The following is a 57,671-nucleotide window of genomic DNA, read 5'->3' on the forward strand; positions in this document are numbered from 1 at the left end:
GTGAAGATGCAGGTTACCCGCGACAGGACGGAAAGACCCCATGGAGCTTTACTGCAGTTTGATATTGAGTGTTTGTACAGCTTGTACAGGATAGGTAGGAGCCAATGAAGCCAGGACGCCAGTCTTGGTGGAGGCGTTGGTGGGATACTACCCTTGCTGTATGACCACTCTAACCCACAGCCCTTATCGGGCTGGGAGACAGTGTCTGACGGGCAGTTTGACTGGGGCGGTCGCCTCCTAAAGTGTAACGGAGGCGCCCAAAGGTTCCCTCAGAATGGTTGGAAATCATTCGCAGAGTGTAAAGGCATAAGGGAGCTTGACTGCGAGACCTACAAGTCGAGCAGGGACGAAAGTCGGGCTTAGTGATCCGGTGGTTCCGTATGGAAGGGCCATCGCTCAACGGATAAAAGCTACCCTGGGGATAACAGGCTTATCTCCCCCAAGAGTCCACATCGACGGGGAGGTTTGGCACCTCGATGTCGGCTCATCGCATCCTGGGGCTGTAGTCGGTCCCAAGGGTTGGGCTGTTCGCCCATTAAAGCGGTACGCGAGCTGGGTTCAGAACGTCGTGAGACAGTTCGGTCCCTATCCGTCGCGGGCGTAGGAAATTTGAGAGGAGCTGTCCTTAGTACGAGAGGACCGGGATGGACACACCTCTGGTGTACCAGTTGTTCTGCCAAGGGCATTGCTGGGTAGCTATGTGTGGACGGGATAAACGCTGAAAGCATCTAAGCGTGAAGCCCCCCTCAAGATGAGATTTCCCATCACGTAAGTGAGTAAGACCCCTGAGAGATGATCAGGTTGATAGGTTGGAAGTGGAAGTATAGCGATATATGGAGCGGACCAATACTAATCGGTCGAGGACTTAACCAAAGATTTAAACGGTGATAGACGGTCAATGAACGGAAACGATTTTTAACTTATCCAGTTTTGAGAGAATAATGTTCTCTTGATTGAAATTGTGTGGTGATGATGGCAAGAAGGTCACACCTGTTCCCATGCCGAACACAGAAGTTAAGCTTCTTAGCGCCGATGGTAGTGAAGGGTTTCCCTTTGTGAGAGTAGGACGTTGCCACGCAAATTCAATTGTTTTTTTTTATGGAGGTTTAGCTCAGCTGGGAGAGCATCTGCCTTACAAGCAGAGGGTCGGCGGTTCGATCCCGTCAACCTCCACCATGAGTCATTAGCTCAGTTGGTAGAGCATCTGACTTTTAATCAGAGGGTCGCAGGTTCGAATCCTGCATGACTCATAGCTAATCATGCAAATATGTTTAGTTATGCCATATTTTTGCGGGTGTGGCGGAATTGGCAGACGCACTAGATTTAGGATCTAGCGTCGTAAGACGTGGGGGTTCAAGTCCCTTCACCCGCACTTTTTTTATTGAATGACTGAAGTATCACTTTAGCCGGCTTAGCTCAGTTGGTAGAGCATCTGATTTGTAATCAGAGGGTCGAGGGTTCAACTCCTTTAGCCGGCATTCTTTTGCGAAAGTAGTTCAGTGGTAGAACATCACCTTGCCAAGGTGGGGGTCGCGGGTTCGAATCCCGTCTTTCGCTTACTAGGTTGACTAGTAAGCTCATTCGTAAAAAGAATAAGCTGTTCTAATGCCGGGGTGGCGGAACAGGTAGACGCACAGGACTTAAAATCCTGCGGTGAGTGATCACCGTGCCGGTTCGATTCCGGCCCTCGGCACCATACGCACCCATAGCTCAATTGGATAGAGTACTTGACTACGAATCAAGGGGTTAGAGGTTCAAGTCCTCTTGGGTGCATTTCATTTAAAAAAGAATGAGGAATCATGAACGGGAAGTAGCTCAGCTTGGTAGAGCACTTGGTTTGGGACCAAGGGGTCGCAGGTTCGAATCCTGTCTTCCCGATAAATAATTATAAAAAGGTGGTTTCTCTTAATTGAATTACTACCTTTAAACTAGACACTTAAAAAAACGATATTATGCAGTCCATAGAAGATGATCCCGATAAGCAACGGGGGTCATCTTCTTTAATTTTTTTTGATAACGACTATGATTGTAAAACGAAATATATTCTTCTACAGAATTCCACAAACCCTGAAGGTTTTCATGTCTTTCTGAGAGGACTACGTCCTTCATATGACCAAAAAAGGACTCCATTGGGGCATTATCCCAGCAGTTACCTCTTCTAGACATGGATTGTATAAATCCCATTTTTTCAACATTACTTTGATATGTAGGATTAGTGTAGTGGAAGCCTTGATCAGAATGCAAGTATCTTTCTGTATCAGGCATATCACTTGTGATACATTCTAATTTTTCTAAAGTTTGATAAACCAAATTCATCTTTAAAGAAGTAGCGAAGTGGTGGGCAACGATCTCTCCTGTTGCACCATCCTTAACGGCAGAGAGGTAGGCCATTTGGCTATTACCGTAAGGTAAATATGTAATATCAGTAAGCAATACTTTATAAGGCGTTCCTCTATCAAAATCACGATTAACAAGATTCTTCTTGGTTTTGTGTTCTTGTGTTGCCTTCATCATTTTCTTGTAAGGTTTAGCTTTTCTAATGGGCGACATGATACCGTAGATTCGAAGGATTCTTCGAATTTTTTTATGGTTCATTACGATATCATATTCAGCTTCTAATGCCATCTTTATTTCTTCTACACCACATTTGTTTTTCTCAATGTATACTTGATAAAGCAATTCGAAATCATTGCTGTCCTGTTCGTACCTCTTATAACGTGTGGCCTCATTGTTCTTCCAATAATAATAACCACTACGACTAACTTCGGCAATTTCACACAAAGACTTAACCATGCCTTTAAGACTATATTCTCTTATGATTGAATTGATTAATTCATACCGCTCACGGGTTTTCAGAACGTTTCCTTTTTCGTTTTTCACGCTCCTTCCTTGAAATTCTAATTTTTTTACTAACTCCAAATTGCCTTCCAGATAAGCTATACGTGCTTTTGCTTCTTCCAACTGCTCCTCGATAGATCCCATTTTTTCGCCTTCTGATCGTGTACCTTTCCCGCGAGTCTCAGTATGGAAACCTTCTTGTCCTCTTATTGCCATACTATTTTTCCAACGACCCACACATTTATGAGCTTTTCCTTTGCCTAGAAGATTTTCAGGCAGACCAGCGTTTTCAAATATGACCGTTGAGGTCATTCCGCTCTTACTTTCCTTTACTGCTTTAATTTTAAAAACAGGTGAGTAGGTAATGCTTTTTGAAGATGCTGATTTTACATTAGGATTCTTTTGCAATATCTCTATTTCATATTCTGTATATAATTTTTTGCTCATCAAAGAAACCTCCACTTAGAAACAATTCTATTAAAGTATAACGAAAATAAAATAAAAAAATAACCCAAAAACTAAAAACACTCTTTTTTTTGAGTGTCTAGTTTTCGGGTAGGGTATCAAATTTAGAGAAATCACCTTTTTTTGTTCGTTTTATACTATCAAGTAATATCGGCTGTATAATTTTTAGTGTTGATAAATTAATCATCCCAAATTTCTAGAGGAATAAGGTCGCTTGTATCAATGTAAAGGATGCTCTGGCAGAATACATGAAGACAGTCTAAGAGGTACTACAAAATGGTGTCGACACATCTATATGCTAAAATATACGATTACTATTTACCTTTTTAAATTAGCATACAAAGCAATTTTAAATTGAGAAACAATTTTTTTAAGTCAGTTAATGATTTGAAAATACGGTTTCTTTTTTTATGAAAATATTTTTTTGAAGTATTTATCCTTTGTTTATTGAGGAATAGAGCCAATTTAGGAGTTGTTTAAATGTAAATGAGTAGAGTTACTTTTCAAATCCTCTTATTTCTCGTATAATGAAAGTCAGGATTAGTCAAGAATACTTTCTGGTTCTCGCTAGAAGTATCCTCCGCTATTGATTTAGTTTATGTTATTGATAAACTAAATGATTAAGTCTAGTGTTGGGACGATAAGAAAAGGAGTGTTACTAAAAAAACACCGTTGCAATGTAGTAAAGATAAAGCTATTATCTTTACTATACACTGAAATGTTTTAGTAACAGATAACTCATGCACAATCAAAACATGTCAGATATCATTGAAGCTTATTTAAAGAAAGTGTTAGGTCAAGATGAACGAGTCGAAATTAGGCGTAGTGAAATGGCAAATCGATTTAATTGTGTTCCTTCCCAAATAAATTATGTTATAAACACCCGTTTTACTGTGCAACAAGGTTATTTAGTTGAAAGTAAACGTGGTGGTGGCGGGTATATACGTATTATCAAAGTGAAATTGATAGATGAAGCTGAGATGTTGGATATGATGATCGATATTGTTGGAAATAAAATTACCCAAAAAAATGCTTGTTCTATCATAGAAAGATTATTCGAAACTGAAATGTTGACTAAGCGAGAAGCTAACATCATGTTATCTGTGATGGAAAAATCACTCTTGAATGCTGATGGAATAATTGAAAATGAATTAAGAGCTAGATTATTAGTGGCTTTTTTAAATAATTTAAAATATGAGTAAAGAATAAAACCGGAGGCGAAATATAGATGGATGAATTATTTTCTGAAAAAGCAAGAATGGTTTTAATCATGGCGCAAGAAGAAGCAAAGGGATTTCGTCATCATTCTGTAGGAACTGAGCACTTACTTTTAGGCTTGATTATGGAACAGGATGGGATTGCCGGAAAAACGTTAAGACAATTTTCTGTTACAGAAATTGATATCCGAGAAGAAATCGAACACTTTACGGGTTACGGAACAATGAAATACCTTTCTAAAAATGCTATTCTTCCTTATTCTCCAAGAGCTAAACAGGCTATAACATTTGCTACAGATGAAGCAAGACGTATGGGTTCAGCACTTGTGGGTACAGAGCATTTATTATTAGGACTGTTGCGTGAAGAGGATATTTTATCATCTAAAATTTTAAGTAATCTCGATATTAATTTAAATAAAGCCCGTCAAATCGTGTTGAAAAAAATCGGTTTGAGCGATGTAACGAATAGTAAGGGTAGAAAAGTAAAACCAGCTGCTAAACAAGTCGCAGGTACACCTACTTTAGATTCATTAGCTCGCGATTTAACCTCCGTGGCAAGAGAAGGAAAATTAGATCCAGTAGTTGGGCGTCATAAAGAAATCCAACGTATTATCCAAGTTTTGAGCCGCAGAACGAAAAATAATCCTGTTTTGGTAGGAGAACCCGGTGTAGGTAAAACAGCCATTGCAGAAGGATTAGCACAAAAAATCAATGACGGTGAAGTTCCAGATGCATTAGCAAATAAACGATTAATGATGCTTGATATGGGTTCATTGGTAGCAGGTACGAAATATCGTGGTGAATTCGAAGAACGAATGAAAAAAATTATAGACGAGATTTACCAAGATGGTGAAGTTATCTTATTCATAGATGAGTTGCATACTCTAATTGGTGCTGGTGGAGCAGAGGGTGCGATCGATGCGTCTAATATCTTGAAACCTGCATTAGCGCGTGGTGAACTACAGACCATTGGAGCAACAACACTAGATGAATACCAAAAATATATTGAAAAAGATGCTGCTTTAGAAAGACGATTTTCACCGATCCATGTCGATCCTCCTTCAGAAGAGGAAACAGAAGAAATATTATTAGGTTTACGTTCTCGTTATGAGGATCATCACGGTGTCAAAATTACGGATGAAGCTGTACATGCTGCAGTTAAACTTTCATCTCGTTATATTACATCAAGACAGTTGCCGGATAAAGCTATTGATTTGATAGATGAATCTGCTTCTAAAGTACGTCTAGATGTTTCAGGTAAACCTTCTCCAGTTGCGGCTGCAGTTGCAGAATTGGAGGCTTTGATACAAGCCAAAGAAGAAGCTATACAGTTACAAGACTTTGAGAAAGCTGCTAGAATTCGTATGAAAGAAATGAAACAACGCAAAAAAATTGAAAATTTGCTGCAAAAACAAGAAGGAAAAGCTTCGTTAAAATCATTGCAGGTAACGGAAAGAGATATTGCAGAAGTAGTCTCTCTTTGGACGAGTATTCCCGTTCAACAGATGGAGCAAAAAGAATCTGACCGATTAATGAATTTAGAAAAAATATTGCATAAACGAGTGATTGGACAAGAACAAGCAGTTGAATCCGTTTCTAGAGCAATTAGACGATCTAGGAGTGGGTTGAAAGATCCAAATCGCCCAATTGGTTCATTTATGTTCTTAGGGCCTACAGGTGTCGGAAAAACAGAGCTAGCTAAGGCACTTGCTGAAGCCATGTTTGGTAATGAAGAAGCATTAGTGCGGGTGGATATGTCTGAATTTATGGAAAAATACAGCACGAGTCGTTTGATTGGTTCACCTCCGGGATATGTAGGATATGATGAAGGTGGTCAATTGACTGAAAAAATTCGTCAAAAACCATATTCTGTTATTCTATTCGATGAAGTTGAAAAAGCCCATCCAGACGTTTTTAATATTTTATTGCAAGTTCTTGATGATGGTCATTTAACAGATGCTAAAGGCCGGAAAGTCGATTTTAAAAATACGGTCATGATTATGACATCTAACTTGGGAGCAACAGCTCTAAGAGATGAAAAATCGGTAGGATTTAGTACAAAAAACAATAAAAAGGATCATTCAGCAATGGAAAAACGGATACTGGAAGAAATGAAAAAGACGTTTAAACCAGAATTTATTAACCGTATTGATGATTCTATCGTATTCCATTCTCTAGAAAAAGCAGAATTAACACAAATTGTAAAATTAATGGCACAAACCATTATTAAACGATTAAAAGATATGGATATTGATGTTAAAATTACGCAAGCAGCTATCGATGTCATTGCTAAAGCTGGTTATGACCCTGAGTATGGTGCACGTCCGATTCGTCGTGCACTTCAAAAAGAGGTTGAAGATCGATTAAGCGAAGAATTATTAAGTGGACGGGTCAAAATTGGTGATCATGTTACAATTGGTGCCTCAAAGGGGACTATCCGTATTACTGTGACAGATTTAAAGAAAATAGCTGAAAAAACAGTGACTGTAAGTGAGAATAACTGATCTAATTGATCAGAGATAATAAAACGTTTACTATCTTTATAAGATAGTAAACGTTTTTATTCGTATTTTAAATTTCTTTCTGCTATGATAAAACAAAAGAAATAATGGAAGGAAAGTGACTATTCATGAAAAATTCAACGAAATCTTTACTAGTAGGAGTTGGAACGGTCTTTGCAGTGGGGGCAATTATAGTTTCATCTTCAAGCATGGCAATGGAAAAATTAGAGTCTAAAATGAATCGTAAAAGAGCAAGATATTTTGTAAAAGAAAAATTAAAAGGCAACGAAAAGGCAATGAGTGTTGTAGATGATTTATCTGATACTGAAGTGGCTAATTTATTGAGTGTCGTTGATAAAGTTTCTGACTTGAAAGGCAACGTAAGTTCATATGGGAATCATCTGAAAGAGACTACAAATGATTTTAGAGATGCTTTTATGGATAAAAAGCATGATTTACACCATGAACTGAAACATCATAAAAAAGATTTGAAACATAAATTAAAAAAATAAATTTGTTTAAAACTAATAGTGAGCAAAAAAATCGACCGTTAAATTTCTATTTAACAGTCGATTTTTTTAAATTGCGTCGATTGTAAGATTAAGCTATACAAATAAAAAAGCCATTCGTGATACACTCTAATTGTATTTCCAACCACAGAAAACAAGGAGTGATCACGAATGACCTATACCCATATTACCATGGATGAACTAGTGATGATAGAAGCTTATTACCACCAAGGTGTTCCAGTTGCTAAAATAGCTACTTACTTGAATCGTACTCGTACACCGATTAATAATGTTATCAGGTTCTTCAAAGCAGGACACACAGCTTTCGACCATTACCTACGGTATAAAAAAAACAAGAAACAGTGTGGACGCAAAAAAATTGATTTACCAAAAGAACAACAGCTTTATATCAAGGGAAAAGTAGCTGAGGGCTGGACGCCGGATGTCATTATTGGCCGTAAAGAAATGACAATAGACTGTTCCGTACGAACACTTTATAGGCAGTTTAAAGAAAGAATATTCGATGAAGTTACACTCCCGATGAAAGGGAAAAGAAAACCTAACGGACATCAAGAACGTAGAGGTAGACAAGCTTATAAACGAAATATCTCTGAAAGAATAATAGACTATCCCACATTTAAAGAAGAGTTTGGTCATATCGAAGGAGATACCATTGTAGGTGTTCACCACAAAAGTGCGGTTATTACTCTAGTAGAGATTTTATCAAAAGCTATCATTACCTTAAAGCCCAAAGGGCGTAAAGCCTGCGACATTGAGAATGCCATGAATCAATGGTTCCAAGCCATACCAAAAAATTTATTCAAATCCATTACGTTTGATTGCGGAAAGGAGTTTTCCAACTGGAAATCTTTGTGCAACCAACATGATGTCGCTATTTACTTCGCTGATCCTGGAACGCCTTCACAACGAGCTTTAAATGAGAATTCTAATGGACTTCTTCGAAAAGATGGATTGCCAAAAAAAATGGATTTCAACGAAGTTGACCAGACTTTCGTATCATCTGTTGCACACAAACGAAATAACATTCCAAGGAAGTCACTAAATTACCAAACACCGTTGGAAGTTTTTATGAGTTATATGGATGAAGATAGTTTGTATAGCTTAATTTGACAAATCAGATTGTTAATAAATAACAAAGAAGTAGATCGTTTCTATCTTTTAATGAAAAACCAAATTCTTCAAAAAATCGATCTAACCGGTACTGTAATGTATTTCGGTGAATATAAAGATATTTAGCTGCTAGGCTTATGTTTCCTTGGTTCAGCCATATTGCTGTGATCAGTTCCTTTATTTCAGGGTGAGAAGCTAGATCTTTTTTTAATTGTTGGATAATAGGACTTTTTGATAGAGCTTCTGAAGCATAATAACTCAGTGCAACATCAGACAAGGAAAAAACTTGTTTACTTTTTTGTAACTGATTTAAAAAAATAGTTTGTTCCTCTTTAAAAAATTGCTTGAAGTCTAAAGAAAGAGGCCAATATTGACCAATATAGCCACTCGTTTTTGTTGAAAAATCGTCATCTAAAGTCTGTAAGATCCCAATCGTCTCCTCTTGAGCTGCTGAAAAACCTGAATAACGGTGGATCAAAAGTCCGTAATGATCATCAATAAAGAATGCTTCTTGTACATCTTTAAAAAAGCTTTTAAATGAACTAAGCCATAATTTTTTATCAAAACGAGTATCTTTTTTTGTGATATCAAATTGTACAACTCGGTAGATACCTTTTTCAATTGGAAGGGAAGGGTTATCCTCTATTAAAAATTGATACCATTTTGATTGCGGAGTTTCTAAATTTTGCATGGTAATATCTTGATTAAAAATTAGATAAAGTAATTTTTTTTCTGAGACTGTCAGCTGATTTTCATCAAAATTGATCCATTTATTTTGGTAAGGAAACGTTAAAAAAGCTTGATCGTTTTTTGAAACATCTGTTAAAAAAGCAGATGGATAAATAGATTTAAATTGATTGAAATTCATAAGAGCACTCCTTTAAATGAAAACCGATACAATTAGTTTGTATTCTTATTCTATCATTTTTAACATAAGTTTGTAGGTAAATTATGCTATGATAAAGAAAAGAGTATGCGAAGGAATGGGCAGATGTTAACTATTGAAGAAAAAACGTATTTTATGCAAGAAGCGATCAAAGAAGCTCACAAAGCAAAATCAAAATTAGAGGTCCCTATAGGTGCAGTAGTTGTGCTAAATGGGGAAATTATTGGTCGTGGGCATAACATAAGAGAAGAATCAAATGATGCAACAACTCATGCGGAGATGTTGGCTATTCAAGAAGCTAATCGAAATTTGAAAAATTGGCGTTTAGAGGACGCTCAATTATTTGTAACATTAGAACCTTGTCCTATGTGCAGTGGTGCGATGATTTTATCTCGTATCAAAGAACTCTATTATGGAGCAAGTGATCCTAAAGGTGGCACAGCAGGTACATTGATGAATTTGCTTAATGATAAGCGTTTTAATCACCAAGTACAAATTGAAAAAGGTCTTTTGGAGGAAGAATGTAGTCAATTATTAAGTGATTTTTTCCGAGAATTGAGAAAACGTAAAAAAGAAGAAAAAATGCAAAGAAAAGCAAAACTAACTAAAGAAGACGACAGCCAAGTATAATACGAGGTTGCCGTCTTTTTTTATTTTCCGATCCACGCATGCATTTACTGTTGCATCATAGCTTGATCTTTATCGATAACTGCTTGTACAGCCTTTGTAATAGAAGAGACAAAGCCAGTATCTTCTAATGTTAAAACACCTTCAACAGTTGTTCCTCCTGGAGAAGAAACCTGATCGATTAAATTCCATGGTGTTTCACTGCTATCCAATACTAATTTTCCACTTCCAAGTACAGCTTGGGCAGCAATTTTTGTTGCTGTTTCTTTAGACATACCATTTTTAACAGCAGCTCTTGCCAAGGAATCAATAAATAAAAAGACAAATGCTGGTGAACTTCCAGCAAGTGCTGTAAATGTGCTAAAGTCTTTTTCAGGCAATTCGATAGCTTCTCCAACAGCTTTGAACATATTCAAAACGAATGCTTTTTGTTCAGGAGTTGCATAGTTATTTCCGCAAATAGCAGTCATCCCTTCTCCAATCTGTGAATTCAGATTAGGCATCACTCGAATTATTGGTGTGTCATTGTTATCATTCAATAGCTCCGACAGTTTTTGAATTGTCGTTCCGGCTGCAATCGAAACAACTACTGGTCGATGAATAGCGAGTTCAGCTTTAATTTCTGTTAAAATAGCTGGAAAAACATTTGGTTTAGCTGCAAGAATTAAAATATCGACCTTTTCTACCAGTTCTTTATTAGATGAACAAGCATGCGTTCCAGTTTCTGCGGTGAAAATTGCTAATTTTTCTGGAGTTGTATTGTGTACATAAATATCTTGGTTGGATGTATGCCCATTTTGTATAATACCTTTAATAATGGCACTAGCCATGTTCCCAATACCGATGAATCCTACTTTCATAGTTAACACTCCTAAATTTTTTATTTTAGAGGTTCATCTTACCATAACTCCAAAAAAGTAGGTTTAATAATTTACTTTAGTTGATTTTAGAAGGCAATCAATTTCTAAAAGCATATAAAATTAAATTTGATAATGATAAGGATATTAAAAAGAGTTGCACGTATTTAAAAAAATAGGTATACTTCAAAACGTAACAGTTACGTTTTACGAACGTATGAAAGTTTAGGAAAAAGTTCACATTTTTATTAACTGGAGGATGAAAGATTATGAAATCAACTAAATCAATAGCCATGGGTTTAACCCTAATTAGTGCAGCAGCAATATTAGCTAGTTGTGGAACGGATGAACAAGCTAGTAAATCATCAGAAAATACTAATAAAGAAGATAAATTAAAAGTAGTGACTACTTTTTATCCAATGTATGATTTCACAAGAAATGTGACCCAGGATTCTGCTGAAGTGTCTTTGTTGTTGCCAGCTGGAACAGATGTGCATAGTTTTGAACCTAGTGCAAAAGAGGTCGCTGAAATCCAAGAAGCGGATGTTTTTATTTACAATAGCGAAGAAATGGAAACGTGGGTCCCAGCGGTACTTGACACGATTGATCTAGAACAGGTGCAAGTTATTGATGCTGGTGAAGGCATCTCGCTTATTGAAAATGAATCAACCGAAGAGCATGAAGAGCATGAAGATGAGGCTGATGTGGAAGAAGAACACCTGCATGCATTCGATCCTCATATTTGGTTAGATCCTGTATTTGCTCAAGAAGAAGTGACAACTATAAAAGAGGGACTGATTATTGCTGATCCAGAAAATCAAGAAAGCTACGAAGCAAATGCTGTTTCCTATAACCAAGAGTTGGAAGCATTAAATCAGGAATATCAAACTACTTTTAAAGATGCAAAAAATCGAACATTCGTTGCACAACACACAGCTTTTGGGTATTTAGCAAAACGGTATGATTTGATTCAAGTTTCAATAGCTGGGTTAACAACAGAAGAAGAGCCGAGTCCAGCTAAATTAGCTGAGCTATCAGAAATTATCAAAGAAGAAAAAATTGAATATATTTATTTTGAAGATAATGCTTCTTCCAAAATCGCTGAAACATTGGCAAATGAGGTCGGAGTTGAATTAGCTTTGTTGAGTCCACTAGCGGGAGTCAGTCAAGAAGATCAGGAAGATGGGATAGACTATATTGAAGTCATGAAAAAAAACTTGGACTCTTTAAAGAAAAGTATTCGTTAGGTTGTGATAAGTACTATCGGTTAGATCCGGCAGTTTATTAGCTATCTTTTATCAAATAAAGTAAGATAAAGATAAAACATAAGTCATTGGGAATGGAAGAGAAGTGACGATATGGAGGTAGCTAAATGTTTGAAAAAATAAAAAATCCAATTCTTTTTCAAGGAAATTTAAATAAAAAAAATTACTTTGAAGGTTGGTATTTTAAGCAAGTATCATTCGATGAAAAGACCAGTATCAGTTTTATTCCAGGGGTAAATTTATTCAGCGGAGATGAGCATAGTTTTGTCCAATATATCTACATGAATTTAAATGAACGAAATGAAAAAACGACAAAGACGGGTTACATTCGTTACCGGTTAGACGAATTTAGTTATCAAAATGAACCATTTCTAGTTCAAATTGGGCAAAATATTTTTACGGAATCATTTATCTCCGTGCGACTTAAAGATGAGCAGTTTATGATCCAAGGGAAATTAGGCTTGGGAACTTTCCAAAGCATAAAAAAAACCCTTTTAGCTCCTTCGATCATGGGAGGATTTGCATATGTTCCAAAGATGGAGTGTTACCATGGTGTGATCAGCATGAACCATCGTTTACAAGGGAGCTTAACAATCAACAATAAAGACATTGAATTTACAAATGGTAAAGGGTATATCGAAAAAGATTGGGGCACTTCTTTTCCGAAAGAGTATATTTGGATCCATTCAAATCATTTCAAGGATCCCAGTACTAGTCTGTTTTTATCAGTTGCACATATCCCATTTCACGTAAAAACCTTTAAAGGGTTTATTTGTAATCTAATAGTGAATGACAAAGAGTATCGCTTTGCAACCTATAACAATAGTAAAGTAAGCATATTGGATCAAACAAAAGATTCAGTAACAATTGTTTTTACAAATAAAGAAGCAGAACTAACGGTTAAAGGACTGATTACATGTTCTGGTGAACTTATCGCTCCTGAAAATGGAAGTATGAATAAGGCTATCAAAGAAGGTTTATCAGGAGAAGTCACTATTTTATTGAAAGATAAGAAGCAGAATAAGGTGTACCAAGATACAGGTAATTTAATAGGTATCGAAATAGTTTAAGCCTAGTTTAAAGAGGTGAAAAAATGGAGAATAATGAACAGGAAATAATTTATGGCTCTTTTAAATATGACTTAGGCAGACTTTATATCGCAGCAACCGATAAAGGACTTTGTTTTGTGAGTTCGCTAAATGAGCCGCTGAGTGAACTTGAAGTGTGGATGACAAAGGCATACCCAAAAGCAGTTTTGGTGGAGGATATGGCTAAATTACAGCATTACCATCAACAAATTCTAGAGTATTTTAATGGGACTAGAATTACGTTTACTTTTCCATTAGATATTAATGGGACTTTATTTCAACAAAAGGTTTGGCATGTTTTGAATGATATTCCGTATGGGGAAACAAGATATTATGGTGAAATTGCAGCAGAAATTGGACAGCCCAACTCTTTTCGGGCTGTTGGTACAGCAATCGGAAGAAATCCCGTATTGATCGTAGTTCCTTGCCATCGTGTTATCCATAAGAATGGTAAGTTAGCGGGTTATCGAGGAAAGTTAGAGATGAAAGAAAAACTGTTAAATTTAGAAAAATATACAAGAGCAACAGGTCTTGCGAATAATTAAGTAAGCTTCTAAATGTAGATAGGCCATACATGCTGGTGTATGGTCTATTTATATGTCTAATAAGGACTTGAAAAAGACTTGCTAAAATGAAGGTCATGCCTTATTATACTATATATAGATTCCAAACAGTTTTGTTAACTACATATGGTGTTTGAAAGAAATGAATAGGATGGTGATCAAGAATGTTAAAAACCAATAATGATTTTTGTGAAAAACTGAACAATGATAAGTTGAAAGTGTTAAAAAGGGATGGCAGAGAAGTTGACTTTAAAGAAGAAAAAATCTTCGAGGCTTTATTGAAAGCTCAGCGTTCATTGACAAACCAAACAGACGAAAAAAACATTCAGGAGTTAAAAGACATCGTTGAAGAAGTCAAAGAAGAAATAGCGAGCCGATTTGTCGACAATATTAAAATTTATGAGATTCAAAGTATCGTCGAACACACTGTGATAGACGCACATAAACATGAATTGGCTGAAGCTTACTTGGTTTATAGGACCCGTCGTGATCTGGAAAGAAGTCAGTCAACAGATATCAATCATGGTATCCATCATCTGCTGCTCAAAGAACAGACAGTTGTAAACGAAAATGCGAATAAAGACAGTAATATTTTTAATACACAAAGAGATCTGACTGCGGGGATAGTTGCTAAATCGATTGGTCTTAAACTGTTGCCGAAACATGTAGCTAATGCTCATCAAAAAGGAGATATTCATTACCATGATTTAGATTATCAACCGTATTCACCAATGACAAATTGTTGCCTGATCGATTTCAAAAGTATGTTTAGTGAGGGATTTAAGATAGGAAATGCTGAAGTAGAAAGCCCACGTTCGATCCAAACGGCAGCTGCTCAAATGGCTCAAATTATTGCCAATGTTGCTTCCAGCCAGTATGGCGGATGTAGCGCCGATCGAATCGATGAAGTATTGGCTCCTTATAGTCGATTAAATTATCAGAAACATTTAAAAACAGCGAAAGAATGGATCTCAGGAGAAGAAAAGCAGCAGCAGTATGCAAAAGAAAAAACTAAAAAAGATATTTATGATGCGATGCAAAGTTTAGAATATGAAATCAATACGCTTTATTCATCACAAGGGCAAACACCGTTCACAACATTAGGATTTGGATTAGGAACAGATTGGTTTGAACGAGAGATTCAACAGTCTATTTTGCAAGTACGGATCAATGGATTGGGAAAAGAGAAGAGAACGGCTATTTTTCCAAAACTCGTCTTTTCATTGAAGCGAGGGGTCAATTTAAATCCAGAAGATAAAAATTACGATTTGAAAAAATTAGCACTCACTTGTTCGACGAAAAGAATGTATCCTGATGTCTTGATGTACGATAAGCTCGTCGCATTAACCGGCAGCTTTAAAGCTCCAATGGGGTGTCGCTCTTTCTTGCAAGGTTGGAAAGATGAAGCTGGAAATGAAGTGAACGCTGGAAGAATGAATTTAGGTGTCGTTACTATGAATTTGCCGCGCATAGCTTTAGAGTCTAAAGGAGACCAAACGGTATTTTGGAAAATACTGGAGGAACGGTTAGCGGTTTGCCGAGATGCGTTAGTTTACCGGGTTCAAAGAACAAAAGAAGCTACACCCGAAAATGCTCCTATATTGTATCAGTATGGAGCTTTTGGAAAGCGTATTAAAAAGGAAGCTCTTGTGGATGACCTATTTAAAGGCAAACGTGCCACAGTATCTTTAGGGTATATCGGATTATACGAAACAGCAACGGTGTTTTTTGGACCTGAATGGGAGAAAAATGGAGAAGCTAAACAATTTACAATAGATATCCTTAAAGAAATGAAGCAGCACACAGATCAGTGGGGAGAAGAACAAGGCTACCATTTTAGTGTGTATTCAACCCCAAGTGAAAGTCTAACCGATCGGTTTTGTCGCTTAGATACGAAAAAATTTGGCGTAATAGATAATATTACAGATAAAGAGTATTACATGAACAGTTTCCACTATGATGTTCGTAAAAAACCGACACCATTTGAAAAAATAGAATTTGAAAAAGATTATCCGGAATACACTTCTGGTGGATTCATTCATTATTGTGAGTATCCAAATATGCAACAGAATCCAAAAGCATTGGAAGCTGTGTGGGATTTTGCCTATGACCGTATCGGATACCTTGGGACCAATACACCAATCGATCATTGCTATGACTGCGGATTCGATGGAGATTTTGATCCGACCGAACGAGGATTTAAGTGCCCTGAATGCGGCAATACTGATCCAGAAACGTGTGATGTTGTAAAAAGAACCTGCGGCTATTTAGGTAACCCTCAAGCTAGACCAATGGTTCATGGGAGACACAAAGAAATTTTAGCCCGTGTCAAACATATGCCAAAGGATGAGGAAGATAAAAAATGAGAAACCCTAAACCAAAAGAGTGGCTGGCTAAGGACTATAGCCAAAGCCGAATCGCAGATTATAAACCGTTTAATTTTGTTGATGGAGAAGGAGTAAGATGCAGCCTTTATATGAGCGGGTGTTTATTTGCATGCAAAGGCTGTTACAATAAAATCGCTCAAAATTTTGCTTACGGATTTGAGTATACGACTAAACTAGAAGACTCAATCATAGAAGATTTACGGCATCCTTATGTTCAAGGTTTGACCCTCTTAGGCGGCGAGCCGTTTTTAAATACGCAAGTAGCTATCCCATTAGCCAAAAGAATCCGTTCTGAATATGGGTATACAAAAGATATTTGGTCATGGACCGGATATACTTGGCAAGAATTGATGCAAGAATCTGAGGATAAATTGGAATTGCTTTCCTTGTTGGATGTTGTCGTAGATGGGCGGTTTGAACTAGCTAAAAAGGATTTAACGTTACAGTTTCGCGGCAGTTCAAATCAACGAATCATTGATGTGCAAGCTTCATTGAAACAAAAGGAAGTTATTTTATGGGAAAATCAGTTTAGCTAAATCAGAAGAGCAGCCGATCGTTTTCTTTTGGAGACAAGTAGCATGAAATAACTAAAATATGCTACACTACAGTTAGTTAAAGGAGCGGATAGCAATGGATGGAAAATCAAGAGTAAACATTAAGATCGATTCATTAGTCGATATTGTTTTGAAAAAAGACCAACGAACCAGTAAGTTAACTAGAGGCCATGTGAAACGGATTTTAACCAATAGCGCACAGCATCCGCATGGTATTAAAGTGATGTTGAAAGAAGGAGACCAAGTTGGTCGTGTACAAAAAATCTTAACAGATGATAAATAAGAAAATATGAAATTCAAACTAAAAAGAGAGATCAAATGATGTGAAAACATCTTTGATCTCTCTTTTTAGTTATTAGAAACTACAATCAGTATTAGCTTAATTAGGTAATCGGCGCACAAAAGGCTGTAAGCGAGAAGCAATCAGAAAAGCAAAACCGGCCTTGATGATATCTCCTGGAATAAATAATAAGAAACCGGTTTTTAGAATAAGGCTGTTGCTCATTGTCAGATCCATGTAGCCACGTACTATAAAAATCATATAAGGCAATCCGAATAGATAAAAGATACTTGAGCCAATGAGCATCGCTCCTATAGCAGTTTTCAGGGTGAATGATCGACTTTCTAAGAACCAAGCCATAAGATAAGCGCCAACAATGAAGCCAATCACAAATCCAAAACTAGGGCTTAAAAAAGATTGAAACCCTTTGAAAATCAAAATTAAGAATAAATGCAAACTTTGTGCAAGAAAAGCAGCTCTCTTTCGCAAAATAAGACCAGTCAATAAGACAAACAGTGTTTGCAATGTAAAGGGAACAAGGCCTAACGGTAAGCTGATAAAACTGCCGATATAAGTTAAAGCAGCCATGAGACTGCAAAGCGTCAGTTCTCGTGTAGTTAATTTTGACATAACGGTCTCCTTTTAAATTGAATAAGTAATCATTCAAATGGTTTTTTCATAATGATCTCGCCATAAGACAACGTACGTTGGTGACCGTCAGATAGTCGGACTACCAGTCCTCCTTTGGGATCGATATCGATCGGAACAGCTTCAAATTGTTGATTACGTTCTTTGAACGTAATTTTTTTTCCCAACACAAAACAGCGTTTTTTATATTCTGCTAAAAAAGAACGTTCTTCGATCGCTTGGTAGATGGTATAGAACTGGTTCGCAATTTCGGCTATTAGGAGGTTACGATCAAAACTAGCCTTTTCTGCAGAAGATGTAAGAAAGCCGGCAATAGCTTCTAGTTCAGTGGGGAAACCGGCTGAAGGTTCTTTGACATTCAAACCTATCCCAACAATTAAGGTCTCTACTTTACCACTTTCAAAATCAGATACCGCCTCTGTTAAAATGCCGCATATTTTTGTGTCGCCAAGATAAATATCATTTACCCATTTAATTTGCGGTTTCTTAGTGGTCAATTTTTCAATAGCTAAACAAACAGCTACAGCAGTGGCTGTGGTAACTAAAGCAGCATCAGCCATATTTAAATTAGGTTTGAGATAAAAACTCATATAAATACCCGTTTGACTAGGAGAATAAAAAGATTTACCTAATCGTCCGCGCCCTTTAGTCTGTTCTTCAGACAGAACGATTCCCTGCCTTATAGGATCTTTTGATGAAAGTCTTCGAGCTTCATCATTTGTAGAGTCGATCGTTTTAAAAGTATGCATAGAAAGGTCTTGCAGAGCAGCCAATAGGGATGGTCTAATGGTTTCGGCAGAAATGACATCTGATTTCGCAGAAAGTCGGTACCCTTTATTGGTTACAGCTTCAATAATATACCCTTCTTTTTGTAGTGTTTTGATGCCTTTCCAGATAGATGTTCTTGAAAGGCCTAGAATATCTGCTAATGTTTGACCGGAAATACTCTGTCCTTTTTGTTGTTCTAATACAGAAAGAATGCGTAATTTTGTAGACATAAGTTCACCTCGGTTTTAGTATAATAGGTTCTTTTTTTATTGTCAACTACATTTTTTTTAAAAGGTAACAATCGAAGTAAGAAGCTGGAAATTAGGGGGAAACGTTAGGAATAACACTTGTTTAATCAATATAAAAGTAGTAATATTAGAACATTCTACAAAAAAAGTCATAGAAGAATCAAAGGAGAATAAAGATGCCCGTAATGGAATTAAAGCAAGTAAATAAATCATATAAGGTCAATGGTGGAGAAACGTTTCAAGCTTTGAAAGATGTTAATTTGTCTTTTAAAAAGGGAGAATTGATTTCTATTATTGGGGAATCGGGCAGTGGAAAATCGACACTGATGAACTTGATTGGTGGATTAGACTCAGATTTTCAAGGTGAAATTCTTGTCAATGGTGAAAATATTAGAGATTATTCTGAAAAGAGTTTAGTGCAATACCATAAGGAAAAAGTAGGATTTGTATTTCAAAGTTTCAATCTTATTTCTCATTTGTCTGTTTTAGATAATGTAACATTAGCAATGACGTTATCGAATGTTTCAAAAGCAGACCGTGAAAAAAGAGCAAAAGAAATTTTGGATGTAGTAGGCTTGAAAGACCATGTGTATAAGAAACCTGACGCTATTTCAGGTGGTCAGAAGCAACGTGTTGCTATTGCACGTGCACTAGTAAATGATCCTGACATCATTATCGCAGATGAACCCACAGGAGCTTTGGATTCAGAAACATCGAACCAAGTTTTAGAAATGATCAAAGAAATTGCTGAAAATGGCAAACTAGTCATTATGGTCACTCATTCTGAAAAAGTAGCTGCCTATTCTAGTCGAGTTGTGACGATCGATGACGGCCGAGTAATCGATGATCAAGCTGGAAATGCATTGATCGTTAAAGAAAATAAATACAAAACTGAGAAACCCAACCGCAATAAAAATTTAAGTTTGCTAGGTTCTATGAAGTTAGCACTTTTAAATATGAAAGAAAAGTTATCACGAAATATTTTGATAGCCTTAGGTGGAAGCGTTGGGATCATGAGTGTTATTTTGATGTTGTCTCTAGGTAGTGGGGTAAATGCTTACTTAACGGATACTATGAATAGCCAAGTGAATCCATTAGTCAGCGAAGTTCACATGCCAGATGAAGCAACAGGCAACGAAACAGAGATAAACAAATTGCAAAAACAAAACCCGTTGTTAGGCTTATCTAGCGCAGCTTCGTTTGAAACTGAGAACACTGAAGAATTAGCTGGGATCGAGCATGTAGAGTCTGTTGAAGAAGGCTTTACTAATTTCTCAGTTGGATCAAGCAAAGCTTCTTTTGAAGAAAATACGGCTCAATTCATGAGTATAACAACTGTTTCTTCAATGATCACTAGTGCGGATATTTTAGAAGGTGAATTGCCTAACGAAGGTGAAGTCGTGATCACGGAGAACTTGGCCGATACTTTAGGCGATGTTCTAGTAGGAAAAGACATTCAAATAGAAACCTTGATCAATGAAGAACTGCTTGATTTAACGATGACGGTCAGCGGTATTTATGGTTCTGAAGGTGGAATGGACACCGTATACTTGAGTTATGAGAATTTGGAAAATGCTTTAGAAGAAGCAGGTGGAGAACTAGCACCTAATATCGTTTACTTGGTTTCTGATGATGCAGATGCGACTGAGTCTATAAAAGCTGAAGTTGAAAGATTAGAGTACAAAGGTTCATCAACAGAAGCATTGGCAGATACGTTTAGCCAAATGTTAGATATCTTTACTTATGTACTAGCTGGAGTTGCTGGGATCTCGCTAATTGTTTCGGCCATTATGATCTTGACTGTCTTATACATCAGTGTCGTGGAACGGACAAAAGAAATTGGAGTGATCAAAGCAATAGGTGGACGTAAAAAAGATATCCGCCGTATCTTTGTATCCGAATCATTCTTGATCGGTTTATTCAGTGGTCTGTTTGGAGTAGGAATTGCTTGGGGGCTATCATTAGCCGCTAATGCAGCAAGTACGCATTATTTTGATGTTGATATTATCATTTTAACACCAACGTATGCCATTGCTGGGATCGTTTTGAGTATCATCATTAGCATGGTGGCTGGTCTAATGCCAGCATCTAAAGCTGCAAAACTAGATCCAGTAGAATCATTAAGAAGAGATTAATAAAGTGAACTATATTTTTGCTAAAGAATAAAACCTAACGTGTAACTGTTTATAAGCAGTTATACGTTAGGTTTATTTTTTTATCTTATTTGTTAGTGGTATAGACTCTGGGAACTCTAGCTCCAATCAAGCAAGCCACTTCATAATTGATCGTACCCATTTGTTTCGCCACTTCGCCAATGGAGATACAGTTAGTTGATGGATCTCCGAAAAGAACGATTTCTTCACTAAGATTAAAAGCAACAGAATCAATTTCAGTAAGATCCACCATTGTCTGGTCCATACATACGCGTCCGACAATAGGCGCTTTATGGCCGTTTAATGTTACGTGCCCCTTATTCGATAGTGCCCGTGAAAAGCCGTCTGCGTAGCCTACTGGAATGGTTGCAATAATTGAATCTTTTGTAGTTGTATAAGTTCGTCCATAGCTGATGCTTTGTCCAGCCGGAACTTCTTTGATTAAAAAAGGTTTTGTTTTAAAGGTCATAACTGGTTTCAACTCTATTTTATCGCGTAAGTGTTCTTCAGGGTATAAGCCATAAATACCGATACCAACTCGAACCATATCTAAATGCATCTCAGGAAAAGCAATCGTTGCAGCAGTGTTGCAGCAGTGCTTGAGAGGGATCACATAGCCTTCTTTTTGAATAGAAGAAACAATTTCCATAAAGTGGTTAAATTGATCGTAAACAAATGTAGAATGAATAGCATCTGCATCTGCAAAATGAGTGAAAATGCCTTCCAATATCAAGTAGTCTGATGTAATGGATGCAATGATTTGCAAGGCTTCATCTGCTGTTCGTACTCCAATGCGATTCATCCCGCTATCTACTTTTAGATGAATCCGGCAGACTTTCATTTTTTCTTCTGCTCGTTTTTGAATGCTTGCTACAGCTTCTTCAGAGTAAATCGTCAATGTGATATCGTTGTCGATAGCTGCTTCAATCGTTTCCTTGTCGAGACTATTATAGCCAAACACTAGAATTGGAATGGAGAATCCAGCTTTTCGTAAAACAAGCGCTTCATCTAAAAAAGCAACGGCCAGATAGGTTGCACCAGCATCAATGGCTGTTTGGGCAACCTCTTTTGAACCATGGCCATACGCATCAGCTTTTACAACTGCCATTAAAGCCGTCTCTGGTGGGATCATTTTTTTAAAGCTTTTTATATTATGTTCTAAGTTATCTAAAGCTATCTCTACCCATGTTTCTCTAAAACTTTCTCTTTTCATTTCAGTCACTTCCTATAGTTAGCTAGCATATTTTAAACAATGATACCACTTAATAGCAAAAAAATGAATGATTAGCAAATTATTCATAGAAAGAAGGTCATGATTTTAAACTTCATATAGGCTTGTATAAGGCGTAGAATGATTTGATCAAAGATAGATAAATCGAATTTTTAAAATCTATAGCGATAGAATAGAAAAAAATACAACGCAGTCATTAGTCGTTGGTTGTGTTATTTAGAAAGCAGCTACTGCAAGGGTAAAAGTGTTACTATAGAAGTTAGCTGTTTTAAATGCAAATAAATGGTATTATTAACCTGAATGATTCATACTTTTTTCAAAAAATAAAAATTAGTGTGTTTTTCACTTCATTCAGGACAGTAGCTTGTTTGGTTTACTGATTTTACTTCAAATTTACAAAGCACTCATTTTTTTGTCAGGCAATTAAGATTTTTGGGCATACTGACCCCTTGGAATGAGCCATTTTTTTTAACTATTGTATTGAGTATGAGTGCTACTCCCATTTAAAATGCTGGATATTCCACAAGATTTTACGAAAGAGTTTCTGATAAACGTGGGAGGAACTGAGTTTCAAAGAGGTTTTCCTTCCCGAATGAACAAGCTTACCTGCCACTTTAAATAAGAACAAGCGAATGGTTGATACTTGAAAACCTTTGGTTTCTTTCGTAAAACAAAGAGTACGCATAAAATTGACCATGTTATAAGCTAGTACGCTCACCATCATGCGTGCATGATTTTCTAAGAAACGAGGGCTGTCGGTTTTATCGAAATAAAACCCATTTTTGGCCTCTTTAATATAATTTTCCATGGTTCCTCTTTTAGAATAAGTTTGAAAGACCGCTTCTGCAGAAATATCTTCTGATAAATTAGTTACGATAAATTCATGTCGAGCAATCAATTCTGTTGCTTCACGCGTAGATTTAATACAAACTCTTCGTGAATGTGACCAGCTCTTCGCTTGATAGAGTACAGAAGCGTAGTGAACTTCTTTTCTATACCAATCGTGTTGATCATCTATAGAGATAAATTGCTCAGCGATTTTGCCTAATTTGCGATTCGATTTCAATCGAATAACATAAAAATTTCGACGTTCTTCACATAGCTCATATAATTCAGGAGTTGCAAAACCACTATCGGCACGCACTAGAATAGAACTTACAGGTACGGTTTCTTGATAATGGTCAAAAAGTGGTTGGACAAAATCTGCCACACCATTGGATGTGTACACGTTACCAGAACGAAGTTCTGCTTTCAATAAATCACCGGTCAAGCCTTCAAAGGCAACTAGCGGATGATAGCCATTCGTTTGGTAATGAGCGTTATAATTCGAATTTTCTTGATTCCCGAAGGTATCCGAATGAGTTGAGTCTAAATCAAAAATCATCTCAGTTGTATTACGTGCAGTCCGTACTTTATCAAGCAGGATTTGATTGACTTCTTGCAATTGGAAAATATTTTCTTGATTTAACCGATCCCAAAAGCGAGAAATAGACGGTTGTGAAGCAAGTTGTTCTTTAGCTAATAGGCTCTGGAAAATGGGATCTTTTGATAAAATGTCAGCCGAAGAATCTGTTTGATAGCCACCAATCAATTGAAAAATAATTTGTTCAATTATCGCCTGATTAGTATGTTTATGATAAAGTCGATTATCATTAATGATGAGGTTTTGTTTTAAAATATTAGAAAAATTAATGGTGTGCATAAACTCCTTAACTAATATTAACCCGGAATCTGAGGATAAATTACCACCAGAATGTGATACCGAAATGTTTGAATTGAAAAGTAACCGATTTTCATGTAAAATTGCCATAGGGAGAACCCCTTTCTTTGGTTACGTTTAGGTGATTTAACCATAACAGATTGGGGTTTTTTTTGCACACCCAAAGGGTGTTGAGAAATCCAGCTTAAACTAGCGCTAGAACAGTTTTTCCAGAGCATTTCAAAAAAAGTATGAATTATTCAGGATTAATTAAGTAAAGATAAATTTTAGTGTTTTTTTTGTAATAAAAGTGAAAAACTTCACAAAAGGAGATAACTATGACTTTTAATGTTTTGATGTACCATGAATTTCGAGAACGAGGCGATGTGGATGTTATGAATCCATCGACTATTTCGGTTGCACAAAATTATCAAGATGCTTTACCAACAGTACTTTTCAGTTACATAGATGATTTTAAAGAACAAATGAATTTTTTGAAAAGTGAAGGCTACCATACATTGACGCTTCAAGAAATGAAAAATTTTTACGAGAAAGGAATACCGTGTCCAGAAAAATCGGTTTTAATAACATTTGATGATGCATTTCAATCAGTGCACAAGTATGCCTATCCGATTTTGAAGGAATTACAGTTTCAGGCAGTAAGTTTTGTGGTATTAGGTTGGCTATCACAAAAGAAAAAAATATTTGATCCAACTGTATCAGCAGTTATGAGTAAACAAGAACTTGAAGAGATGAAAGATGTATTTGAATTCGCTAATCACACAACTAATCTTCACAAACGATACTCTAATGGAACAACTGAAATGCAAACGACTTCTCTTCAAGAGTTGAAAGAAGATTTAGAAAGATGTGGAGAATATGTGACCTACCCAGATGTATTTGCTTATCCGTTTGGAATTTTTGCGTCTGAGGATACAAAACGCTTAGCTGAAGTCGGTATACATTATGCGTTTACTACTATTCCAGGGATAAATACAAAAAGTACACCGTTGCTAGAACTACACCGTGATACAGTGATGCTTGATTGTACATTAGAAAAATTTAAAACAATTGTGGAAAGAGGACCGAAAAAATGAAAAAATTAGGTAGACTGTTAATAGCAATCATATTGGTAGGAGTAGCACCAATAGCATTGGCAGCTTGTTCAACGGATGCCAAAACAGTTCAAAGTAATGAAGCTAGTTCTTCAGACACTGTAAATGAGCCACTTAGATTTGGCACATTACCTGCAGAATCGGCTATTCCTATTATATTAGCTGAAGAGAATGGTTATTTTGAAGATGAAAATGTAGCTGTGGACATCACTCCTTTTAGTTCGCCAAACGATCGCAATGCAGCTGCTCAATCCGGTGAACTGGATGGGATGATTGCAGATGTAATGACAGCTCTTTCATTCCGGGAAGGTGGAATCGATTTGACGATTACATCTGATATCAATGAAGAATTTAAATTGTTGTCTTCACCTGATTCAGGAATCATAGATATCAAACAATTAGATGGTAAAAATGTTTCATTAATACCTAAGCTGCTGCTTGAATATATTATGGATGAAATAGCTGCCAAAAATGAAATTGGTTATGAAGTGGTTTCGATCCCTTCTATCCCGGCAAGATATGAAGCATTATTGGAGAATCAAATTGATTCGGTTATCTTCACTGAACCTCAAGCCACAGCACTTAAAATAAATGGAGCACATGTGTTGGCAAGTTCATCAGAGTATGGAATCAAAGGCGGAACGATTCTATTTAGTGATGAGAGTGTAGCAGAAAGGTCTACTGACATTGCGGCTTTTTATCGCGCGTATGACAAAGCAGTTGATTATATAAATACAACTGATCCAGTTGAATACAGCACTAGTTTAAATGAGTATAATTTCCCCAAAGAAATGGGAGACTACTTATCCAATAAAGAAGAAGGTTATACTAAAGCAAAAGCTGTTACTAAGGAACAATATGCAAGTATAGAAGAGTGGACCAAGGAGAAAGAAATGATCAGCAAAGATTATACGTATGAAGAATTGACCGATTTTTCTATGCTGAAAGAGTAGCAAAAATACCACGATTTGACTGTCTCAATTAAGAGAATCAGTCAAATCGTGGTATTTTTTAGTCTGAAATCAAATTGATTTATTCCATGGAGTCAAAAACCATTCAAGGAGATCTATCAGTTTAAATAATAAAAATCCGACTAAACAAAGCGCCAGTATGCCGCAAAACATTTGGGAATAATCAATGACAGACCAAGCATTCATAATGTAATAACCAAGACCAAATTGAGTAGCATAATTTTCCGCAAAAAATAGCGAGGCTACTGCAATCCCAATACAAACACGTAATCCACTAATGATTTGTGGGAGAATAGCTGGATAGAGTAGATAGATAAAGGTCTGCCATTTACTCGCATGCATCATCTGCATCACCTGATAATAGGACTGGTCAATTTGATTTATGCCATCGCGTACGGACAGAATTAGTTGAAAGACGATGATCCAGACGACTAAGCTGATTTTTGATGCATCACCTAAACCAAAAACCAGCATGAAAACCGGTAGAAATGCGACTTTTGGTATAGGGTAAATGAAATATAGCAAAGGAGACAATAAACGATCTGCCCATTTGCTGGATCCGATCCAAATACCTAAAGGCACACTGATTACAAAAGAAATAAGAATAGCCGATAAGATCCGAAATAAACTACTGAAGATATGGGGGAGCAGTATTGGAAACACTTCTATGAATAAACGAATCGTTTTGATTGGTTCTGGAATAACAGGATGTGACACGACAAAGTAGAGAGACTCCCAAACTAAAAATAAGCCTATCAAACCAATAAAAGTATCTAAAGGGAATTTTTTGTTTCTATTCATGCTGTGTCCCGCTTTCTAGACTTTCTCGAACCCTTAAGCACATGTCGTAAAAGGCCAGCTTTTTACGACTATTTTCAATTCCAACTAAAGGATTATGTATGATCTCATGTATTCCGCTTTGATTCATAACAATGATCTGCTCTCCCAAAAATACTGCTTCCTCGATAGAATGAGTAACTTGTAAAAGAGTTGTCTTTTTTGTTTGATGAATGGATAAAATCAGATCCTGCAATTGCTCTTTGGTCATGGCATCCAATGCTGAAGTAGCTTCATCTAAAAAAAGGATCTCAGGATCTAAATTCAAACTTCGTGCAATTGCTACACGTTGTTTTTGCCCGCCGCTAATCTGAGAGGGATAGAATTGGGCAAGATTTAAAATGCCTAATTCTTTTAAAAGGTGGTTTGTCTTCTTTTTGATACTGTCAGGACTATGATGGGTTATTTTAAGCCCCATCGCTACGTTATCGAAAACGGTAAACCATGGAAGCAAAGCGTATTCTTGAAGAATGATTCCAGTATGAGCTGGGAAATCGGTTACTGGAATATCATTTATTTTCATTTCTCCGCTGACAGGTTTAATAAATCCGGCTAAAGCATGAAGAATAGTCGTTTTTCCGCAGCCGGAGGGTCCAATTATGACACATGTAGAGTTAGATGGAACAGCAAAAGAGATCCCATTCAATACAATTTTATCTTTAAACGAACAAGTTAACTTGTTCACAAATATAGCGTTTTTAATCATTCAGCTGTCTCCTTTGGGTAGTCGATTCTATTATAAAATTTATAGTCATGACATACAAACAACTTTTAAAAATATAAAAGGTTAAAATGATGTAAAAACTTTTATTCTAACTTTAAAAATTCAGAAAAATGGCTTCTGAAAGTAATTATTATTTGATTTCAAAAAACACTGGCTTTTTATTCGTAAATCCTTTATAATAAAAAGTGCCGAAAGGCCGTACGGCAATGATAGACTTTCGAATCGTGTCAGATCCGGAAGGAAGCAGCACTAAGGATGTTCCGTCATGTGCCGTTCGTACATAGAATAAAAAAAAAGAAACTGCTGATTGGAAAATCAGCGGTTTCTTTTTTTATTTTATTCTGGCTCTACGTCAAATGGTGTGGATGAGCTAAATTTAGTTGGAAATAACGTCTTGTTTAAGCAGCGTGAGAGAATCTTCTCGCGCTGCTTTTTTTTGCTTTAAAACTAATCAAAATACGACATCTAAAGTTCTGAAAATTCCGATAACCATAAGCAACCCGTTTGATGACTTTTATTTTATTGATTGACCCTTCTAAAGCACCGTTAGAATAGGGATACATAAAAGTATGTTTTATCCTAGGCAAGTGTTTACGCAGGGTTTTAAGGGCAGTCTGCATAAAAGGAGATAACTCTTTAGGAGAAGCCTTAAGTACAAGGTTTTTAAACCCTTTATAGTCATTTTTTTTAGAATAATAAAGAAGATTTTGATACAAATCATACGTCGCTTTAAGAGTCTCGTCGAGCGTAAGTAGGTAGTCGATGATTTCTGTATTCGGTAAAGGTTTTTTAAAGAGTCGTTGATAGCGGTAATCCTTAAAATTTAAGTCGTCTGAATCCTTTAACAGGAGTTGCCAGTACCTTTTAAATTTTCTGTAATTCTTTAAATCTTCTGAATTAGAGGTATGGAATTGTTTCATTGTTTGAACTCTGGTTTGATTCAACGAGCGTGATATCAACTGAACGATATGGAAACGGTCAATGATCACTTTAGCATTAGGAAAGAGATCTTTAACTAATGTAAAGTAGGCCGCGTTCATGTCTACGACAATCGTTTTTACGTTCATCCTCGTCTTATAGGGATAGCGAAGAAAGTGACGGCGTAAAGCTAGTAGCAGCCGAGTTGGCAAGATATCGATTGGTTCATGTGTGTCTGCATTCGAATAAATAAAGCTCATTTTTCCTTCGACGTTTTTAACGGATTGAAATTCATCGAAAGAGAGGTGTTGCGGCAAGGATTTGAAGGTATTTTTAACAGACTGATTGAGTTGTTTCAAGACTCTGTCTACAGTGGTAGGAGAAACAAAATGCCGTTTAGACAGGTCTTTTATAGAAATAGTGTCGGCTAATTCAACCGCGATAGACTGTTTGACCCGTTTAGCGATGAAGCAACCTTCTTCAATTTCAGGAGAACGTGCAACAAAGGTAACACCGCATGCTCTACAAAGAAACCGCTGCTTCTTTAATCGAATAGACGTTGCATAATGAGTCGAACTGACCCATTTAACCCTAGAGGTTAAATACCCATTCTTTACAATAGAGTAGGCGTGGTTCTTCATCCCACAACACTCACAGTGAGTGGGTTTGTACGTTAAAGTGGCATAGAAAACTTTTGATCTGAACCCTTTGATTCGTTTCTCCTCGCAAAATTTTTCATCAAAAAAGATATTTTTATCTTTTAAATCAAGTGCAGTTCGGATACAATTATTATGAGACATATGAATTTTCCTTTCTAGTGGGTTGTCGTGACTTTATTCTAACTGGAAAATTCATTTGTTTCTATTTTTTTATAAAAAAATAGGTGCGAATGAATTTCTTCATCCACACCAAAAATTATACAGCCTTTATTCTTCAGTATAATTATATAGCTGAAACTGTAAAGAGTCTTTGACTAGCTGTTTAAATTCTGCCTCAAATAACGTATAATAGAGAGTAATTATGAACGGTTCAAGAAAGGGAGAAATGCATGAGTTATCAAGCACTTTATCGAGTATGGCGTCCCCAACGATTTCAAGATATCGCGGGTCAAAAAGCCATCACACAAACGTTAATAAATGCCTTGGCACAGGGGAAAACAAGCCATGCATACCTATTCACTGGGCCTCGTGGAACAGGAAAAACGAGTGCAGCTAAAATTTTTGCTAAAGCCATTAATTGTCCCAATTTAAAAGATGGAGAACCATGTAATGAGTGTGAAACGTGTCGTTCTATTACTCAAGGTCAATTAAATGACGTGATTGAAATTGATGCGGCCAGTAATAATGGAGTAGAAGAAATTCGGGATATTCGGGATAAAGCAAAGTATGCACCGACTAGTGCTGAATATAAAATTTACATCATTGATGAAGTCCACATGTTAACAACTGGAGCTTTCAATGCCTTACTGAAGACGTTAGAAGAGCCCCCAAAAAATGTCGTTTTTATTTTAGCTACAACAGAGCCGCATAAAATCCCTTTGACCATTATTTCTAGAACACAACGGTTTGATTTTAAACGAATCAGCGTTCGTGATAGTTGTGAACGAATGACATATATTTTAAATCAAGAAAAAATAACCTATCAGGAAGAGGCTTTAACGGTTATTGCCAGAGCTGCTGAGGGTGGTATGCGGGATGCCTTAAGTATATTAGATCAAGCGATCTCATATGGAGATGATTCAGTAACTGTTGAAAATGCAATGAGTGTTACTGGTAGTTTGACACAAGAATTAGTTTTAGACTATTTTGATGCTATTATTCAATCCAATACTGAAAAAGGTTTATCCCTTTTGCAAAGTATCTTGTCAGAAGGAAAAGATGCCAGCCGTTTTGTAGAAGATTTGATTCTGTTCAGTCGAGATTTGTTGGTTTATCAGCAAGCTCCCCAGATGACTGATTTACTGGAAGGCGCTAATGTTGACGAGGGATTTAAAACACTCAGTCAAACGATTACAGCCCAACAATTGTATGAAGTCATCGGGATCCTAAATGATACTCAACAAGAGATGCGATTTACAAATCATGCGGAAGTGTATTTAGAAGTTGCAACGGTAAAATTGACTCAATTAGCTGTTGCTGCGTTGGTAGGCAGCACAGCAGTTGAAGAGTCGAGAGTGAACGGAAATACCCAAGTTGAGCAGCAAAAGCTCACGGATATGGAGAAAGAGCTCCTAGAAATGAAAAAGCAGCTGCAAAAACTTGCTAAGAATGGCGGAACGCCTCAGCCACCTAAGAAAGCACCTAAAGTGGTCTCTAAACCAGGAAATACCCAATTTAAAATAAATACGACGATGATCCACAAGTTATTAAGTGAAGCAACAAAAGAAAATTTAGCTCAGTTGATCGATATTTGGCCTGATTTATTGAGTATGCTGTCAGTAACTCAGCGAGCGATCATGAAAGCTTCAACACCAGTTGCGGCAAGTCCTAATGGCTTGATCGTCTCATTTGAATATGATATTTTGTGTCAAAAAGCTACAAATGATAATGAATTGCTTGAAGCCATCAGCGAAAATCTACAACGTTTAGTGGGGTATTCACCAAAAATGATCTGTGTTCCAGCAGAACAATGGCCAATTATTCGAGAACAATTTTTGAAACTTAATAAAGAGTTGTTGAAGAAACCTTCAGTAGAAAAAAGCACTTCTCCAGCTGTTGTTAAGGGTGAGACCCAAGTTGTCTCTGATTTTGAACAAGAAAATTTAGCTAGTTTAGAAACGGCGTTACCTGAACCAGATGAAGATGAAACCATTGTGATAGAAGCTATGGAGTTGTTTGGAGAAAAAAACGTCGAAGTAAAAAATGATTAAAAATCAACCAATTGAAAGGAAGAGTAAACGATGCGTGGAATGGGAAATATGCAAGGCATGATGAAACAGATGCAACAAATGCAAAAAGAAATGGCGAAATCTCAAGAGGATCTAAATGTTAAAGAATTTTTTGGAACAACTAATGGAGATTTGGTCACTGTAACGTTGACTGGAGAAAAGAAAATGAAAGATATCGCTATCAAAACAGAAGCAGTCGATCCGGATGATATTGAAATGTTGCAAGATTTAATCATTATGGCAACAAATAATGCTTTAGAAAAAGTAGAAGTTGAAACACAAGCCGTTATGGGGAAATACGCTAAAGGCATTCCAGGTATGTAAACCACAAATAAGCAGATAATGATTAAAAATGGGATTCCTTGCGGGTCCCGTTTTTTGAATCTTATAATTCCTGCATAAAAAGGATGAGAAGGGAAATGGCTATGCAATATCCAGAACCGATATCAAAATTAATGGACAGCTACATGAAATTACCCGGAATTGGGGCGAAAACAGCAGCTCGCTTAGCTTTTTTTACGATCGACATGCGCGAAGAGGACGTAACGGACTTTGCTAAATCGTTGATCAGTGCAAAAAGAGACCTGCATTATTGTTCCATTTGCGGCCAGATTACAGAAGATGATCCTTGTCAAATATGTCAAGATAAATCACGTGATAGAAGCATCGTTTTAGTTGTAGAAGATCCAAAAGATGTCATGGCTTTAGAAAAAATGCGTGAATATCATGGTTTGTATCATGTATTACAGGGTGTTCTTTCTCCAATAGAGGGAACGGGCCCAGAAGATATCAATATACCGAGTTTGATCAAACGATTGCAGTCAGATGAAATCAATGAAGTGATCATTGCAACAAATGCCAATGCTGAGGGCGAAGCAACAGCGATGTATTTATCGAGACTGATCAAGCCAGCAGGAATTAAGGTAACGCGCTTGGCTCATGGACTTTCAGTTGGAAGTGATATTGAGTATGCGGATGAGATCACATTGCTAAAAGCAGTTGAAGGGCGCAGAGAACTTTAGCCAAAAATCAAGAAGGAGGCTGGAAAAATGCTGTTCAAGAAAAAATATGCATTACGAAGAGAGTATGATGCAGCCTTGCTAAAATTAATGACAGAGACAAAAGGGAACTGGGAATACGCAAAAAGAATCGAATATTCGGTCATTGAAAAAGACAGTCTGTTATTTGCTCAAACAAAATTAGCAGAAGCAAAGTATTTTTATTTGTTCAAAGAAGCTAAGAAACGGCACATTAAAGGTGACGCATCAACTTTAGGATCATTTAAGTGAGCAAAAAGCGAGGAGGAGCGAGGATGAATGAAAAAAATAGTACAGAACAGCATCGTCGCCCTCTATTTGATGTATTAAAGCAACATGAAAAGAAGGAAAAGGTCTCTTTTCATGTTCCAGGACATAAAAATGGCATAAACTGGGATGAATCATTAGACTCTTTTCATTCTATGCTTCCTTTTGACCAAACAGAAGTTTCAGGACTGGATTATTTACATGAACCAGTTGGCGCTATAAAAGAAAGTCAAGACTTGTTGAGTGGATTATATGGCAGTAAAAAGAGTTACTATTTAATAAATGGCTCAACTGTGGGTAATTTAGCGATGGTCATGGGTTCAACGAATAAAGGCGATCAAGTATTTGTTGATCGAAGTTGCCATCAATCCGTTATCCATGCATTAGAGTTAGCGGAACTGCGACCAATTTTTTTAACACCTGAACTGACTGAGGTAGATGAAGCACCTTTAGGAATTACGTTGGAAAGGTTAAAAGAAGCTTTTGAGAATTATCCATCTGTTAAGGCGCTGATCGTAACGTATCCTACGTATGATGGAATGGTTTATCCGCTCAAAGAATTGATAGACCATGCTAGAAAAAGTGAGTGTCTAGTGTTAGTAGATGAAGCACATGGACCGCACTTTACATTAGGAGATCCTTTTCCTGCTTCAGCACTAGATTTAGGAGCAGATGTGGTCGTGCAGTCTGCACATAAGATGCTTCCTTCTTTTACACAAACAGCGTATCTGCATATCGGAAAGCAAGCGTCACTTTCTTTGAAAAATAAGGTTGAACATTATTTGCACATCTTCCAATCTAGCAGTCCATCTTATCCGTTGATGCTCTCGTTAGAGTACGCTCGTTATTTCTTAGCTTTTTTTAATGAAAAAGACTTGAAAACTACTTTGGAATACCGGGACCTATGGAAAAAACAATTTGAACATGCTGGTATAGAATTCTTGCAAAGCAGCGATCCTTTAAAAGCGAGGGTATCTTGGGCAAATCATAGTGGTGAAGTGTTAGCTGCCCAATTAGAAAAGCAAGGTATTTTTGGCGAAAAGATAGATCATGCTACAGTACTGCTGACGTTTCCTCTTCTAAAACAAGGAACAGACGTTGGCAAACCATTTTCTATACAATTACTGCAGCAGGAAGAAAATGAGTGGATCAAAAATAAAAAAAAGACGGTGTCGATTGACCCTCATACGGAACTAGATTTAGACTATGACAGTCAAAAAAAGCGCACGATTGAACGAATTCGCTTGGAAGAAGCAGAAGGAAGAATTGCAGCACAGAATATAACACCCTACCCACCAGGGGTCCCATTTGTGTTAAAAGGAGAAAGACTAACGATTGAACAGATCAAGCAATTGAAGTATTACTTAAGTCAGTCAATGAGAGTTGTTGGACTTGGAAACGAAATGGATCTTGTTGTCTTTTCTGAAAATGATTGATGCTATCGTGAGCAATAAATAAAAGCTATTAGACTGTCAGACATAGATACAGTATAATGGGAGTAGCTATAAAGCTAGATTAAGAAGTTAGGAGCTTAGAATAGTGAAAGGAATATTTATTACAATTGAAGGTCCAGATGGTGCAGGTAAAACCAGCGTTATAAAAGAACTTATTCCAATGCTGGTCAAAACAGTTCAACAAGAAATTGTTGCGACAAGAGAACCTGGAGGCAGTCGGATCGCCGAAGAAATTCGTGAACTTATTTTAAATCCAGAAAATACTGAAATGGATATACGTACAGAAGCATTATTGTATGCAGCCGGGAGAAGGCAGCATTTGATAGAAAAAATCATTCCAGCCCTAGAAGCAGGAAAAGTAGTTATATGTGATCGCTTTGTGGATAGTTCACTGGCTTATCAAGGTGTAGCTCGTGGTATTGGTGTTTCTGAAGTAGCTAAAATCAATCAATTCGCAACAGAAAATCTTTCTCCTGACTTAACACTCTATTTAGATATCGAGGCACATTTAGGTTTGGAACGAATCAATCAGAATAAAGAAAATCGTCAATTTGACCGTTTGGATCAGGAGACACTAGAGTTTCATGAAAAAGTTCGATCCGCCTATCTAGACATTGCAAAAGAACAATCTGAGAGGGTCGTTCAAATCGATGCAAGCCAAGAATTAGAAAAAGTTGTTGAAGAGTGTTATCAGACTATCATAAAAAAAATAACGGGATAAAAATATGAGGAGTTGATTTTCAATGAAATTAATATTAGCTATAGTTCAAGATAAAGACGGCGGACGTCTATCGAATGAATTTGTAGATGCAGGTATACGAGCAACAAAGCTTTCAACAACAGGGGGCTTTTTAAAAGCTGGAAATACTACATTTATTATCGGAATCGAAGAAGAACGTATTGATGAAGTATTAGATCTTATTCGTAGAAATTGTCAATCAAGAGAACAATTTATGACTCCTCCGGTCAGCTTAGACATTTCAATGGAAACATCTATGCCTTACCCAGTAGAAGTTCAAGTTGGTGGAGCTACTGTATTTGTATTACCTGTTGATCAGTTTCAACAATTTTAAAATCGGGTCGTGATAAATATCGAAGAAAAATTAAATTGGCTACAGCCTATATTGTTCAAACAATTTAAAAAAACAGTGCAGCAAAAACAATTAGCTCATGCTTATCTTTTTGAAGGCGTTTCAGGAACGGGTAAAAAAGAACTGAGTTTATGGTTAGCAGCTAGTTTGCTTTGCCAAGAAGGAACAGAAAAGATTCCTTGCGAAAAGTGCCAGAATTGTCGCCGAGTGTTTGAACATCAACATCCGGATGTAATTGAGATCATTCCAGATGGCTTATCTATAAAAGTGGAGCAAGTTCGTAACTTAAAAGCAGAATTTTCAAAAAGCGGTGTAGAAAGTCAGCAAAAGATTTTTATAATTGAAGATGTTGAAAAGATGACGACCGGTGCTGCAAACAGTTTATTGAAGTTTTTAGAAGAACCTGAAGGAAGTGCAGTAGCATTTTTATTGACTACAGCTAAACAACGGATCCTTCCAACGATTTTATCCAGGTGTCAGCTGGTTCATTTTCAGGCGTTAACCAAAAAAAAATTAATGTTAGAGCTTGAAACTAAAGGACTATCTATTAATCAGGCTTCTTTATTGGTACAATTGACTAACAGTGTAGAAGAAGCACTTGAAATGAATGAAAATGAATGGTTTCAAGAGGCAAAAACAATTGCTTGGAAATGGTTTACACTGATCACGAATAAAGATAGTCAAAGTTTCGTTTATGTACAAACGACTATCATGCCTCATTTTAAAGATCGTGATGCTCATAGAAGGTTATTGGATTTAATTTTATTAGCCTACCGAGATGTCTTAATGATCCATTATCACACAGTTGATGTATTGGCTTATGCACGTTATCAAAAAGAACTTGATCACATTAAAACAGAATATACAGGAACAGTAACAATACAAGCTATCGAAACTGTTCTACTTAGTCGTAAAAAACTAGAAAGTAATGTCAATGCTCAAGGTGTTTTTGAACAGCTTGTTTTACAATTAATGAAATAAAAGGCAAAAAAATGACTAAAACGAGGATCATAGCAAAGAGTGGGTGAAAAATAGATGGATAAAAAAACTTTATATGATAGTTTTACTCAAATAGAACTGGATACTGATACAACTCTCCATCAAATTTCTAAAATTAAAAAAGAGGTTGAAGCATTAGTCGAAGAAAATGCTACTCTTAGCATTGAAAATCAACATTTGAGAGACCGTTTGAGTGATCTTGAAAAGCAGCAACGATCAGATGAAGAAGTTGTAGAACCTGAAATGAGTAAATCGCGTTTAAATCTTGAAAAATTATATGAAGATGGATTTCATGTGTGCAATGTGTTCTATGGTTCAAGAAGAGTGAATGATGAGCCATGTGCCTTTTGTTTAGATGTTATTTATGGCGAAAGAAGATAAACATGAATTTAATAAAAAAACTTGTAACCGTAATGAAAATGGCTACAAGTTTTTTATTATTTATAATTATATTAGCTGGAAAATAGTCTTTTAAACTAAATAGTCTATTTGAAAAAGTATAAATCGAATAGTTACCGTAGAAGATAAGCCATAAAAGGGAGTCGATAAAAATAATGAGAGCTGTATCAATCAAAAAACCAGGTAATTCTGAACAGTTGGAAATCCGAGAACACACAATGCCTAAGATCAAAGAAGGAGATCTATTGGTGCACGTTAAAGCAAGTGCTATAAATCGAACTGATATCATGACACGTGAAAATAAACAATTGGCTGAACCTTATCCAATATTAGGAGTTGAGGTTGCGGGAGTTGTGGTTGAAAATAGCAGCAGTTCCGATAACCGGTTGGCTCCTGGTACACGCGTTGCAGGGCTAGTAAATCACGGCGGATATGCAGAATATGTAGCTATGCCGTCGAATCGAGCCATACTTATACCGGACAACATGAGTTTTGAAGCAGCAGCGGCAATTCCAGAAGTTTTTCTGACAGCCTACCAAACACTTTACTGGTTGGGAGAGTTAAAGTCAGATGAAACAGTTTTGATTCATGCAGGAGCCAGTGGTGTAGGAACAGCGGCTATCCAATTGGCAAAAAAGATGACTAAAGCACAGGTCATCGTAACGGCAGGCTCAAATGAAAAGTTGGAATTATGTAAAGCACTAGGAGCAGATAAATTGATCAATTATAAAGAAGAAGCGTTTGATCAAATCGTTTTAGATTATACAGCACAAAAAGGTGTTGATTTGATCTTAGATTTCATCGGAGCTTCATACTGGGAAAAAAATTTAACTAGTCTAAAAGTAGATGGACGTTGGATCCTCATTGGCGTGTTAGGCGGCACAGTAGTTGAAAAGATCAACTTAGGCAAGTTACTGCAAAAACGAATCACGTTAAAAGGGACTCTTTTAACGCCTAGAAGTGATGACTATAAGGCTCGATTAACAAATGAATTTATTGAAAAGGTCATGCCCTATTTTGAAAAAGAGTTGATCAAACCTATTGTAGATAGTGTTTTCTCACTACGTGACGTAGCTAAAGCTCATCGCTATATGGAAGACAATAAAAATTGTGGGAAAATAATCTTGAAGGTCGAGTAACAATTGGGTTTTACCCATTTTATATTCAAGGAGATCTCCATATGGTATAGTAAAAATGATTATAATTGAAGGAAGTGTCAACAGTGAATCAATGGTTACAAGATGATGAACGTATGGATCAATTGCTCAGTCATAACTTATCCATTATCCAAAGTCCATCCGTTTTCTCGTTTTCATTAGATGCAGTATTATTAGCAGATTTTGCTCAACCAGCTAAACACGATCGGACAAAGATTGTTGATTTATGTGCAGGGAATGGAGTTGTCGGCTTGTTGCTTAGTCAGAAAACAAGCAGCGCTATTATTGGAATTGAATTACAAGAAAGACTAGTTGATATGGCCAATAGAACTATTCAAATCAATGCTTTAGAAGGCCAACTTTCAATGGTGCATGGAAACTTAAGTGATGCAAGTAAGTGGATCAAAAAAGATACGGTTGATACGTTAACATGCAACCCACCGTACTTTGCCGTAGGAGAAAAAAGCATCAAAAATCCTAATTCCCATTTGGCTATTGCCAGACATGAATTGCATACAAATCTAGATGAGGTTATGAAGGTCTCAAGTAGTTTATTAAAAATGAACGGAAAAGCTTATTTTGTTCATCGTCCAGATCGACTGATCGAAATTTTGGAAACAATGAAGAAGTATCAGATTGCCCCTAAAAAAATGCGTTTAGTTTATCCTAAAGAAGGAAAAGAAGCTAATACGTTATTAATAGAAGGCATAAAAGATGGGAAAAATGCGGGATTCCGCGTTTTACCGCCACTTTTTGTGTACAGCGAGGATAATAACTATTTACCAGAAGTGAGTGAGATGCTGTATGGAGTCCGTTAGTTATTTTTACGTCTTGTATTGTCAGGATGAAAGCTTTTATGGCGGATATACGACGAATCTTACGAGAAGAGAGCTGGAACACAATCAAGGTGTTGGAGCTAAGTACACAAAACCACAAACGAGAAGACCGGTAAAAATGATTTATGCTGAGGGCTATGGAACTAGAAGTGAAGCTACAAAAGCAGAATATGCTTTTAAGAAACAAACAAGGAAAAATAAAATAGACTATTTAATAAATCAAGGAGTAGTGTTTCCCATTCAAGCGACGAAGTCTTGTTTGTTAAACATGCAAAAAATAGAAGCAAAGGAAGATGGAAAAAATGCAGAGTCAAAAAAGTTTTGAACACACTCAGGGTGGAAGTTTATATCTTATTCCCACGCCTATTGGAAATCTAGAGGATATGACATTTAGAGGAGTAAGACTATTAAAAGAAGTCGATTTGATTGCTTCTGAGGATACACGTACAACTCAAAAATTACTGAATCATTATGAAATAAAAACACCTCAAATCAGTTTTCATGAACACAATACACAAGAAAGAATTATTCAACTGATTGAAAAATTAGAAACAGGTATAACAATTGCACAAGTGAGTGACGCAGGAATGCCCTCTATAAGTGATCCTGGACATGAGCTGGTTGTAGCTTGTATCCAAGCTGGAATACCAGTTATTCCGTTGCCGGGAGCGAACGCTGGATTAACAGCACTGATTGCGTCTGGAATAAGCCCACAACCTTTTTATTTTTTCGGCTTTTTACCACGCAAGAAAAAAGATCAACTCGTTGCTTTAGAAGAATTGAATCATCGACCTGAAACGATTATATTATATGAATCGCCGCACCGTTTAAAAGAAGTATTGAAGAACATGTCAACCGTTTTTGGAATGGATCGCCGCATCGTTTGTTGCCGCGAATTGACGAAAAGGTACGAAGAATTTATAAGAGGTACGATTGAAGAAACGATTGACTGGTCAATGACGAATGAAATTAGAGGCGAATTTTGTTTGATTGTTGAAGGAAATAGTGCCGGATCTCTTTTAGCAGAAGAAGATACAAGTTGGGAAAGTTTGTCGTTAAAGGAACACGTTGATTTGATGATCACTGAAATGGAATTTACTAGTAAAGATGCCATTAAAGAAGTAGCAAAATTAAGAGGATTAAAGAAGCAAGAAGTTTATGCAGCTTTTCATGAATTTTAACATAAAAAAACAACTAAAAGCATCTACCCTCTTCGCGGAAAAGGATTTCCGAAGAGAGGGTAGATGCTTTTTTAGTAGTGCTATTACGCAAGCTAAAGCATTGGATCCAATGATCAATTATTACGGTTTTTTTTATCTTCTGCTAATAAATCGCGAATCTCTTTAAGGTATTGTTCAGCAATCGGAACTTCAATTTCTTCAATAACGTCTACTGGTTTTTTTAATTTACTGGCAGCATTGTTAATGATTTTAATAAAGATAAAGACAACAAGTGCAATCAACGTGAAGTCTACAACGGATTGTAAGAAAGCACCATATTCTAAGGTAGCGCCACCAACCTCTACAGATAAATTTTTGACGTCTTTTCCGCCAGAAAGGATACCGACAAGTGGCATAATAATATAACTTACAAGTGCAGTAACAATGGCAGTAAATGCAGAACCAATAACGAGTCCCACCGCTAAATCAAGAACATTCCCACGAAAGGCAAATTCTTTAAATTCATCCATAAATTTTTTCGCTTTTTTCTCCTCCTTACAAATAGTTCTAATTAGTATTATCTAGACCAAACTTAACTATACCAGAAGCGTGTTTTTAGTGTCTATCTTTATGCATAAATTATCCGGAGCAATTTTTTAAGTATCGGATCAAGATAAAAAAGATGAAATTATGAAAATTAATGAGGAGTAAGAACAAAATAAGGTATAATGAAGGAGCGAATAAGTTTTATAAGGGGGAAAAGAAATGAAGAAAAAGTTTAGTTATCTAGTGATCATCTCTTTAGGCATGGTTGTATTAAGTGCTTGTGGAACAAACAATGAACAAGAAGGTGCATCAACTGAAGTAACGCAGTCTGAATCAGTTGTATCTGAATCAACTGTATCTGAGTCAATTGCCTCTGAATCAACCGCTTCGCAAGCAGAAGAATCAGCAACAGAAGAAGTTTCGCTGCAAGAAAAGTACAATAAAGTTTATACAGATGGATCAGCTCAGTACGATGCTGGAAAATATGATGAAGCTGCCGGTACAATTGGACTATTGCTTCAAAATGATTTATCAGAGTACAATGAAATCAAAACAAAAGCTGTAAGCTTGGAAGAAAAAATTACTCTTGCTCAAGCTGAAGAAGCAAAAGCTGATGAAGCTACCGAAGTAATAGAAAAGTCAACTTATAAAACAGAACGTACGTCAGATCTAGCAAGTTCTGAATTCACAGAAGCAACAGGTAAAGATATCAAAACGGTTCCAGATGATGAAATCAGTACGTGGATAAGCGATAAAGAAGCTACAGTAGAAGAAACATTTAAAGAAACAACAAAAGCAACACCCGAAGAAGAAATGACGGAAGTATTGAACCAAGTAGTTGCAATTTCTGGTATTTCGGCAGAAGATAATCAATTTTATGCAACTAAAACAGATGAGCAAACTTATACTGTTGAGATCCGCCATTCACACGAAGTAGATGGAGTGGGAATCTCTAATATGGTAGGCATGTTCAAATACGATTTAACAACAAAAGAGTTGAAGAAAATGGATCCGTTAACTGGTGAATATTCTGTATTCAACGGAACAGATTTCTAAAATTTAAGCAAGCTAAAAAGCAGGAACTGGGCAATAGTCCAGTCCCTGCTTTTTAATTACTATCGTTTTTTAATGTAATGTTCAACAGGATAATTAGAGAGTGGCAAGTCAGTAGATTCACCTGATATGATTTGGCTTAACATATGACCAATCAAAGGTCCAGAAGTCAATCCGGATGAACCTAGACCACTGGCTGTGAAAAGGTTAGGGTAACCGGGAACAGCTCCAAAAAAAGGAGCGAAGTCAGAAGTATAGGCTCTTGTTCCAACGCGTATCCCAGTAATGGTCGCATTTTTTAATCCGGGAGCAAGTTCTATCGCTTCTTCTAACATAAGGTCTAATTTTTCTTTGGTAGCTGTTAAATCATAGCCGCCATCATTTTCATGGGTGGCTCCCACGACGATTTTTCCATTCGCAAAAGGAATAATATCTTTTTCACCGTCTGGCATAATAACCGGCCATTGGGACATATCTTCGTGTAAATGAAGTTGGACCAGCTGTCCTTTTTGAGGGCGGATATCGACAGCTAAATCGAGTGGATCAAGTAATTCAGGTAACCATGCGCCCACTGCTAAAACGACTGTATCATATGTTCTTTCTTGAGTGGCAGAGCTGATAAGATACTCAGTTGAATTGGTTTGAGATAATGTGATCTTCTCAGGATAATAATGTGCTCCGTTGGATTTAGCCTGATCGATCAGCTTTTTGGTCAATAGAGAGCCATCGACACGTGCGCCTCCAGAAGCAAATAAAGCCGATTCTTCTGAGCCGTATAATGGGAATTTAGCTTTGATTTCTTTGGGTGATAGAAGTGAGATCTCTCCAATTTCTGGAGCAGTTTCTAAACGTTTAAGAGCTAGTTGTTCTAATTTTTTTAGTAAGCTCGGTTTTTTTTTGAAGACAAGTGTTCCTACTTGCTGGTAAATATCTGAATCATTAAGAGGTTCATTTAAATCACGCATCAATTGAGGGTAAAAGGCCGCTCCCTTAGAGGCCAATTGATACCATTCTTTATTACGGCGTTGAGATAACCAAGGACAAATAATTCCAGCCGCAGCAGAAGTGGCTTGTCCCACACCATCATCATAGATAGCAACTTCATAATTTTTTTGGCTAAGGTAAAATGCAGCAGTAGCTCCTACAATACCTCCGCCGATCACGGCAATTCGTTTTATTTGTGTCATTTATCTTCATCCTTTTTATTTGTATCCTAAATGTATGGAATAGTATGAAATGTAGTACGAATGTTACATGAAGCAGATTGCGCAGCACAAAAAATGGGCAACCTAAATTAGTATGGAGCAAATACAGGTTTTAATAAATGAAAGCTATAAATAAAATTCCAATCTCACTTTTCCATAGAAAAGTGAGATTGGAATTTACTGTAAGAATAGGTTTTATTCACACTATTTTTGATTGCATTTATGCTGTACATAAAAAGATTTTTTAACGGATTTGACCTTCTCCAAAAATAATGTATTTTGATGAAGTTAATTCACTTAGACCCATTGGGCCGCGGGCATGTAATTTTTGAGTGCTTATCCCGATTTCTGCACCAAAGCCAAATTCAAAACCGTCTGTAAAACGAGTTGAGGCATTAATGTAAACAGCAGCAGAATCTACCTCGCGATGAAATTTAAGACCAGCAGCGTAATCATCGGTCACGATCGCCTCAGAATGACCAGTACTATAGCGATCAATATGTTCGATTGCTTCGTCTAAAGAAGAGACTACTTTAACAGCTAAAATAAAATCTAGAAATTCTGTTTCCCAATCTTCTTGCGTAGCTGGAACTGCTTTTTGCAAGTAAGAGAGGGCTTTTTCATCTGCTCTTAACTCGACATTCCAAGGTGCCAATGCTTTTTCGATAGCAGGCAAGAAAGTCTCTGCTACATCTTCATGGATCAACAACGTTTCAGCAGCATTACATACGGAAGGTCTAGAACATTTAGCATTAACAATGATATTAGACGCCATTGTCAATTGGGCATCTTTATCAATATATACATGGCAGTTTCCAGTACCTGTTTCAATAACAGGCACCGTAGCTGTGTCCATAACTGTTTGGATCAACTTTGCACCGCCGCGAGGAATCAAAACATCTAGGTAGCGATTTAACCGCATCATCTCTTTTGAACTTTCACGTGTAGTATCTTCAACCAATTGAATCGCTGTAGAAGGAAACATAGTTGTTTTAAGCGCATCTTGTAAGACGTGGACTAATACTTTGTTTGAGTGGATAGCTTCTTTACCACCGCGTAGAATAACCGCATTGCCAGCTTTAAAGCACAAAGATCCAGCATCAGTAGTCACATTTGGGCGAGATTCATAAATGATCCCGATAACACCTAATGGAACGCGTTGTTTACCAATCGTTAGACCAGCTTCATTTTTCCACATGCCATCAACTTTTCCTATTGGATCTGGTAAATCAGCTATTTCAAGGATCCCATTGGCCATGGCTTGAATGCGCTCTTCCGTTAAAATCAAACGATCGATCATATTTTCTGATATCCCATTTTCTTTAGCGGCAGTCAAATCCAATTTATTTGCGGTGAGAATAGTCTCTGTATGATCGATCAAGGCTTGGCTCATTGATTTTAAGGCTTCATTTTTTTCAGAGGTTGTAGCTTTTGCAAGTGAGCGAGCTGCTTTCTTTGCTTGTTCACCTAATTGAATCAAGGTTTCCATAAAGACACCCTTTCTAATTTAGTTAGCAGAAAATAATGTTCCAATTTCTTTGCCTGCAATAATATCAAAAATAATTGTAGGATCTTCACCATTAGCCAATACCATTTGGCTGGATTTTTTTAAAATATGATCAGCAGCGACCAATTTGGTAGACATGCCGCCAGTTCCATAACTTGATCCTTTTCCGCCAGCAAGAGCATATAAATCATCTGTGATAGTATGGATTTCGTTAAAAAGAACGGCATCCGGTTCATCATTTGGATTTTTATTATAAAAACCATCGATATCTGATAGCATGATCAATAAATCAGCATCGGTAATTTCTGCAACGATAGCGGATAAACGATCATTATCACCGAATTTAGTCAGATGATCGAGTTCGTCAACGGCAACAGTATCATTTTCATTTACGATAGGAATGATGCCTTTTACAAGCAACTGTTCAAAGGTGTTGATTGCATTTAGTCGACTAGCGGGGAATTCAACTATATCACGGGTCATCAAGACTTGACCGATGATCTGGCCATAGCCAAAAAAGAATTTACTGTAAAGATTCATTAATTCAGTTTGCCCTACTGAAGCTACAGCTTGCTGTTCAGGAATGGTTTTTGGTCGTTCAGTTAGTTGCAAGCGAGAAATGCCGACCCCTACAGCTCCAGAAGAAACTAAAATAACTTCTTTTCCTTGGTTCTTTAAATCAGATAAAACAAAAGTTAATTTTTCTAAACGTTGTAAATTGATGCTGCCATTGGCGTACATGATTGTACTGGTTCCAATTTTTACAATGATTCGTTTACAAGAAGATAATAATTGTCGAGAAGTTGTTGTCATTTTTTTCATCCATTCTATTCTTGATAATTCTAAAAATGTAATTTGATCCAATGGACAAGTCCATTGAAATAATTAGGCATTCGGTTCCTTTCAGTTTAACAGTTTCTGAGGTGAAAAACTAATTTTTCTGATCTGTAATAGACTCGTATAGCTAAAAAGGTCCTGGACATTTATGCCGGACCCTTTTAGCTATATAGTTGCTTAATTAATTGTTTAAAAGGCTTTATTCATTTTACGCATAATGAGTTTTTGAAGCTCAACTACTATAAGGATAGAAATTGCCAATCCAATAGCTATTAACCAGTGAACAGTACTTAAATCAACCAAGTTAAAAATATCAGCTAAGAATGGTACAGTGGCTACCAAGGTAAGCAATACAATGGAGAGCAGTGCCGACAAGAATAGATTAAGGTTGGACGTGATCCCGACCTTGAAAATCGACTCTTTACTTCGTGCATTGAAAATATGCAGCACAGAAGACCAACCAAGAATTATGAAAGCCGTTGTTTGACCAACTTCGTGACTTGCTGTGATAGCAGAATCAACGCCAACAAATGCTCCAATATAAAATCCTATCAATGTTGTAATAATAAATGCCAAAGAGGCGATAGTAATATTAAGATAGCCGCCATTTGCAAAAATACTTTCACCTTTAGCAGTTGGACGATTTTTCATAATGGTCGGATCAGCTTTTTCCCTGCTTAATGCAAATCCAGGGATCCCATCTGCTACAACATTTATAAATAGCAATTGGATGGCTATAAGGGGCAATCCCCACCCTAAAATGACAGCAATCAACATGATGAAAATTTCTGAAATGTTACAAGATAATAAGAAATAAACGGTTTTTTTAATATTTTCATAAACGCGTCTGCCTTCTTCTACAGCGTGAACGATCGTATCAAATTTATCATCTGTTAGAACCATATCAGCAGCATTTTTAGCTACTTCAGTACCCGTGATCCCCATAGCCGTACCAACATCAGCTGCTTTTAAAGCTGGGGCATCATTTACACCATCACCGGTCATAGCTACGACTTCACCATGGGATTGCCAAGCTTTAACGATTCGAATCTTATCTTCCGGCGAAACACGTGCGTAAACAGAGTAATCACGGATGGTTTCGGTTAATTTTTCATCTGAAATTTCGCTCATTTCAACACCCGTGATCGTTTTATCGCCTTTCTCAAGAATCCCGATTTTTTCAGCAATAGCAGAAGCAGTAGCAGCATGGTCGCCAGTAATCATAATCGTTTTGATACCAGCTGATTTGGCTTCTTTAACAGCTTGGAGGCTTTCTTCCCTTGGAGGATCGATCATGCCAACGATCCCAGCGAATGTAATGCCGCTTTCTAATTCTTCAGTAGACAGATTTTCAGGAAGTTGAGCGTATTTTTTATATCCAACAGCGATAACGCGAAGAGCATCGTGAGCAAATGAATCGTGAGTCGATTTAGCTTTTTGACCCACTTCATCCGCAGCAGAAGAAAAATCAACCGGTAAATGGTCAAAAGCACCTTTAGTAATTGAAATGTAGCCTTCATCTAGTTCATGAATAGTCGTCATCATCTTTCGACTAGAATCAAAAGGGATCTCGTGGATACGTGGGTAAGCCTTGTCTAATTCGTTCTTTGAAAACCCCTTTCTCTGCAATAAACGGATGATCGCCGTTTCAGTCGGATCTCCACTATTGACCTCCTCACCATCGCGGTCCTCAATAGCAGCATTTGAAGCGAGGCTCATCATTTTAAGGACCCAATTTTCATCCTCATTAAACGTATTGTTGATTTCGATCGGCTCATGCGGAAAAGCCCAGATTTTTTGGATCGTCATTTGATTTTGAGTTAATGTACCGGTCTTATCGGAAGCAATAACAGAAGCACTGCCAAGTGTTTCAACAGAAGGTATCGTTCGTATAATGGCATTACGTTCGACCATGTTTTGGACGCCGTAAGCTAGTGTGATGGTGACAATAACGGGCAAGGTTTCAGGAACTGCAGCAACCGCGAGAGATACAGCTGTCATTAGACTTGTGATTAAAGCTTCACCTTGCATGAAGCTTAAAGTGAAAATAATGATTCCAGCAATTAGAGCTAAAATACTTATTTGTTTTCCTAAGCGATCCATTCTAGATTGTAAGGGTGTTTTTCCTTCTTTAGTGCGGTTTAATAAGTCAGCAACAGAACCCATTTCGGTATCCATGCCCGTAGCAACGACAATAGCTTTTGCCCGACCTTTAGTAACCAAGGTTCCAGAAAAAACAGTGTTGAATATATCTCCGACAGGACTGTTTTCTTCTACTTCAGCATTTTCGTTCTTTTCAACTGGGATACTTTCTCCGGTCAAAGCCGATTCTTCTACTTGCAGATTGCTGCTTGAAAGCAAGCGAGCATCTGCTGGAATTTTATTGCCGGATTCTAACAATAAAATATCTCCCGGCACTAGCTCAATTGCGTCGATAACTTCTTCTTGTCCATTGCGTACCACCCGTGCTTTTGGGGCAGATAAACTCTGCAGCGAAGCTAGAGCTTTTTCTGCTTTACCTTCTTGACGAATAGCGATGATGACGTTAATTAAAATGATGGAAAAAATCACAATAGGTTCTGAAAAATCATCGGGGTGTTCCGTAATGGCAATGTAGGTTGAAATTACTCCGGCAAAAATCAAGATGATAACAGTAACGTCTTTTAACTGGTCAATAACTTTTGAAAATAAAGAAACAGACTCTGCTTCTTCGAATTGATTAAGTCCAAATTGTTCTTTATACTGCTCAACTTCTTTAGAGGTCAAGCCTTTTTTTGGATGACTGTTAAACTCGTCTATGATAAAATCCGTTTTTTTTGTTTTAAAATTCATAACTTTCCTCCTAAAGGAATCAAATTCGATTTTAAAAAGCAAGCGACCACTTGTTTGTGATGATTAATTATAGCAAAAAGCAGCACTGTTTTCAAGCAAATACGCTTAGTATATAAAGATAAATGAGCATTAAGTAAAATGAAAAAATCCATTTTAACACTCGGTTTCCTTAAAGATTTAATACATTTAGAGTAACGTAAATTTTTTTATAGGTGAGAGGAATTCTGAAAATAGGTAGAGTTCACAGTAAGCTAGACGTATCTTTTTTTCTAGTACATGTTATTATTAACTAAATAGCTTTTGAAAGGGGATGCAACGGATATGAATATTGCTTTTATTGCACATGATAAGAAGAAAGATGAAATGGTAAGATTGACTACAGCATATCAAGAAATCATTAAAGAGCATCAAATATTTGCTACAGGAACAACAGGGCAACGAATAATTGATGCAACTGGTTTAAATGTTCATCGCTTTAAATCAGGTCCGCTTGGAGGAGATCAACAAATCGGAGCTTATGTATCTGATAATAAAATAGATTTAGTTATCTTTTTGAGAGATCCTTTAACACCCCAACCGCATGAACCTGATATTTCGGCATTGCTAAGATTATGTGATGTTTATGAAATACCTTTAGCAACTAACCTTGGAACGAGTGAAGTTTTACTGAGAGGTCTAGGAAGTGGATTTATTGAATGGCGTAAAACACAACGCGACTCTCAATTAAAAGAACTAGAAGCATTCGAATGAAAAAAGGAACATCGGACAATTTAAATTGTCTGATGTTCCTTTTTTATTACATTTTTTTTATTACAAGCCGCATTTTAATTGAGCGTTACAATTGGTGCATGTATTGCAGCCGCCCAGATCTTCTACAGTTCCTTGACGACAGACAGGGCAAGTATCACCAATTTCATTCCCATAATTTTGCGCTTCACTAACAGTAGCGACTTGAATCGATTTTTGTTCTGAAGAAAGGTTTTCTTCAGTTAAATCTTCGTCCCAAATGGTTTCTTCAGCTTTTAACGTCAGTACTTGCGAGTCACGGCTTCCGTCTACATAAACGGTTCCGCCTTTTGCTCCACCTTTATAAAGACGCTCATAAATTTTTTGAACTTGTTCGACAGAATAACCTTTAGGAGCATTGACTGTTTTAGAAATAGAGCTATCGATCCAACGTTGGATCGTGCATTGTACATCAACATGAGCCTCAGGTTTTAAGCTCATTGCTGATACGAATTGTTTGGGCAATCGTTCAGGATTTGCTTCTGGATGTTGCTCTAGGTATTCTTGAACGATGTCAGCTTTTACTTCGATAAATTTACCTAATCGTCCGCTTCTGAAATAACTGAACGAGTAGTAAGGTTCAAGTCCTGTTGAAACACCGACCATAGTACCTGTTGAACCTGTTGGAGCAACAGTTAATAAATGAGAATTACGTATCCCGTATTTCAAGATACCTTCATGAATGTGTTTTGGCATTTTCTTCATGAAACCGGATTGAATGAACTTTTCTCTTAGTTGAATCGTCTCTGCATCATCTTTCCCAATCAGGAATGGGAAACTGCCCCGTTCTTTTGCTAATTCAATCGAAGCCTCATAGGCAGCAATAGCGATCGTTTTAAATATTTTATCGACTAATTGATTGCCTTTTTGAGAGCCGTATTCTTCGCCACAGTAAATCAGTAAGTCAGCGAGTCCCATAATGCCTAAACCAACGCGGCGTTCTCCTAAAGCTTGTTTTTCGTTCTCTGCTAAGAAGTAAGGAGTAGCATCAATCACGTTATCCTGCATACGTACTCCGACTTGAACAGTTTGTTTTAATTTATCAAAATCAACTGTTCCGGATTCTTTATTAGCCATCTCAGCTAAATTAACAGCTGCTAGGTTACACACAGAATATGGAGCGAGTGGCTGTTCGCCACAAGGATTGGTGGCAACAACTTTTTGTCCATAGGCAGAAGCATTTGTCATCTCATTCGCATTATCAATAAAGAAAATACCTGGTTCAGCAGAGTAAGTGGCACAAATAGTAATGATTTTCCATAATTCACGAGCCTTTATTGTACGGTGAGTATGGACTGCATGACCCATAGCTTCCCATTCACGAACATCTCCAACTTCTGGCCAATGAGCATTATATTCCTTCATATCTTCTGGACTGTAGGTCTCTACTGCGGGGAAGCGAAGCGCATAATCGGAATCTTTTTCAACAGCTTCCATGAAATCATTCGTTAAACAAATCGAAATGTTTGCGCCAGATAAAAATTCCGGATCATGGACACTATAGGTACCGCCAGTTTTTAATTTAGCAGCTACTTCTTTCATCGTTAGTGCATCAAATCCACCATAACCTGGTACATTTTTATAATTTGAAATATTCTGATACATAGCAGTTTCGCGTTCTGTAAGAGGAGTGAATTTCAACTTTTCAGTGGCTAACTTCTTTATCTGAGCATCCGCTGTATTTTCAATTAGATACCGTAAAATACGCGGATTTTGCATTTTTGAAATAATAAATTCAATAATATCTGGATGCCAATCTGCTAACATGATCATTTGAGCTCCACGGCGACTGCCGCCTTGTTCAACTAGGTGGGTTAATTTAGCGATATCATCTAGCCAAGAGACAGCGCCTGATGATTTTCCATTCACGCCACGAGCTAGCGTATGACGAGGGCGAAGGGTAGAACCATTCGTTCCAACACCGCCACCTCGACTCATGATTTCCATAACTTGTTTCCGGTGATCCGAAATGCCTTCGCGAGAATCTGGAACAAAAGGCATAACATAGCAATTGAAATAAGTGACATCAGTTTTTGAACCTGCACCATATAAAACACGTCCTGCAGGGATAAAATTCAAGTTCTTTAATTCTTCGTAAAAGACAGTGTAAGCAGCTTTCCTTTTTTCAGGATTTGACTCTACAGCGGCTAATCCAGTCGCATTTCGTTTAGCAATTTGCTCATAAAAAATTTCGAGTGGTTTTTCAATCAAATCTAGACTGCAAGTAATGATCCCCGTTTTTTTCTCATGCTCATCTTCAATAGATCCTCGAAACTCCTCATCGATTAAAATTGAAGCTGTATGTTGAGAATGGTTGATCTCTGTAACAAATCCAGTTCCTCTAGTAGGGTATTGTGGGTCAAGTTTAACTGTTAAAACAACCAAATCTCCAATAGCAAGAGTTGATTTTGAAAGGTCTTTAAAGGAATAACGATCTAACATGACTAACCGAGAAACCCCTTTATAGGTTAAACTCATATCGCTAGTTATCGGATGGACTTGAGGGAAAGCTTGAATAGCTTCATTTAGTTTCTTAATGTTAGCTTCTTTTTTTTTAGATATATTTGCAATGATGGATACCACTCCTTAATAAATTAGATATGTAAATCAACAGATAGCATAAACTGTGATTTTAATTTTTGCTATATATAGTTACCAATAATTTATTTTACACCACATATTGTGTTTTTGCACGATTTAAAATCGCCATTTTAAAATAAAAAATAAAAAAAGAGGCAAAAACAACTCGCCCCAATCCTTTTCAGAAAACTATTTATTTTTTTAATTATTATTATTCATTTAAGAAATCTAGTGCATATCTGACATGTAGTTCGGTAGCTATGGCTAATCCACGTTCATCGATATCAAAATTATTATGGGTACTCCTGTAATAAGCAGACGCTTTACACTATTGATTTGCTAACTATATTAAAGATTGCCTAGCTACTATCAGAAATAGGTAGAATGTGCTATAGTGAGTTAGCCTAATATATATATAATAGGTAATATATCAGAGTAGGAAATAAAGCGTTAAGTGTCGCTGGGATGGGATGTTGCCCGCGAACGAAAAATTGTTTACACAATTTGCGGTTTTGTTTCTGCATTCGCTGCATAAATCTTTATGTGTGGAGCTCTTCAAAGGGGATCTTCAAAATGAATAAAAATAAATACGATGCAAGAAGCATTTCGAAAATTGGATTACTGATGGCGTTAGAAATCGTTTTGACCCAATTCATTTCAATTGAAACGCCTATTGTACGGGTTGGTTTTGGCTTTTTACCAATAGCCATTATCGCTATGCTGTATGGTCCTTGGATAGCTGGAATGGCTTCAGCAATAACAGATATAGTAGGGACTATATTATTTGGTGGGGGAGTATTTTTCCCAGGATTTACTTTATCTGCCTTTATCGGTGGAATGATTTATGGCCTGGTTCTTTATAAGAAACCTAAATCATTAAAAAGAATCATCTTAGCGATTCTTTTGGTCACCATTTTTGTAAACTTAGGGTTAAATACTTTGTGGCTAACGATGCTTTTAGATAAAGCGATAGTCGTTATTTTCCCAACCCGGCTGATACAAAATATAATTTTAGCGCCAATCAATATGGCAATGCTGTATTTTGTTGTTCAGAACAAAACGTTGCGAAAAGCAATAGGAATTGAGTAAATATTGATTAAATAAATAGCATAACATCCAATCTAAGACAGCTTAAATTTGAGCTGTCTTTTTTTTGTATGTATAATATAATAAGGAAAAAGATTCGAAAAGATGAGGATATGATTAAAAAAGAGAAGGTGCGAGATGGTAATGAAAACGTTCGGTTTAAAAAGAGATGATCAAGTTTATCGGATACGTGTTGGTGTGCATCTAGTTATTTCTGATTCAGAAAGAAAAAAAATTCTACTCGTTTCGCCTCCAAACGGCTCTTATTTGCTGCCTGGTGGAGAAATAGAAGAAAATGAAACGCATGAAGAAACGGCAAAACGAGAATCTATGGAAGAATTAGGTTTCGAGATAGAGGTAGGACAATTTATCGGTGAAGCAGAAGAATATTATTATTCTAAACACCGCAAGCAACACTATCATAATCCTGCTTATTTTTATATTTGTAAGTCATGGGAATCGGTTTGCGAACCATTAGAAGATTTCAATCAATTAGAATGGGTATCTATCTCTGAAGCATTAACTAAACTAAAAAGAGGCAGCCATAAGTGGGCGGTAAAACAATATGAAAACTCTTTTTTGAAGACGAATTAATCTATAAAATCATAAAAAAACAAAGAAGAAACTGGGGCATGATCCAAATCTCATTACCTATCCAACTATTTATTCCAAAGCTGCTTCTGAAAGGAACCTCGCCGGTAGAAGATATAAAAATCATAGAAAAAAATAGATCGAATATTTTATGATTCAGATAAATAGGGTCTATAATTTTTGGTATCAATAAATCAGTTTGATTGCTCACTAGAAATTTCTAGCAAAAAAAGAGTTGCTTGTAGCCTAAAATGAAGCACTTTGGGCAAATAATGCCCAAGTGTATCATGTTTGTAAGCTGCTAAAGCAGCAACAACCATGCAACAACCATGATAACTTTCTTTTAGGCCTCAGGCGCTTCCATGGCTCTCCACAAGCAAATCCGTTATTCCAGAAGAAATCTCTTTTAAGACACCAACCTATTTTTCAAACAATTAATATATAATATATATAGAACAGCAAAATGGTCCGTTCATCAGTTTCCTGATGAACAGACCATTTTGCTTATTCTCAGCTAATTATGTCCCAGCTTCTTCTGAATGATAGTTTTTATTTATCTGCTTCATAAGCAACAGCGGTCACTGTTACATCGATATTGCCACTAGTTGCTTTGGAGTAAGGGCAATAAGCATGAGCTCGGTTTGCTAATTCTTGGGTAGTTGCAGTATCTTGACCTTCAATTCCAACATCCAATTTCACTGCAAGCTTAGAGCCACCGTCAGTCGGATCTGAATGCAATGCAACAGTAGCCGTAATTTGGCTTTTTCCAGAAATTTTATCTTCTTTCATCATGTGCTCTACAGCTGAATTGAAACAAGCACTATAGCCTAGTGCAAATAATTGCTCTGGGTTACTTCCTTGACCAGGACCGCCCATAGCTTTTGGAGTAGAAACTCGAACAGAAAATGACTTATCTGGCAAATGACTTTCTCCATTTCGCCCACCAGTGTTGATTGCTGTAGTTTGATATAATACTTTTGAATTTGTCATATTTGAAATGCTCCTCTCTAAATTACCGTGCAATACAAGTATACTAATAGTGAGTCAAAAAAACTAATTATCTGTTCGAAGTAAATAAAAAGAAAAAATTAGTTGAAAAGTAAAAAGGGTATCGCTAGAATTAAGAGAAGAGTATATGGAGAGGAGAGTTTTTTTATGCCATTGGTACATGTTGAATTAGTTGAAGGACGGACTGCAGAGCAAAAAGCAGGTCTAGTTAAAGACATTACGCAAGCAGTAGTAAAGAATACCGGAGCAACCGAAGATCGCGTTCATGTCATTATAGAAGATATGAAAAAAAGCAATTACGCTGTTGGTGGGAAATTACTAGGTTAAGCAAAAAGAAAAATAAGCTATGAGTATCTACTCATAGCTTATTTTTTCTTTTTATTTAGTCAGAGAAGTTATCGACAGAAATGTTTTCGAAAGCAATGGCTTCAATTGCGGTAGCAACGCCGTCGTACTCATTTGTATCGGTAATATAATCGCTCACTTCTTTTACACTGGCAACAGCATTACCCATGGCAACACCCATTCCAGCGTATTGGATCATATCTATATCATTTTCATTATCGCCAATCGCCATAATATTTTCTTTAGGTATGTCTAAAATACGTGCTAAATCTTTTAATGCTTGCCCTTTGCTAGCGGATTTATTCAGTACTTCAAGGTAAAAGGGTTCGCTCTTTAAAATAGTATACTCAACATAAAAACTTTTTGGTAATTTAGCAATAGCAGCATCTAAAATATCTGGCTCATCTATCATCATCATTTTGCTGATTTCAAGGGTTGGATCCATTTCTTCTACTGTACGGTATCGAATAGGCATATTGACTAAGGATGATTCTCTTACGCTATACGGACTAATATCTTTATTAGCGGTATAAATATGGGTTTCGTCAATAGTATGACAATGACTCCCAACTTGACGACTCATGGCCTCAATTTCCAGGAAATTGTCATAGCTCAAAGTATGGTGAGCAATAGCTTTTCCGTTATGTGATTGTTGGACTAATGCGCCATTATAAGTAATCACATAATCGCCTTCCTCTTCTAGATTTAAGGCTTCTAGGATTGGGAATACGCCTGGCAACGGGCGGCCGGTACAAAGGACAATTTTTATGCCTTTCGTTTTAGCCATTTCAATCGTTTCTTTAACTTTAGCGCTTATTTTTCTTTCGGGTGTTAACAACGTGCCATCTAAATCGATAGCGATCAATTCTATTGTCATTTAGGTGAGTCCTCCACTAATTTATTTGGGTCAATAATAGCCCCATTCTTGATATAACGGTTAAATTCATCGTACAAGTGCTCAAATAAGGTGATTTCATTGGATGCATCCGGCTTTAAGAATTCTTTTGGAACATAAAACCGTTCATCGCCACGCACCTTTCCTGCTATTGAAGAAACAATTTCACTTGCTTTAGAAAGTTCAACAAGTGTACCATCTTGACGAACCAATTCTATTTGTGTGCGATTGGTATTCTGGTTCGGACGGTAGAAGTCATAAGGAAGGTCATAGCTGTTATTGATAGCTGTATAGTAATCTGTGTCATATCCTGCTTCACGAATGATCGCTTTTAGGTCTTCAATCAGATCCATATCCGTTTTACTGGAAAACTTAACTGACTTAAAAGGGTGCCGATCGAGAAAACGCGTAGCTAAATCGCTTAGAATTGGATCTTTTTCTTCTTTCCATAAGGTAAAATAAGTTGCTAAAACGCCATCATCTAATTTCAGATAATCTTTAAGCGTAAATTTTTTTTCAAAAAAAGGACCGAGTAAGTTTAGTTGGTCTTTAAATTGGATCGCTGGATCAACATACATTTTTTTGGCCCGTTTCAACAAATGATCCAAAATGACTTCCATTCCTCTAGAGACCGGATGAAAGTAGACTTGCATGTACATCTGGTAGCGACTGACGATGTAATCTTCAACGGCATGCATGCCGGACATTTGGAAGTAGATACCATCCTTATACGGACGAATAACTCTGAGGATACGGGTTAAATCAAATGTACCATAGTTGACACCTGTATGATAGGCATCGCGCAATAAGTAGTCCATCCGGTCTGCGTCGATTTGACTAGAAATAAGTTGGACCACTTGCGGATTAGGGTAAGTTTTTTGGATAATACTGGCAACTTTTTCTGGAAAATCTTCACTCACTTTAGATAAAATTTGGTAAACTTCAGTTTCTGGAGAAGTGATGATGGACACAGTGATCTCTTCATGATCTGTTTTAAAGATATGCTCAAATGTGTGAGAATACGGTCCATGTCCAATATCATGTAAAAGTGCAGCGCATAAAGCAACTAGCCGTTCGTTATCATCCCAGCCGCCATCGCCTGGTGTTTGAGTGGCATAATTCCTCTCAAATGTATCACAGATTCGACGAGTAATTTCGTATACACCCAATGAATGTGTGAATCGTGTGTGTTCTGCGCCATGAAAAGTTAAGGAAGAGGTACCTAATTGTTTGATTCTTCGTAATCTTTGAAATTCACTTGAATTGATTAAATCTAAAATAATCTGATGTTGGATATGAATATAATCATGGACTGGATCACGAAAAACGTGTTCTATTGGCAGTAGTAAATTACCATCATAAAGGCTGCTCATTTGATCAGCTCCTTATCAATTGAAGTGCCAAGCATTTGCTGGTTACGGCGTATCATTTTTTCGAAACCTTCATTATAGTCGGTTATTATCTCTGAAGAATACTCACCAGGTATGATTGTGCAGTTATTTTTAAGAAGGGTACGTAGAATCAGGTTTTTCATTCCGTCTACGGTTAAAGAAATACCAAGCAAATCCTCCAATGTAGCCATTACGGTAGGATCAACTGATGGAAATTGCCATTTTACCGTTTCGCCCTTTAATCCAGCTTGATAAAATTCGCGTATCATTTCAGCTCTTTTAAACTGATTGCCATTTACACTGATGTATATCATGATTGCTACGCCATTTTTTAAACGCCTTTGCGAGATTCCGGCAAATTTTTTTCCATCGATACTTAAATCATACTCTCCTGGGCAATAAGAGTCTTTGATTTCATAAGCTAAGCTTTTTTTTCCATAGGCTTTGAGAGAATTATTGATTAGCTGCAGCATATGCTCATATCCAGTATTTATAGTCATTTTTTGTTTAGGATCCTCAGGTAGTATAAGGGAAAAGTTTAGCACACCCTCATCTCCAACTACAGCTAACCCTCCTGAATTGCGTACAATATAAGGATGAGCGTAACGGTCAATAACTTCTAAAGCATCTTTGAAGTAAGGTAGTTTGGTATCCATCATGCCTAAAATGACTAGATTTGAAGTTGGCCAAAAATGCAAAATATTTTTTTGATACTTTCCAGCATAACGCAATAAACTATCTGTCAAAGCAAAATGAGAAATAGCTTTGTTAGCAAAAGGCATTGTTTCAGCTTCATAAAGTTCATAAGAATAATCCGTTGAGATTTTTTTATTATCAGTAATTATCATTGGTTTAACTTCCTTTATTTGATTAGAAATAGCATTCTTATCCTATTATAACAAATTTTATTGCATGGTTCTTCCTTAACCGTTATAAAAAGCATAATATTTCCTTTATTTATGATAAGATGGTTATGCAATAAAGTGAAAATAGATAGTTGGAATCACTAAACCTATGGTGAATATAGGAATTGAAAATTATGAGGTGAAACAATTGGATCTATCAAAAGGAAGAGCAGCTCAGATACATTTAGAGACGATCATTTCTCAAGGCAATGAAACTGAAAAACATGTATTTGACGAAGCTGGTAAAGTTGTTCAAATGAATTCGTCTTATTATATTCGTTTCCAAGAAACCTATGAATCAGGAGTCATTCCTGTAACGGTTAAAATCGATCCTTCT

Annotated in this window: 53 protein-coding genes, 8 tRNA genes, 2 rRNA genes, 1 other RNA gene and 1 riboswitch (2 of these 65 only partly in view); of the genes, 44 read left to right on the plus strand and 20 right to left on the minus strand. The window is 36.8% G+C overall.

The window, feature by feature from the left end; genetic code table 11:
• The 10 genes from BR50_RS06415 to BR50_RS06460 all read left to right on the plus strand — a co-directional run.
• Window positions 1-873 (plus strand): 23S ribosomal RNA (locus BR50_RS06415) (it extends 2,048 nt beyond the left edge of the window).
• A gap of 89 nt (window positions 874-962) precedes the next feature.
• Window positions 963-1,078: ribosomal RNA gene (gene rrf, locus BR50_RS06420) — 5S ribosomal RNA — on the plus strand.
• A gap of 22 nt (window positions 1,079-1,100) precedes the next feature.
• A tRNA-Val gene (locus tag BR50_RS06425) sits at window positions 1,101-1,176 on the plus strand.
• 1 nt (window position 1,177) lies between these two features.
• Window positions 1,178-1,250, plus strand: a tRNA-Lys gene (locus BR50_RS06430).
• Between the two features lie 40 nt (window positions 1,251-1,290).
• Window positions 1,291-1,372, plus strand: a tRNA-Leu gene (locus BR50_RS06435).
• 33 nt (window positions 1,373-1,405) lie between these two features.
• Window positions 1,406-1,478 (plus strand) — tRNA-Thr (locus tag BR50_RS06440).
• 7 nt (window positions 1,479-1,485) lie between these two features.
• A tRNA-Gly gene (locus BR50_RS06445) sits at window positions 1,486-1,557 on the plus strand.
• 50 nt (window positions 1,558-1,607) lie between these two features.
• Window positions 1,608-1,696, plus strand: a tRNA-Leu gene (locus BR50_RS06450).
• Window positions 1,697-1,699: 3 nt separating this feature from the next.
• Window positions 1,700-1,773: transfer RNA gene (locus BR50_RS06455), tRNA-Arg, on the plus strand.
• A gap of 31 nt (window positions 1,774-1,804) precedes the next feature.
• Window positions 1,805-1,878 (plus strand) — tRNA-Pro (locus BR50_RS06460).
• Window positions 1,879-1,950: 72 nt separating this feature from the next.
• Here the strand turns inward: BR50_RS06460 and BR50_RS12580 are convergent.
• Entirely contained in the window at window positions 1,951-3,285 is a 1,335-nt protein-coding gene (locus tag BR50_RS12580) for an IS3 family transposase (protein ID WP_034545794.1), read from the minus strand.
• A 758-nt stretch (window positions 3,286-4,043) separates the two neighbouring features.
• Between BR50_RS12580 and BR50_RS06470 the strand changes: the two genes are divergently transcribed.
• The 4 genes from BR50_RS06470 to BR50_RS06485 all read left to right on the plus strand — a co-directional run bounded on the left by BR50_RS06470 (window position 4,044) and on the right by BR50_RS06485 (window position 8,661).
• A complete protein-coding gene (locus BR50_RS06470) occupies window positions 4,044-4,505 on the plus strand; it encodes a CtsR family transcriptional regulator (RefSeq protein WP_034547255.1) in 462 nt (153 codons plus the stop codon).
• A 26-nt stretch (window positions 4,506-4,531) separates the two neighbouring features.
• Window positions 4,532-7,024 (plus strand): ATP-dependent Clp protease ATP-binding subunit, encoded by a 2,493-nt coding sequence (locus BR50_RS06475; RefSeq protein ID WP_034547256.1) that lies wholly within the window; start codon window positions 4,532-4,534, stop codon window positions 7,022-7,024.
• A gap of 125 nt (window positions 7,025-7,149) precedes the next feature.
• Entirely contained in the window at window positions 7,150-7,533 is a 384-nt protein-coding gene (locus tag BR50_RS06480; protein WP_034547258.1) for a hypothetical protein, read from the plus strand.
• Between the two features lie 168 nt (window positions 7,534-7,701).
• Window positions 7,702-8,661 carry an IS30 family transposase gene (locus tag BR50_RS06485; protein ID WP_034545409.1) on the plus strand — a complete coding sequence of 320 codons (960 nt, stop codon included), beginning with the start codon at window positions 7,702-7,704 and terminating at the stop codon, window positions 8,659-8,661.
• Between the two features lie 4 nt (window positions 8,662-8,665).
• Here BR50_RS06485 and BR50_RS06490 read toward each other — a convergent pair whose 3' ends face one another.
• Complete coding sequence (locus BR50_RS06490) at window positions 8,666-9,529, minus strand: helix-turn-helix domain-containing protein (protein ID WP_034547259.1); 864 nt, start codon at window positions 9,527-9,529, stop codon at window positions 8,666-8,668.
• Between the two features lie 123 nt (window positions 9,530-9,652).
• Between BR50_RS06490 and tadA the strand changes: the two genes are divergently transcribed.
• The gene (gene tadA / locus BR50_RS06495; RefSeq protein WP_143298341.1) at window positions 9,653-10,177 is read left to right on the plus strand and encodes a tRNA adenosine(34) deaminase TadA; all 525 of its coding nucleotides are present in this window, start codon (window positions 9,653-9,655) and stop codon (window positions 10,175-10,177) included.
• Window positions 10,178-10,221: 44 nt separating this feature from the next.
• Here tadA and proC read toward each other — a convergent pair whose 3' ends face one another.
• Entirely contained in the window at window positions 10,222-11,034 is an 813-nt protein-coding gene (gene proC, locus BR50_RS06500; protein ID WP_034547263.1) for a pyrroline-5-carboxylate reductase, read from the minus strand.
• A 263-nt stretch (window positions 11,035-11,297) separates the two neighbouring features.
• On the opposite strand from proC, the gene BR50_RS06505 reads away from it, so the two are divergent.
• The 6 genes from BR50_RS06505 (at window position 11,298) to BR50_RS06530 (ending at window position 17,171) form a co-directional block, all read left to right on the plus strand.
• Window positions 11,298-12,278 carry a metal ABC transporter substrate-binding protein gene (locus tag BR50_RS06505; RefSeq protein WP_211249846.1) on the plus strand — a complete coding sequence of 327 codons (981 nt, stop codon included), beginning with the start codon at window positions 11,298-11,300 and terminating at the stop codon, window positions 12,276-12,278.
• A 125-nt stretch (window positions 12,279-12,403) separates the two neighbouring features.
• Window positions 12,404-13,366, plus strand: a complete 963-nt coding sequence (locus BR50_RS06510; protein ID WP_034547267.1) for a tocopherol cyclase family protein — start codon at window positions 12,404-12,406, stop codon at window positions 13,364-13,366.
• 23 nt (window positions 13,367-13,389) lie between these two features.
• Window positions 13,390-13,929, plus strand: a complete 540-nt coding sequence (locus BR50_RS06515; RefSeq protein WP_034547270.1) for a methylated-DNA--[protein]-cysteine S-methyltransferase — start codon at window positions 13,390-13,392, stop codon at window positions 13,927-13,929.
• Window positions 13,930-14,111: 182 nt separating this feature from the next.
• Window positions 14,112-16,313: an anaerobic ribonucleoside-triphosphate reductase gene (gene nrdD / locus BR50_RS06520; RefSeq protein ID WP_034547271.1), complete on the plus strand. Its 2,202-nt coding sequence runs from the start codon at window positions 14,112-14,114 to the stop codon at window positions 16,311-16,313.
• Window positions 16,310-16,870, plus strand: a complete 561-nt coding sequence (gene nrdG / locus BR50_RS06525) for an anaerobic ribonucleoside-triphosphate reductase activating protein (RefSeq protein WP_034547274.1) — start codon at window positions 16,310-16,312, stop codon at window positions 16,868-16,870. Before nrdD ends, nrdG begins: the two co-directional genes overlap by 4 nt.
• A gap of 94 nt (window positions 16,871-16,964) precedes the next feature.
• Complete coding sequence (locus BR50_RS06530) at window positions 16,965-17,171, plus strand: YwbE family protein (protein ID WP_034547276.1); 207 nt, start codon at window positions 16,965-16,967, stop codon at window positions 17,169-17,171.
• 96 nt (window positions 17,172-17,267) lie between these two features.
• Here the strand turns inward: BR50_RS06530 and BR50_RS06535 are convergent, their stop codons facing one another.
• Window positions 17,268-17,798 carry a biotin transporter BioY gene (locus BR50_RS06535; protein ID WP_034547278.1) on the minus strand — a complete coding sequence of 177 codons (531 nt, stop codon included), beginning with the start codon at window positions 17,796-17,798 and terminating at the stop codon, window positions 17,268-17,270.
• 29 nt (window positions 17,799-17,827) lie between these two features.
• Entirely contained in the window at window positions 17,828-18,814 is a 987-nt protein-coding gene (locus tag BR50_RS06540) for a biotin--[acetyl-CoA-carboxylase] ligase (RefSeq protein ID WP_034547280.1), read from the minus strand.
• Window positions 18,815-19,008: 194 nt separating this feature from the next.
• On the opposite strand from BR50_RS06540, the gene BR50_RS06545 reads away from it, so the two are divergent.
• A complete protein-coding gene (locus tag BR50_RS06545) occupies window positions 19,009-20,967 on the plus strand; it encodes an ABC transporter ATP-binding protein/permease (protein WP_034547281.1) in 1,959 nt (652 codons plus the stop codon).
• Between the two features lie 85 nt (window positions 20,968-21,052).
• On the opposite strand, the gene alr is transcribed toward BR50_RS06545, so the two are convergent.
• Window positions 21,053-22,198: an alanine racemase gene (gene alr, locus BR50_RS06550; protein ID WP_034547284.1), complete on the minus strand. Its 1,146-nt coding sequence runs from the start codon at window positions 22,196-22,198 to the stop codon at window positions 21,053-21,055.
• Between the two features lie 511 nt (window positions 22,199-22,709).
• On the minus strand, window positions 22,710-24,026 hold the full coding sequence (locus BR50_RS06555; protein ID WP_034546789.1) for an IS1380 family transposase: 1,317 nt from the start codon (window positions 24,024-24,026) through the stop codon (window positions 22,710-22,712).
• 227 nt (window positions 24,027-24,253) lie between these two features.
• On the opposite strand from BR50_RS06555, the gene BR50_RS06560 reads away from it, so the two are divergent.
• On the plus strand, window positions 24,254-25,012 hold the full coding sequence (locus BR50_RS06560) for a polysaccharide deacetylase family protein (RefSeq protein ID WP_034547286.1): 759 nt from the start codon (window positions 24,254-24,256) through the stop codon (window positions 25,010-25,012).
• A complete protein-coding gene (locus BR50_RS06565; RefSeq protein WP_034547288.1) occupies window positions 25,009-25,983 on the plus strand; it encodes an ABC transporter substrate-binding protein in 975 nt (324 codons plus the stop codon). The genes BR50_RS06560 and BR50_RS06565 overlap by 4 nt, the downstream gene beginning before the upstream one ends.
• A gap of 69 nt (window positions 25,984-26,052) precedes the next feature.
• Here BR50_RS06565 and BR50_RS06570 read toward each other — a convergent pair whose 3' ends face one another.
• Together BR50_RS06570 and BR50_RS06575 are read right to left on the minus strand one after the other, a co-directional pair.
• The gene (locus tag BR50_RS06570) at window positions 26,053-26,802 is read right to left on the minus strand and encodes an ABC transporter permease (RefSeq protein ID WP_051905758.1); all 750 of its coding nucleotides are present in this window, start codon (window positions 26,800-26,802) and stop codon (window positions 26,053-26,055) included.
• On the minus strand, window positions 26,795-27,544 hold the full coding sequence (locus BR50_RS06575; protein WP_034547290.1) for an ABC transporter ATP-binding protein: 750 nt from the start codon (window positions 27,542-27,544) through the stop codon (window positions 26,795-26,797). Before BR50_RS06575 ends, BR50_RS06570 begins: the two co-directional genes overlap by 8 nt.
• Before the next feature lie 213 nt (window positions 27,545-27,757).
• Between BR50_RS06575 and ffs the strand changes: the two genes are divergently transcribed.
• Window positions 27,758-27,844, plus strand: an RNA gene (gene ffs / locus BR50_RS12585) — signal recognition particle sRNA small type.
• A gap of 116 nt (window positions 27,845-27,960) precedes the next feature.
• Here the strand turns inward: ffs and BR50_RS06580 are convergent.
• On the minus strand, window positions 27,961-29,280 hold the full coding sequence (locus BR50_RS06580; protein WP_034546213.1) for an ISL3 family transposase: 1,320 nt from the start codon (window positions 29,278-29,280) through the stop codon (window positions 27,961-27,963).
• A gap of 248 nt (window positions 29,281-29,528) precedes the next feature.
• Between BR50_RS06580 and dnaX the strand changes: the two genes are divergently transcribed.
• The 13 genes from dnaX (at window position 29,529) to rsmI (ending at window position 39,788) form a co-directional block, all read left to right on the plus strand.
• Window positions 29,529-31,349, plus strand: coding sequence for a DNA polymerase III subunit gamma/tau (dnaX, locus tag BR50_RS06585; RefSeq protein WP_034547292.1), 1,821 nt, complete (start codon window positions 29,529-29,531; stop codon window positions 31,347-31,349).
• A gap of 30 nt (window positions 31,350-31,379) precedes the next feature.
• Window positions 31,380-31,691 (plus strand): YbaB/EbfC family nucleoid-associated protein, encoded by a 312-nt coding sequence (locus BR50_RS06590; RefSeq protein WP_034547294.1) that lies wholly within the window; start codon window positions 31,380-31,382, stop codon window positions 31,689-31,691.
• A gap of 101 nt (window positions 31,692-31,792) precedes the next feature.
• A complete protein-coding gene (gene recR / locus BR50_RS06595; protein ID WP_034549040.1) occupies window positions 31,793-32,389 on the plus strand; it encodes a recombination mediator RecR in 597 nt (198 codons plus the stop codon).
• Window positions 32,390-32,416: 27 nt separating this feature from the next.
• A complete protein-coding gene (locus BR50_RS06600; protein WP_034547296.1) occupies window positions 32,417-32,656 on the plus strand; it encodes a YaaL family protein in 240 nt (79 codons plus the stop codon).
• Window positions 32,657-32,679: 23 nt separating this feature from the next.
• Window positions 32,680-34,107 carry an aminotransferase class I/II-fold pyridoxal phosphate-dependent enzyme gene (locus BR50_RS06605; protein WP_034547298.1) on the plus strand — a complete coding sequence of 476 codons (1,428 nt, stop codon included), beginning with the start codon at window positions 32,680-32,682 and terminating at the stop codon, window positions 34,105-34,107.
• Between the two features lie 103 nt (window positions 34,108-34,210).
• A complete protein-coding gene (tmk, locus tag BR50_RS06610) occupies window positions 34,211-34,846 on the plus strand; it encodes a dTMP kinase (protein ID WP_034547300.1) in 636 nt (211 codons plus the stop codon).
• A gap of 22 nt (window positions 34,847-34,868) precedes the next feature.
• On the plus strand, window positions 34,869-35,198 hold the full coding sequence (locus tag BR50_RS06615) for a cyclic-di-AMP receptor (RefSeq protein ID WP_034547302.1): 330 nt from the start codon (window positions 34,869-34,871) through the stop codon (window positions 35,196-35,198).
• Window positions 35,199-35,207: 9 nt separating this feature from the next.
• Entirely contained in the window at window positions 35,208-36,197 is a 990-nt protein-coding gene (gene holB / locus BR50_RS06620; protein ID WP_245792756.1) for a DNA polymerase III subunit delta', read from the plus strand.
• Between the two features lie 54 nt (window positions 36,198-36,251).
• A complete protein-coding gene (locus BR50_RS06625; protein WP_034547303.1) occupies window positions 36,252-36,596 on the plus strand; it encodes an initiation-control protein YabA in 345 nt (114 codons plus the stop codon).
• Between the two features lie 173 nt (window positions 36,597-36,769).
• The gene (locus BR50_RS06630) at window positions 36,770-37,753 is read left to right on the plus strand and encodes an NAD(P)H-quinone oxidoreductase (protein ID WP_034547305.1); all 984 of its coding nucleotides are present in this window, start codon (window positions 36,770-36,772) and stop codon (window positions 37,751-37,753) included.
• 113 nt (window positions 37,754-37,866) lie between these two features.
• The gene (locus tag BR50_RS06635; RefSeq protein ID WP_034549044.1) at window positions 37,867-38,589 is read left to right on the plus strand and encodes a tRNA1(Val) (adenine(37)-N6)-methyltransferase; all 723 of its coding nucleotides are present in this window, start codon (window positions 37,867-37,869) and stop codon (window positions 38,587-38,589) included.
• Window positions 38,576-38,932, plus strand: coding sequence for a GIY-YIG nuclease family protein (locus BR50_RS06640; protein WP_034547307.1), 357 nt, complete (start codon window positions 38,576-38,578; stop codon window positions 38,930-38,932). Before BR50_RS06635 ends, BR50_RS06640 begins: the two co-directional genes overlap by 14 nt.
• Window positions 38,910-39,788: a 16S rRNA (cytidine(1402)-2'-O)-methyltransferase gene (rsmI, locus tag BR50_RS06645; RefSeq protein ID WP_034547309.1), complete on the plus strand. Its 879-nt coding sequence runs from the start codon at window positions 38,910-38,912 to the stop codon at window positions 39,786-39,788. Before BR50_RS06640 ends, rsmI begins: the two co-directional genes overlap by 23 nt.
• A 113-nt stretch (window positions 39,789-39,901) precedes the next feature.
• Here the strand turns inward: rsmI and mscL are convergent, their stop codons facing one another.
• A complete protein-coding gene (mscL, locus tag BR50_RS06650) occupies window positions 39,902-40,297 on the minus strand; it encodes a large conductance mechanosensitive channel protein MscL (protein ID WP_034547311.1) in 396 nt (131 codons plus the stop codon).
• 235 nt (window positions 40,298-40,532) lie between these two features.
• Between mscL and BR50_RS06655 the strand changes: the two genes are divergently transcribed.
• A complete protein-coding gene (locus BR50_RS06655) occupies window positions 40,533-41,369 on the plus strand; it encodes a hypothetical protein (protein ID WP_034547313.1) in 837 nt (278 codons plus the stop codon).
• Window positions 41,370-41,428: 59 nt separating this feature from the next.
• On the opposite strand, the gene BR50_RS06660 is transcribed toward BR50_RS06655, so the two are convergent.
• From BR50_RS06660 to BR50_RS06675, 4 genes are all read right to left on the minus strand, one after another.
• Window positions 41,429-42,553 (minus strand): NAD(P)/FAD-dependent oxidoreductase, encoded by a 1,125-nt coding sequence (locus BR50_RS06660; protein ID WP_034547315.1) that lies wholly within the window; start codon window positions 42,551-42,553, stop codon window positions 41,429-41,431.
• A gap of 262 nt (window positions 42,554-42,815) precedes the next feature.
• Entirely contained in the window at window positions 42,816-44,060 is a 1,245-nt protein-coding gene (locus BR50_RS06665) for a glutamate-5-semialdehyde dehydrogenase (RefSeq protein ID WP_034547317.1), read from the minus strand.
• Between the two features lie 18 nt (window positions 44,061-44,078).
• On the minus strand, window positions 44,079-44,900 hold the full coding sequence (gene proB / locus BR50_RS06670) for a glutamate 5-kinase (RefSeq protein ID WP_143298383.1): 822 nt from the start codon (window positions 44,898-44,900) through the stop codon (window positions 44,079-44,081).
• 204 nt (window positions 44,901-45,104) lie between these two features.
• On the minus strand, window positions 45,105-47,747 hold the full coding sequence (locus BR50_RS06675; RefSeq protein ID WP_034547318.1) for a cation-translocating P-type ATPase: 2,643 nt from the start codon (window positions 47,745-47,747) through the stop codon (window positions 45,105-45,107).
• A 321-nt stretch (window positions 47,748-48,068) separates the two neighbouring features.
• Here BR50_RS06675 and mgsA point away from each other — a divergent pair, with 321 nt between their 5' ends.
• Window positions 48,069-48,497 carry a methylglyoxal synthase gene (gene mgsA / locus BR50_RS06680; protein ID WP_034547321.1) on the plus strand — a complete coding sequence of 143 codons (429 nt, stop codon included), beginning with the start codon at window positions 48,069-48,071 and terminating at the stop codon, window positions 48,495-48,497.
• 60 nt (window positions 48,498-48,557) lie between these two features.
• Here the strand turns inward: mgsA and BR50_RS06685 are convergent, their stop codons facing one another.
• Window positions 48,558-51,116: a vitamin B12-dependent ribonucleotide reductase gene (locus BR50_RS06685; protein ID WP_425429666.1), complete on the minus strand. Its 2,559-nt coding sequence runs from the start codon at window positions 51,114-51,116 to the stop codon at window positions 48,558-48,560.
• Window positions 51,117-51,542: 426 nt separating this feature from the next.
• A riboswitch (THF riboswitch) is annotated at window positions 51,543-51,645 on the plus strand.
• Window positions 51,646-51,686: 41 nt separating this feature from the next.
• On the opposite strand from BR50_RS06685, the gene BR50_RS06690 reads away from it, so the two are divergent.
• Together BR50_RS06690 and BR50_RS06695 are read left to right on the plus strand one after the other, a co-directional pair.
• Window positions 51,687-52,202, plus strand: a complete 516-nt coding sequence (locus BR50_RS06690) for a folate family ECF transporter S component (RefSeq protein WP_034547323.1) — start codon at window positions 51,687-51,689, stop codon at window positions 52,200-52,202.
• 135 nt (window positions 52,203-52,337) lie between these two features.
• Window positions 52,338-52,793, plus strand: a complete 456-nt coding sequence (locus BR50_RS06695) for an NUDIX domain-containing protein (protein ID WP_034547326.1) — start codon at window positions 52,338-52,340, stop codon at window positions 52,791-52,793.
• 546 nt (window positions 52,794-53,339) lie between these two features.
• Here BR50_RS06695 and BR50_RS06700 read toward each other — a convergent pair.
• Entirely contained in the window at window positions 53,340-53,780 is a 441-nt protein-coding gene (locus BR50_RS06700) for an organic hydroperoxide resistance protein (protein WP_034547328.1), read from the minus strand.
• Between the two features lie 165 nt (window positions 53,781-53,945).
• Here BR50_RS06700 and BR50_RS06705 point away from each other — a divergent pair, with 165 nt between their 5' ends.
• Complete coding sequence (locus BR50_RS06705) at window positions 53,946-54,125, plus strand: 2-hydroxymuconate tautomerase (RefSeq protein WP_034547330.1); 180 nt, start codon at window positions 53,946-53,948, stop codon at window positions 54,123-54,125.
• A 55-nt stretch (window positions 54,126-54,180) separates the two neighbouring features.
• On the opposite strand, the gene yidA is transcribed toward BR50_RS06705, so the two are convergent.
• Genes yidA through BR50_RS06720 form a run of 3 tightly spaced genes read right to left on the minus strand, consistent with a single transcriptional unit; the run spans window position 54,181 to window position 57,277 of the window.
• Window positions 54,181-55,020, minus strand: coding sequence for a sugar-phosphatase (gene yidA / locus BR50_RS06710; RefSeq protein WP_034547332.1), 840 nt, complete (start codon window positions 55,018-55,020; stop codon window positions 54,181-54,183).
• Window positions 55,017-56,411: an HD domain-containing protein gene (locus BR50_RS06715; protein ID WP_034547334.1), complete on the minus strand. Its 1,395-nt coding sequence runs from the start codon at window positions 56,409-56,411 to the stop codon at window positions 55,017-55,019. The genes yidA and BR50_RS06715 overlap by 4 nt, the downstream gene beginning before the upstream one ends.
• On the minus strand, window positions 56,408-57,277 hold the full coding sequence (locus BR50_RS06720) for a lipoate--protein ligase family protein (RefSeq protein ID WP_178377441.1): 870 nt from the start codon (window positions 57,275-57,277) through the stop codon (window positions 56,408-56,410). Before BR50_RS06720 ends, BR50_RS06715 begins: the two co-directional genes overlap by 4 nt.
• Window positions 57,278-57,443: 166 nt before the next feature.
• On the opposite strand from BR50_RS06720, the gene BR50_RS06725 reads away from it, so the two are divergent.
• Window positions 57,444-57,671: the 5' end (the start) of a YwiB family protein gene (locus tag BR50_RS06725; protein ID WP_245792757.1), read on the plus strand. It continues 243 nt past the right edge of the window; 228 of the gene's 471 nt are visible here — the first part of the coding sequence; it begins with the start codon at window positions 57,444-57,446; its stop codon lies beyond the right edge, outside the window.

Source organism: Carnobacterium alterfunditum DSM 5972, from assembly GCF_000744115.1.
Classification (GTDB): Bacteria; Bacillota; Bacilli; order Lactobacillales; family Carnobacteriaceae; genus Carnobacterium_B; species Carnobacterium_B alterfunditum.

Coding starts and splice junctions, on each gene's coding strand:
- BR50_RS12580 (WP_034545794.1), bottom strand. CDS start 3,285: ATGAGCAAAAAATTATATACAGAATATGAAATAGAGATATTGCAAAAG.
- BR50_RS06470 (WP_034547255.1), top strand. CDS start 4,044: ATGCACAATCAAAACATGTCAGATATCATTGAAGCTTATTTAAAGAAA.
- BR50_RS06475 (WP_034547256.1), top strand. CDS start 4,532: ATGGATGAATTATTTTCTGAAAAAGCAAGAATGGTTTTAATCATGGCG.
- BR50_RS06480 (WP_034547258.1), top strand. CDS start 7,150: ATGAAAAATTCAACGAAATCTTTACTAGTAGGAGTTGGAACGGTCTTT.
- BR50_RS06485 (WP_034545409.1), top strand. CDS start 7,702: ATGACCTATACCCATATTACCATGGATGAACTAGTGATGATAGAAGCT.
- BR50_RS06490 (WP_034547259.1), bottom strand. CDS start 9,529: ATGAATTTCAATCAATTTAAATCTATTTATCCATCTGCTTTTTTAACA.
- tadA (WP_143298341.1), top strand. CDS start 9,653: ATGTTAACTATTGAAGAAAAAACGTATTTTATGCAAGAAGCGATCAAA.
- proC (WP_034547263.1), bottom strand. CDS start 11,034: ATGAAAGTAGGATTCATCGGTATTGGGAACATGGCTAGTGCCATTATT.
- BR50_RS06510 (WP_034547267.1), top strand. CDS start 12,404: ATGTTTGAAAAAATAAAAAATCCAATTCTTTTTCAAGGAAATTTAAAT.
- BR50_RS06515 (WP_034547270.1), top strand. CDS start 13,390: ATGGAGAATAATGAACAGGAAATAATTTATGGCTCTTTTAAATATGAC.
- nrdD (WP_034547271.1), top strand. CDS start 14,112: ATGTTAAAAACCAATAATGATTTTTGTGAAAAACTGAACAATGATAAG.
- nrdG (WP_034547274.1), top strand. CDS start 16,310: ATGAGAAACCCTAAACCAAAAGAGTGGCTGGCTAAGGACTATAGCCAA.
- BR50_RS06530 (WP_034547276.1), top strand. CDS start 16,965: ATGGATGGAAAATCAAGAGTAAACATTAAGATCGATTCATTAGTCGAT.
- BR50_RS06535 (WP_034547278.1), bottom strand. CDS start 17,798: ATGTCAAAATTAACTACACGAGAACTGACGCTTTGCAGTCTCATGGCT.
- BR50_RS06540 (WP_034547280.1), bottom strand. CDS start 18,814: ATGTCTACAAAATTACGCATTCTTTCTGTATTAGAACAACAAAAAGGA.
- BR50_RS06545 (WP_034547281.1), top strand. CDS start 19,009: ATGCCCGTAATGGAATTAAAGCAAGTAAATAAATCATATAAGGTCAAT.
- alr (WP_034547284.1), bottom strand. CDS start 22,198: ATGAAAAGAGAAAGTTTTAGAGAAACATGGGTAGAGATAGCTTTAGAT.
- BR50_RS06555 (WP_034546789.1), bottom strand. CDS start 24,026: ATGGCAATTTTACATGAAAATCGGTTACTTTTCAATTCAAACATTTCG.
- BR50_RS06560 (WP_034547286.1), top strand. CDS start 24,254: ATGACTTTTAATGTTTTGATGTACCATGAATTTCGAGAACGAGGCGAT.
- BR50_RS06565 (WP_034547288.1), top strand. CDS start 25,009: ATGAAAAAATTAGGTAGACTGTTAATAGCAATCATATTGGTAGGAGTA.
- BR50_RS06570 (WP_051905758.1), bottom strand. CDS start 26,802: ATGAATAGAAACAAAAAATTCCCTTTAGATACTTTTATTGGTTTGATA.
- BR50_RS06575 (WP_034547290.1), bottom strand. CDS start 27,544: ATGATTAAAAACGCTATATTTGTGAACAAGTTAACTTGTTCGTTTAAA.
- BR50_RS06580 (WP_034546213.1), bottom strand. CDS start 29,280: ATGTCTCATAATAATTGTATCCGAACTGCACTTGATTTAAAAGATAAA.
- dnaX (WP_034547292.1), top strand. CDS start 29,529: ATGAGTTATCAAGCACTTTATCGAGTATGGCGTCCCCAACGATTTCAA.
- BR50_RS06590 (WP_034547294.1), top strand. CDS start 31,380: ATGCGTGGAATGGGAAATATGCAAGGCATGATGAAACAGATGCAACAA.
- recR (WP_034549040.1), top strand. CDS start 31,793: ATGCAATATCCAGAACCGATATCAAAATTAATGGACAGCTACATGAAA.
- BR50_RS06600 (WP_034547296.1), top strand. CDS start 32,417: ATGCTGTTCAAGAAAAAATATGCATTACGAAGAGAGTATGATGCAGCC.
- BR50_RS06605 (WP_034547298.1), top strand. CDS start 32,680: ATGAATGAAAAAAATAGTACAGAACAGCATCGTCGCCCTCTATTTGAT.
- BR50_RS06615 (WP_034547302.1), top strand. CDS start 34,869: ATGAAATTAATATTAGCTATAGTTCAAGATAAAGACGGCGGACGTCTA.
- BR50_RS06625 (WP_034547303.1), top strand. CDS start 36,252: ATGGATAAAAAAACTTTATATGATAGTTTTACTCAAATAGAACTGGAT.
- BR50_RS06630 (WP_034547305.1), top strand. CDS start 36,770: ATGAGAGCTGTATCAATCAAAAAACCAGGTAATTCTGAACAGTTGGAA.
- BR50_RS06635 (WP_034549044.1), top strand. CDS start 37,867: ATGGATCAATTGCTCAGTCATAACTTATCCATTATCCAAAGTCCATCC.
- BR50_RS06640 (WP_034547307.1), top strand. CDS start 38,576: ATGGAGTCCGTTAGTTATTTTTACGTCTTGTATTGTCAGGATGAAAGC.
- rsmI (WP_034547309.1), top strand. CDS start 38,910: ATGCAGAGTCAAAAAAGTTTTGAACACACTCAGGGTGGAAGTTTATAT.
- mscL (WP_034547311.1), bottom strand. CDS start 40,297: ATGGATGAATTTAAAGAATTTGCCTTTCGTGGGAATGTTCTTGATTTA.
- BR50_RS06655 (WP_034547313.1), top strand. CDS start 40,533: ATGAAGAAAAAGTTTAGTTATCTAGTGATCATCTCTTTAGGCATGGTT.
- BR50_RS06660 (WP_034547315.1), bottom strand. CDS start 42,553: ATGACACAAATAAAACGAATTGCCGTGATCGGCGGAGGTATTGTAGGA.
- BR50_RS06665 (WP_034547317.1), bottom strand. CDS start 44,060: ATGGAAACCTTGATTCAATTAGGTGAACAAGCAAAGAAAGCAGCTCGC.
- proB (WP_143298383.1), bottom strand. CDS start 44,900: ATGAAAAAAATGACAACAACTTCTCGACAATTATTATCTTCTTGTAAA.
- BR50_RS06675 (WP_034547318.1), bottom strand. CDS start 47,747: ATGAATTTTAAAACAAAAAAAACGGATTTTATCATAGACGAGTTTAAC.
- mgsA (WP_034547321.1), top strand. CDS start 48,069: ATGAATATTGCTTTTATTGCACATGATAAGAAGAAAGATGAAATGGTA.
- BR50_RS06690 (WP_034547323.1), top strand. CDS start 51,687: ATGAATAAAAATAAATACGATGCAAGAAGCATTTCGAAAATTGGATTA.
- BR50_RS06695 (WP_034547326.1), top strand. CDS start 52,338: ATGGTAATGAAAACGTTCGGTTTAAAAAGAGATGATCAAGTTTATCGG.
- BR50_RS06700 (WP_034547328.1), bottom strand. CDS start 53,780: ATGACAAATTCAAAAGTATTATATCAAACTACAGCAATCAACACTGGT.
- BR50_RS06705 (WP_034547330.1), top strand. CDS start 53,946: ATGCCATTGGTACATGTTGAATTAGTTGAAGGACGGACTGCAGAGCAA.
- yidA (WP_034547332.1), bottom strand. CDS start 55,020: ATGACAATAGAATTGATCGCTATCGATTTAGATGGCACGTTGTTAACA.
- BR50_RS06715 (WP_034547334.1), bottom strand. CDS start 56,411: ATGAGCAGCCTTTATGATGGTAATTTACTACTGCCAATAGAACACGTT.
- BR50_RS06720 (WP_178377441.1), bottom strand. CDS start 57,277: ATGATAATTACTGATAATAAAAAAATCTCAACGGATTATTCTTATGAA.